At 59.1% G+C, this 57671-nt stretch carries 48 protein-coding genes (2 of these 48 cut by a window edge); 23 read left to right on the top strand and 25 right to left on the bottom strand.

Features of this window, described 5'->3' with window-relative positions:
- The 3 genes from betA to betI form a co-directional block, all read right to left on the bottom strand.
- On the bottom strand, positions 1–159 hold the start of the coding sequence (gene betA / locus M5G26_RS18965; RefSeq protein WP_150693772.1) for a choline dehydrogenase. It extends 1545 nt beyond the left edge of the window; only the first 159 of its 1704 coding nucleotides appear in the window; its start codon is at positions 157–159; its stop codon lies beyond the left edge, outside the window.
- Positions 160–339: 180 nt separating this feature from the next.
- Positions 340–1812, bottom strand: coding sequence for a betaine-aldehyde dehydrogenase (gene betB / locus M5G26_RS18960; protein ID WP_077574839.1), 1473 nt, complete (start codon positions 1810–1812; stop codon positions 340–342).
- A gap of 88 nt (positions 1813–1900) precedes the next feature.
- Positions 1901–2494 carry a transcriptional regulator BetI gene (gene betI / locus M5G26_RS18955; RefSeq protein ID WP_116028363.1) on the bottom strand — a complete coding sequence of 198 codons (594 nt, stop codon included), beginning with the start codon at positions 2492–2494 and terminating at the stop codon, positions 1901–1903.
- A gap of 429 nt (positions 2495–2923) precedes the next feature.
- On the opposite strand from betI, the gene betT reads away from it, so the two are divergent.
- Positions 2924–4921, top strand: coding sequence for a choline BCCT transporter BetT (gene betT, locus M5G26_RS18950; protein ID WP_008085768.1), 1998 nt, complete (start codon positions 2924–2926; stop codon positions 4919–4921).
- A gap of 227 nt (positions 4922–5148) precedes the next feature.
- Here betT and choV read toward each other — a convergent pair whose 3' ends face one another.
- The 3 genes from choV to M5G26_RS18935 form a co-directional block, all read right to left on the bottom strand.
- A complete protein-coding gene (gene choV, locus M5G26_RS18945) occupies positions 5149–6327 on the bottom strand; it encodes a choline ABC transporter ATP-binding protein (protein ID WP_034153601.1) in 1179 nt (392 codons plus the stop codon).
- Complete coding sequence (choW, locus tag M5G26_RS18940; protein WP_016983941.1) at positions 6324–7169, bottom strand: choline ABC transporter permease subunit; 846 nt, start codon at positions 7167–7169, stop codon at positions 6324–6326. The genes choV and choW overlap by 4 nt, the downstream gene beginning before the upstream one ends.
- 66 nt (positions 7170–7235) lie before the next feature.
- Positions 7236–8180 carry a choline ABC transporter substrate-binding protein gene (locus M5G26_RS18935; RefSeq protein WP_038363126.1) on the bottom strand — a complete coding sequence of 315 codons (945 nt, stop codon included), beginning with the start codon at positions 8178–8180 and terminating at the stop codon, positions 7236–7238.
- A 436-nt stretch (positions 8181–8616) separates the two neighbouring features.
- Here M5G26_RS18935 and M5G26_RS18930 point away from each other — a divergent pair, with 436 nt between their 5' ends.
- Both M5G26_RS18930 and M5G26_RS18925 read left to right on the top strand, forming a co-directional pair.
- Positions 8617–9993 carry an L-serine ammonia-lyase gene (locus M5G26_RS18930; protein WP_273916213.1) on the top strand — a complete coding sequence of 459 codons (1377 nt, stop codon included), beginning with the start codon at positions 8617–8619 and terminating at the stop codon, positions 9991–9993.
- A 554-nt stretch (positions 9994–10547) separates the two neighbouring features.
- Positions 10548–11651, top strand: a complete 1104-nt coding sequence (locus tag M5G26_RS18925; RefSeq protein ID WP_007949927.1) for a GlxA family transcriptional regulator — start codon at positions 10548–10550, stop codon at positions 11649–11651.
- An 88-nt stretch (positions 11652–11739) separates the two neighbouring features.
- On the opposite strand, the gene M5G26_RS18920 is transcribed toward M5G26_RS18925, so the two are convergent.
- From M5G26_RS18920 to M5G26_RS18895, 6 genes are all read right to left on the bottom strand, one after another.
- Positions 11740–12003 carry a hypothetical protein gene (locus M5G26_RS18920; protein ID WP_016983943.1) on the bottom strand — a complete coding sequence of 88 codons (264 nt, stop codon included), beginning with the start codon at positions 12001–12003 and terminating at the stop codon, positions 11740–11742.
- A gap of 345 nt (positions 12004–12348) precedes the next feature.
- Positions 12349–13512 carry a gamma-butyrobetaine dioxygenase gene (locus tag M5G26_RS18915; RefSeq protein ID WP_273916212.1) on the bottom strand — a complete coding sequence of 388 codons (1164 nt, stop codon included), beginning with the start codon at positions 13510–13512 and terminating at the stop codon, positions 12349–12351.
- Positions 13513–13536: 24 nt separating this feature from the next.
- Positions 13537–14013: a thioesterase family protein gene (locus tag M5G26_RS18910; RefSeq protein ID WP_273916211.1), complete on the bottom strand. Its 477-nt coding sequence runs from the start codon at positions 14011–14013 to the stop codon at positions 13537–13539.
- A 336-nt stretch (positions 14014–14349) separates the two neighbouring features.
- On the bottom strand, positions 14350–15315 hold the full coding sequence (locus tag M5G26_RS18905) for an L-carnitine dehydrogenase (protein WP_134176114.1): 966 nt from the start codon (positions 15313–15315) through the stop codon (positions 14350–14352).
- 155 nt (positions 15316–15470) lie between these two features.
- A complete protein-coding gene (locus tag M5G26_RS18900) occupies positions 15471–16358 on the bottom strand; it encodes a 3-keto-5-aminohexanoate cleavage protein (protein WP_016983621.1) in 888 nt (295 codons plus the stop codon).
- 119 nt (positions 16359–16477) lie between these two features.
- The gene (locus tag M5G26_RS18895; RefSeq protein ID WP_273916210.1) at positions 16478–17422 is read right to left on the bottom strand and encodes a choline ABC transporter substrate-binding protein; all 945 of its coding nucleotides are present in this window, start codon (positions 17420–17422) and stop codon (positions 16478–16480) included.
- A 191-nt stretch (positions 17423–17613) separates the two neighbouring features.
- Between M5G26_RS18895 and M5G26_RS18890 the strand changes: the two genes are divergently transcribed.
- Positions 17614–18558 (top strand): GlxA family transcriptional regulator, encoded by a 945-nt coding sequence (locus M5G26_RS18890; RefSeq protein WP_273916329.1) that lies wholly within the window; start codon positions 17614–17616, stop codon positions 18556–18558.
- A gap of 94 nt (positions 18559–18652) precedes the next feature.
- Here M5G26_RS18890 and M5G26_RS18885 read toward each other — a convergent pair whose 3' ends face one another.
- The 6 genes from M5G26_RS18885 to M5G26_RS18860 form a co-directional block, all read right to left on the bottom strand.
- Positions 18653–19069, bottom strand: a complete 417-nt coding sequence (locus M5G26_RS18885) for a DUF3010 family protein (protein WP_273916209.1) — start codon at positions 19067–19069, stop codon at positions 18653–18655.
- Positions 19070–19098: 29 nt separating this feature from the next.
- Positions 19099–19422: a helix-turn-helix domain-containing protein gene (locus M5G26_RS18880; protein WP_102900077.1), complete on the bottom strand. Its 324-nt coding sequence runs from the start codon at positions 19420–19422 to the stop codon at positions 19099–19101.
- Positions 19406–19660, bottom strand: a complete 255-nt coding sequence (locus tag M5G26_RS18875; protein WP_102900078.1) for a type II toxin-antitoxin system RelE family toxin — start codon at positions 19658–19660, stop codon at positions 19406–19408. The genes M5G26_RS18880 and M5G26_RS18875 overlap by 17 nt, the downstream gene beginning before the upstream one ends.
- Positions 19661–19872: 212 nt before the next feature.
- A complete protein-coding gene (locus M5G26_RS18870; protein WP_102900079.1) occupies positions 19873–20274 on the bottom strand; it encodes a lysozyme inhibitor LprI family protein in 402 nt (133 codons plus the stop codon).
- Positions 20275–20507: 233 nt separating this feature from the next.
- Positions 20508–21458 carry a hypothetical protein gene (locus M5G26_RS18865; RefSeq protein ID WP_102900080.1) on the bottom strand — a complete coding sequence of 317 codons (951 nt, stop codon included), beginning with the start codon at positions 21456–21458 and terminating at the stop codon, positions 20508–20510.
- 8 nt (positions 21459–21466) lie between these two features.
- A complete protein-coding gene (locus M5G26_RS18860) occupies positions 21467–23032 on the bottom strand; it encodes an AAA family ATPase (protein WP_273916208.1) in 1566 nt (521 codons plus the stop codon).
- 241 nt (positions 23033–23273) lie between these two features.
- Between M5G26_RS18860 and M5G26_RS18855 the strand changes: the two genes are divergently transcribed.
- The 9 genes from M5G26_RS18855 (at position 23274) to M5G26_RS18815 (ending at position 38921) form a co-directional block, all read left to right on the top strand.
- Entirely contained in the window at positions 23274–24251 is a 978-nt protein-coding gene (locus M5G26_RS18855) for a dipeptidase (protein WP_007911246.1), read from the top strand.
- 106 nt (positions 24252–24357) lie between these two features.
- Positions 24358–24888 (top strand): DUF5943 domain-containing protein, encoded by a 531-nt coding sequence (locus tag M5G26_RS18850; RefSeq protein ID WP_005792152.1) that lies wholly within the window; start codon positions 24358–24360, stop codon positions 24886–24888.
- 15 nt (positions 24889–24903) lie between these two features.
- The gene (gene dgcA / locus M5G26_RS18845) at positions 24904–26964 is read left to right on the top strand and encodes a dimethylglycine demethylation protein DgcA (RefSeq protein ID WP_016983627.1); all 2061 of its coding nucleotides are present in this window, start codon (positions 24904–24906) and stop codon (positions 26962–26964) included.
- Positions 26965–27127: 163 nt separating this feature from the next.
- Positions 27128–29077, top strand: a complete 1950-nt coding sequence (dgcB, locus tag M5G26_RS18840; protein WP_223027362.1) for a dimethylglycine demethylation protein DgcB — start codon at positions 27128–27130, stop codon at positions 29075–29077.
- Positions 29077–30297, top strand: a complete 1221-nt coding sequence (gene etfA, locus M5G26_RS18835; RefSeq protein ID WP_273916207.1) for an electron transfer flavoprotein subunit alpha — start codon at positions 29077–29079, stop codon at positions 30295–30297. Before dgcB ends, etfA begins: the two co-directional genes overlap by 1 nt.
- Positions 30298–30306: 9 nt before the next feature.
- Positions 30307–31077: an electron transfer flavoprotein subunit beta gene (gene etfB / locus M5G26_RS18830; protein WP_273916206.1), complete on the top strand. Its 771-nt coding sequence runs from the start codon at positions 30307–30309 to the stop codon at positions 31075–31077.
- 1129 nt (positions 31078–32206) lie between these two features.
- A complete protein-coding gene (locus M5G26_RS18825; protein WP_273916205.1) occupies positions 32207–35659 on the top strand; it encodes a GMC oxidoreductase in 3453 nt (1150 codons plus the stop codon).
- Positions 35660–35783: 124 nt separating this feature from the next.
- On the top strand, positions 35784–37652 hold the full coding sequence (locus M5G26_RS18820; RefSeq protein WP_273916204.1) for a hypothetical protein: 1869 nt from the start codon (positions 35784–35786) through the stop codon (positions 37650–37652).
- A gap of 24 nt (positions 37653–37676) precedes the next feature.
- A complete protein-coding gene (locus tag M5G26_RS18815) occupies positions 37677–38921 on the top strand; it encodes a metallophosphoesterase family protein (protein ID WP_273916203.1) in 1245 nt (414 codons plus the stop codon).
- 138 nt (positions 38922–39059) lie between these two features.
- Here M5G26_RS18815 and gbcA read toward each other — a convergent pair whose 3' ends face one another.
- Positions 39060–40355 carry a glycine-betaine demethylase subunit GbcA gene (gbcA, locus tag M5G26_RS18810; protein ID WP_095112747.1) on the bottom strand — a complete coding sequence of 432 codons (1296 nt, stop codon included), beginning with the start codon at positions 40353–40355 and terminating at the stop codon, positions 39060–39062.
- Positions 40356–40652: 297 nt separating this feature from the next.
- Between gbcA and gbcB the strand changes: the two genes are divergently transcribed.
- The gene (gene gbcB, locus M5G26_RS18805) at positions 40653–41753 is read left to right on the top strand and encodes a glycine-betaine demethylase subunit GbcB (protein WP_007911227.1); all 1101 of its coding nucleotides are present in this window, start codon (positions 40653–40655) and stop codon (positions 41751–41753) included.
- 209 nt (positions 41754–41962) lie between these two features.
- On the opposite strand, the gene M5G26_RS18800 is transcribed toward gbcB, so the two are convergent.
- The 3 genes from M5G26_RS18800 to M5G26_RS18790 all read right to left on the bottom strand — a co-directional run bounded on the left by M5G26_RS18800 (position 41963) and on the right by M5G26_RS18790 (position 44965).
- Positions 41963–42787: an SDR family oxidoreductase gene (locus M5G26_RS18800; protein WP_273916202.1), complete on the bottom strand. Its 825-nt coding sequence runs from the start codon at positions 42785–42787 to the stop codon at positions 41963–41965.
- A gap of 294 nt (positions 42788–43081) precedes the next feature.
- Positions 43082–43615 carry an REP-associated tyrosine transposase gene (locus M5G26_RS18795; protein ID WP_273916201.1) on the bottom strand — a complete coding sequence of 178 codons (534 nt, stop codon included), beginning with the start codon at positions 43613–43615 and terminating at the stop codon, positions 43082–43084.
- Positions 43616–43924: 309 nt separating this feature from the next.
- On the bottom strand, positions 43925–44965 hold the full coding sequence (locus tag M5G26_RS18790) for a threonine aldolase family protein (RefSeq protein WP_038363178.1): 1041 nt from the start codon (positions 44963–44965) through the stop codon (positions 43925–43927).
- Positions 44966–45091: 126 nt separating this feature from the next.
- Between M5G26_RS18790 and M5G26_RS18785 the strand changes: the two genes are divergently transcribed.
- From M5G26_RS18785 to fdhA, 8 genes are all read left to right on the top strand, one after another.
- Positions 45092–45802 (top strand): TraX family protein, encoded by a 711-nt coding sequence (locus M5G26_RS18785; protein ID WP_273916200.1) that lies wholly within the window; start codon positions 45092–45094, stop codon positions 45800–45802.
- A 285-nt stretch (positions 45803–46087) separates the two neighbouring features.
- Positions 46088–47341 carry a serine hydroxymethyltransferase gene (locus M5G26_RS18780; protein WP_007913117.1) on the top strand — a complete coding sequence of 418 codons (1254 nt, stop codon included), beginning with the start codon at positions 46088–46090 and terminating at the stop codon, positions 47339–47341.
- 20 nt (positions 47342–47361) lie between these two features.
- Positions 47362–48612, top strand: a complete 1251-nt coding sequence (locus M5G26_RS18775; protein WP_003206307.1) for a sarcosine oxidase subunit beta — start codon at positions 47362–47364, stop codon at positions 48610–48612.
- Between the two features lie 14 nt (positions 48613–48626).
- Positions 48627–48956, top strand: coding sequence for a sarcosine oxidase subunit delta (locus M5G26_RS18770; protein ID WP_007913119.1), 330 nt, complete (start codon positions 48627–48629; stop codon positions 48954–48956).
- Entirely contained in the window at positions 48953–51970 is a 3018-nt protein-coding gene (locus M5G26_RS18765) for a sarcosine oxidase subunit alpha (RefSeq protein ID WP_273916199.1), read from the top strand. Before M5G26_RS18770 ends, M5G26_RS18765 begins: the two co-directional genes overlap by 4 nt.
- Before the next feature lie 132 nt (positions 51971–52102).
- Complete coding sequence (locus M5G26_RS18760; protein WP_122594760.1) at positions 52103–52735, top strand: sarcosine oxidase subunit gamma; 633 nt, start codon at positions 52103–52105, stop codon at positions 52733–52735.
- 217 nt (positions 52736–52952) lie between these two features.
- Positions 52953–53810 (top strand): formyltetrahydrofolate deformylase, encoded by an 858-nt coding sequence (gene purU / locus M5G26_RS18755; protein ID WP_008086918.1) that lies wholly within the window; start codon positions 52953–52955, stop codon positions 53808–53810.
- Between the two features lie 153 nt (positions 53811–53963).
- Entirely contained in the window at positions 53964–55163 is a 1200-nt protein-coding gene (gene fdhA / locus M5G26_RS18750; RefSeq protein WP_134178049.1) for a formaldehyde dehydrogenase, glutathione-independent, read from the top strand.
- A 234-nt stretch (positions 55164–55397) separates the two neighbouring features.
- Here the strand turns inward: fdhA and M5G26_RS18745 are convergent, their stop codons facing one another.
- Positions 55398–56072, bottom strand: a complete 675-nt coding sequence (locus tag M5G26_RS18745) for an anti-sigma factor (protein WP_273916198.1) — start codon at positions 56070–56072, stop codon at positions 55398–55400.
- Positions 56069–56704 carry an RNA polymerase sigma factor gene (locus tag M5G26_RS18740; protein WP_273916197.1) on the bottom strand — a complete coding sequence of 212 codons (636 nt, stop codon included), beginning with the start codon at positions 56702–56704 and terminating at the stop codon, positions 56069–56071. Before M5G26_RS18740 ends, M5G26_RS18745 begins: the two co-directional genes overlap by 4 nt.
- Before the next feature lie 150 nt (positions 56705–56854).
- Here M5G26_RS18740 and M5G26_RS18735 point away from each other — a divergent pair, with 150 nt between their 5' ends.
- On the top strand, positions 56855–57412 hold the full coding sequence (locus M5G26_RS18735; protein WP_064119218.1) for a DUF2780 domain-containing protein: 558 nt from the start codon (positions 56855–56857) through the stop codon (positions 57410–57412).
- A gap of 1 nt (position 57413) precedes the next feature.
- Here the strand turns inward: M5G26_RS18735 and M5G26_RS18730 are convergent, their stop codons facing one another.
- On the bottom strand, positions 57414–57671 hold the end of the coding sequence (locus M5G26_RS18730; protein ID WP_273916196.1) for an acyltransferase. Its footprint extends 630 nt past the window's final position; 258 of the gene's 888 nt are visible here — the last part of the coding sequence; its start codon lies beyond the right edge, outside the window; its stop codon occupies positions 57414–57416.

The raw sequence follows: 57671 nt of genomic DNA, 5'->3' as shown, positions 1-57671 counted from the left end.
CAGTGCAGCCGGCATTTGCGTGCGGAAGTCGAGACGGTAGTCAGGGCCGCCGGCTTCGAGCAGCAGAACGGTGACGCCGGCGTCTTCAGTCAGACGGGTCGCCAAAGTGTTACCGGCCGAGCCGGCACCGATGATGATGTAATCGAATTCTTGGGACATTGAATGCACCCTCTTTGATAGTGGTCAGGTCGGACCTTGGCGAGTGCTGTGCACTCGAATCGCTGGCAAGCCAGCTCCCACAGGGATTGGGGGCTGCCACAAATTGGATGGACGACTCCAAACCTGTGGGAGCGGGCTTGCCCGCGAAGAGGCCTTCGCGGGCAACGCAAATCTCGGGTCTTAGAACACCGAAACGTAATCGCCCAGCTCGACCTGTACCGATTTGATGCGGGTGAAGTTGTTCAGCGAGCTGATGCCATTCTCACGGCCGACACCCGACTGCTTGTAACCGCCGACCGGCATTTTTGCGTCGGACTCGCCCCAGGCGTTGATCCAGCAGATACCGGCTTCCAGTTGATGAATCACGCGGTGCGCGCGGTTCAGGTCTTTGGTGACGATACCGGCGGCCAGACCGAAGTCGGTGTCGTTGGCGCGGCGGATCACTTCTTCTTCGGTTTCGTAGGAGAGGATCGCCATCACCGGGCCAAAGATTTCTTCACGAACGATGGTCATGTCGTCGGTGCAATCGGTGAACACGGTCGGCGCCACGAATGCGCCTTTGGCGAATTCGCCGTCGGTCAGACGGTCGCCGCCGCACAGTACGCGTGCGCCTTGTTCTTTACCTTTGGCGATGTAACCCAGCACGCTTTCCATGTGCGCGAAGCTGACCAGCGGGCCGAAGTTGGTGTTTTCGTCTTCCGGGTTGCCAACGCGGATGCGTGCAACGCGCTCGACGATCTTGGCTTCGAAAGCGGCTTTCAGGTGCGCCGGAACGAACACGCGAGTGCCGTTGGTGCAGACCTGACCGGAGCTGTAGAAGTTGGCCATCATCGCGGTGTCGGCAGCGCGATCGAGGTCGGCGTCGTCGCAGATGATCAGCGGGGACTTGCCGCCCAGTTCCATGGTCACGTCTTTCAGCGACGAAGCCGAAGCGCTGGCCATTACCTTCTTGCCAGTGTCGGTGCCGCCGGTGAAGGAGATTTTTTCGATGCGCGGGTGCTCGGTCAGCCATGTGCCGACTTCACGGCCGCTGCCGGTCAGTACGTTGAACACGCCATTCGGTACGCCGGCTTCGGTGTAGATCTCGGCCAGTTTCAGGGTGGTCAGCGAGGTCACTTCGCTTGGCTTGAAGATCATCGCGTTACCAGCGGCCAGCGCTGGAGCGGATTTCCACAGGGCGATCTGGATCGGGTAGTTCCAGGCGCCGATACCGGCGACAACGCCCAGCGGCTCGCGACGGGTGTAGACGAACGAAGTGTCGCGCAGTGGAATCTGCTCGCCTTCGATGGCCGGTACCAGGCCTGCGTAGTATTCCAGCACGTCAGCGCCGGTAACGATGTCGACGTATTTGGTTTCGGAGAAGGATTTGCCGGTGTCCAGGGTTTCCAGAGCAGCCAGTTCATCGTTGCGCTCGCGCAGGATGTCGACGGCACGACGCAGGATGCGCGAACGCTCCATGGCGGTCATCGCGGCCCAGATTTTCTGGCCCTTTTCGGCGCTGACCACGGCGCGCTCGACGTCTTCCTTGGTCGCACGTTGCACCAGTGCGAGGACTTCACCGTTAGCCGGGTTGATGGCTTCGAAGGTGGCATCGCTGCCGGCGTCGGAGTACGCGCCATCGATGTAAAGTTTTTGCAGTTCGAAACGGGCCATAGTGTCCTCGCAAGTGCATTGGTGGTTGGCGTTGACCACCGCGGTGAGGCTGCGGTGGCGTTCAGGGGCCGAGCGTTTTCTGTGTGCTCTAGCTCACCTTCTTGGCCAATTGGAAATCCATGTATTCGTAAGCGATCTGTTGGGCCTGCGCTGTGTCGAAAGCGTCTCCCGACAAAGCGCCGCGCAACCACAAGCCGTCAATCAACGCTGCCAGGCCACGCGCTGCGCTGCGCGCATCTTCGAGCGGCAACACACGGCGGAACTCGCAGCACAGGTTGGAATACAGACGGTGATCGTTGATCCGCTGCAACCTGTGCAAAGACGGCTGGTGCATGCTGGTGGCCCAGAAGGCCAGCCAGGTTTTCATTGCCGGGCCATTGACCTGGCTGGCGTCGAAGTTGCCCTCGATGATCACCTGCAAATGCGCCCGTGGGCTGTCATCTGCCAGCGCCTGCCGGCGCGCGGTGACGTTCTCGCTGAGGACGTTCATCAGATACCGCATCGTGGCGGCAATCAGGCCGTTCTTGTCCTGAAAGTAATGACTGATGATGCCATTCGAGACACCGGCCAAACGGGCGATCAGCGCAATGCTGGCGTCCCCCATTCCGACCTGATCGACCGCCTGCAAAGTGGCTTCGATCAGTTGTTGGCGGCGGATGGGTTGCATACCGACCTTGGGCATCTTGCACATCTCCTTAGGCCTTCCGAGCGGCGAATCACGCCTATCGGATTGACGGCCAGTCTATTTTGTTTTGATTGAACGTTCAATCAACAAAGAATAAGATCTGCGACAAATCGTCGCTGCCTACAGATTTTTCCTACGTGTAAGTGGCGATAAAACCGACATCCGAAACAGCTCGAAACCTGCGTGGGGCATGGCGCGGTTCGCGATTCGATGGACGTGTTGAAAGGGCAAGACGCTCAGGGCCAGGTTTCGGATGAACGTCCGTCCACCTTCGGCCACGAAAGCGATTCGCAGCGCCATTTCGGCAGGTTCGGGCATTTTTCGGGGTGTCTTTATATCACCCGCCGGTCGGCTGCCAACTAACCGATTGGTCGGGTTCCGTGTTGCCTTGTGTTCTTCTCTCGCACTGCCTGGAGCATTTGTGCCATGAGTTCTGCCTCGCTTATAAAGACCCCGCCCGAGAAGGTGACGGTCAACGGTTGGGTGTTTTACACCTCTACCGCGCTGATTCTGTTGTTGACCGCCATTCTGATTATCGCCCCGCAAGAGGCCGGCAGACTGTTGGGTATCGCTCAGGCCTGGTTGTCGCGCAGCTTCGGCTGGTACTACATGGTGGTGATCGCCGCCTACCTGGTATTCGTCGTCGGTCTGGCGTTTTCCTCGTACGGCAAACTCAAACTGGGCAGCAAGGACGACACCCCGGATTTCAGTTACGGCGCCTGGGCGGGGATGCTGTTCTCGTCGGGTATCGGTATTTCGCTGCTGTACTTCGGCGCATCCGAGCCACTGGATCACTACTTCAATCCGCCGGAAGGCGCATCGGCCAGCAACATGGCCGCGCGTCAGGCTGTACAGCTGACTTTCTTGCATTGGGGCCTGCACGGCTGGGCGATCTATGCGCTGGTCGGTCTGGCCGTGGCGTACTTCGCTTACCGTCATAACCAGCCGCTGGCGTTGCGTTCGGCGCTGTATCCGCTGGTCGGCGAGCGTTGGGTCAAAGGCGCGGCCGGTCACGCGGTGGACGGCTTCGGCATGTTCGTGACCCTGCTGGGTCTGGTGACGAACCTGGGGATTGGTTCGCTGCAAGTGTCGTCGGGGCTGGAAAACCTGTTCGGCATGGAACACAGCAACACTAACCTTTTGATCGTGATCATCGTGATGAGCACCGTGGCGACCATCGCTGCCGTGTCCGGCGTAGAGAACGGCATCCGTCGTCTGTCCAACCTGAACATCGTGCTGTTCAGCGGTCTGCTGATTTTCGTATTGCTGTTTGGCCCGACTCTGCACTTGCTTAACGGCTTCGTACAGAACATCGGTGACTACCTCAATGGCATCGTGCTGAAAACCTTCGACCTTTATGTGTACGAGGGCGACAACGCCAAGTCCGAGCGCTGGATGGGCCTGTGGACCCTGTTCTACTGGGCCTGGTGGATTTCCTGGGCGCCATTCGTCGGCATGTTCATCGCACGTATTTCCCGTGGTCGTACCGTGCGTGAACTGGTGGCTGGCGTGCTGCTGATTCCACTGGGCTTTACCTTGGCCTGGCTGTCGATCTTCGGTAACTCGGCGCTGGATCTGGTGATGAACCATGGGGCGGTGGAGTTGGGCAAGACGGCGCTGGAACAGCCGTCGATGGCGATCTATCAGTTGCTTGAACACTACCCGGCGTCGAAAGTCGTCATCGGTGTGTCGATCTTTGTCGGTTTCGTGCTGTTCCTGACCCCGGCCGACTCCGGCGCGGTGATGATGGCGAATCTGTCCTGCAAGGGCGGCAACGTCGACGAAGATGCGCCGCACTGGCTGCGGATCTTCTGGTCGGTGGTAATCACCCTGGTGACCATCGGGCTGTTGTTTGCCGGTAACTTCGAAGCCATGCAAACCATGGTCGTGCTGGCCGGTCTGCCGTTCTCGGTGGTGCTGGTGTTCTTCATGTTCGGCCTGCACAAGGCCATGCGTCAGGACGTGCAGATCGAACAGGAGCAGGCGCAACTGGCGGAGCGCGGTCGTCGTGGTTTCAGCGAGCGTCTGACGCAACTGGATCTGCAGCCGAGCCAATCGGTGGTGCAGCGCTTTATGGACAAGCAGGTCAGCCCGGCGCTGGAAGATGCCACCGCGCAGATGCGTGCCCAGGGTCTGGAAGTGCAGACGTTGTTGGGTAAATCCAAGCGCTGCATGGGTGTGCGCGTCGAGATGGAAGAGGGCAACCCTTTCGTTTACGAAGTGAGCCTGGATGGCTATCTGGCGACCCCGACCGAATCGGCGCAGTCCGATGAAGCGCGCCAGCGTTACTACCGCGCTGAGGTGTATTTGCACAACGGCAGCCAGGATTACGACCTGATGGGCTTCACGCAGGATCAGATCACGCGGGATGTGCTCGATCAGTTTGAAAGCCATCGGCAGCTCCTTGGCCGGGTGTACAGCTAAAGTCAAAAGCCCCCTCACCCCAGCCCTCTCCCTAAGGGAGAGGGGGAAAGGGAGCAGATCGGGGGCTTTTCAATACCTGAGTTCGACTCGATTTCTCAGGTCGATGTAGCTTGAAAGTACAACTCGGTAGGTTCCTTCTCCCTCTGGGAGAGGGCTAGGGTGAGGGGCTTTTTTCCTGACCCAATAAAAAAGGGATCGCTCACCGCGATCCCTTTTTTTATCCCGCCTTAACCGAGGTTCTTGCCCAGCAACGCGTGATACAACTCGCTGTCGCCCAGAATCCCCACCACATGATTGTCATCGTGCAGCACCAGTTTGTTGCCGGTCTGATAACGAATCTGCAACGCATCGCGCATGCCGATGTTCGAGTCCACCAGCGTCGGCTTGCGCTCCAGGCCCTCGACCGCTTGCCCCGGTGCCCAGTTCTGCAGGTTCAGCACCGAGCCGTTCTGCCGCGCGCCTTTGATGGTGTTGCCTTCGGCCAGGTCCAGCCACGAATCACCGCCCGGATCGAGACACACCGAACCGTTGATGCGTTTGCACTTGTCCAGCGTGCGCATCAGGCTGCGACCACAGAGCACGTTGAGCGGATTGGTGTGCGCGACGAAGGTGCGCACATAGTCGTCCGCCGGGTTCAACACGATCTCTTCCGGCACGCTGTACTGGATGATCCGGCCGTCTTTCATGATCGCGATGCGGCTACCGAGTTTCAGCGCCTCGTCGAGGTCGTGGCTCACGAACACGATGGTCTTGCTCAGCTTGCGTTGCAGTTCCAGCAGTTCATCCTGCAGACCCTGACGGATCAGCGGGTCGAGGGCCGAGAACGGTTCGTCCATCAATAGAATGTCGGCGTCCATCGCCAGCGCTCGTGCCAGACCGACACGCTGCTGCATGCCGCCGGAGAGTTCATCAGGCTTCTTGTTGCGCCATTGGGTCAGGCCGACCAGTTCGAGTTTTTCATCGACGAGTTTCTTGCGTTCCTTCTCCGGTCGACCCTGCATTTCCAGACCGAAACTGATGTTCTCGCGCACCGTCAGCCACGGCATCAGGGCGAACTTCTGGAACACCATGGCGATGCGTTTGGTGCGCATCATTTTCAGCTCGGCGGGGGTGCAGGAGGCGATGTCGATCTGACGGTTTTCATGCTCGACGAACAGTTTGCCGCGGCTCACGGTGTTGAGGCCGTTGATGCAGCGCAGCAGGCTCGACTTGCCTGAACCGGACAAGCCCATCAGCACGCAGATCTCGCCTTTGTTGATGTCCAGCGTGGCTTTTTCCACGCCGACAATCTGTCCGGTCTTCTTCAGGATTTCATTGCGGGTCATGCCCTGATCGAGCAGCTTGAGTGCTTCGCGTGGATCCTTGGAGAAGATTACGTCGACGTCTTCGAAGCGAATTATGCTCATGCGTCACCCCCTACTTTGGCGTCGGGTTGTTTGCAGATACGGTCGAGCATGATCGCCAGCAGTACGATCGCCAGGCCCGCTTCGAAGCCCAGGGCGATATCAGCAGTGTTCAGTGCGTTGACCACCGGTTTGCCGAGTCCGTCGGCGCCTACCAGTGCCGCGATCACCACCATCGACAACGACAGCATGATGCACTGGGTGATACCGGCCGCGATGCTCGGCATGGCGTGCGGCAGTTCGATCCGTGAGAGCAGTTGGCGACGCGAGCAGCCGAAGGCTTTGCCGGCGTCCATTAGTTCTTGCGGGACATCGCGGATGCCCAGGTAGGTCAGGCGGATCGGCGCAGCGATGGCGAACACCACCGTGGAGATCAGGCCCGGGACCACACCCAGCCCGAAGAGGGTCAGGGTCGGAATGAGGTAAACGAAGGTCGGTACGGTCTGCATCAGATCGAGTACCGGACGCATTACAGTGTAGAACATCGGTTTGTGTGCGGCGACGATGCCCAGCGGCACGCCGATGACCACGCAGACCAGGGTCGCGAACATGACCTGGGCGAGGGTTTCCATGGTCTCCTGCCAGTAGCCCAGATTGAGGATCAGCAGGAAGGAGGCGATCACGAAAGCGGTCAATCCCCATTTGCGCTGGATCAGGTGCGCGAGCAGGGCGATCAGGCCAATCAAGACCAGTGGGTTGAACCAGGTCAGCGCAAACGTCACGCCGTGGATCATCGTTTCCAGTGTCACGGCGATTGCGTCGAAGGTGTTGGCGCCGTGTTGCGTCAACCATTCAACGAAGCCCGCGATGTACTGGCCTAAAGGTATTTTCTGATCAATCAGCATGGTAGTGAACGTCCGCATGCAAGGAAATAAACAGCCCGGGCGGGCGAACCCACCCGGCATAAGCGATTACTGAAGCTTGGCTTTCACGGCCTCCAGGCCAGGTTTACCGTCAATGGTGGTCACGCCAGCGAGCCAGGTATCGAGCACTTGTGGATTCTTTTTCAGCCAGGCCTTGGCGGCCGCGTCAGGCTTCATCTTGTCGTCGAGGATGTTGCCCATCAGTTCGCTTTCCATGTCGACGGTGAACTCCAGGTTCTTCAGCAACTGACCGACGTTGCTGCATTCCGTGGCGTAACCCTTGCGGGTGTTGGTCGCCACGGTCGCTGCACCGAAATCGGGGCCGAAGAAATCATCGCCACCGGTCAGGTATTGAATCTTGAAGCGCTTGTTCATCGGGTGCGGCGCCCAGCCGAGGAAGACCACGGCGGTGTCGCGTTTCTGCGCGCGATCCACTTGCGAGAGCATGCCCGCTTCTGACGATTCGACGACTTTGAAACCGGCGGTTTTCAGGCCGAAAGCGTCCTTGTCGATCATGCTCTGGATCAGACGGTTGCCGTCATTGCCAGGCTCGATGCCGTAGATCTTGCCGTCGAGCTCTTTCTTGAATTTGGCGATGTCGGCGAAGTCATGCAGACCTTTGTCATACAGGGCTTGCGGCACGGCGAGGGTGTACTTGGCGCCCTTGAGGTTGGTGCGCACGGTTTCCACGGTGCCGGCGTCGCGGTAGGCCTTGATGTCGTTTTCCATGGTCGGCATCCAGTTGCCGAGGAACACGTCCATGTTCTTGCCGTCGGCCAGCGACTTGTAGGTCACCGGCACGGAGATCATGGTGGTCTTGGTCTTGTAGCCGAGGGCGTTGAGAACGACGGAGGTGGTGGCGGTGGTGGCGGTAATGTCGGTCCAGCCGACATCGGAGAAATTAACGGTACTGCACTGTGCCGGTTCTGCAGCTTGCGCCAGTAACGGCAGACTCAGCATGGCGGCCAACAACAACGACGGGGAACCTTTCATGGATGGACTCCTTGGTGTTTTTTTTGGCAGTGTTCCGACTGTGGACCACCGCACTTATAGGTTGCGGTTGGATGGCGTTCTGGAGACAGCTCTACCACGGCGCCTTGCAATCGAGTCATAACGATCATGTACCAGTGAAAATCTGACGCCTACAGGGGGGGTCGTATCCAGTACAGGGATGGTCGCATCCAGTGTCAGTGACGTCGTTTACAGCTTTTTTCAGCCCCGAATGGCCCTCTGAACCGTACAAAAACGTCGAAAAACCTGGGCGAAAACGGCGCGGCGCTGGTGGACATGAGTGCGTCGGTGTCAGACGCCGTGCGTCCCGACAAAAGCCTGATGATGCGGGCATTCCGGCGGATCGCAGCTTGAGCGTAGCAGCTCCGCCAGCGGGCGCTTCACGCCCCGGACCGGCATCCTCAGGAGCTCTGCAGCAATGGCTATCAGCGTTTTCGACCTGTTCAAAATCGGCATCGGCCCTTCCAGTTCCCACACCGTCGGGCCGATGCGCGCGGCGGCGTTGTTCGTCGAGTCGCTACGGGACAAGCATCAGCTGGAGCAGGTGCGTCGTATAGAAGTGCAATTGTTCGGATCGCTGTCCGCCACGGGCATTGGTCACGGCAGCGACAACGCGGTGATCATGGGGTTGATGGGCGAGTGGCCGGACGCAATCGACCCGTCGCAGATCGGCCCGCGCATTCAGGCCCTGCGTGAAACTCATACCCTGCTATTGGATGGTCGTTTGTCGGTGCCGTTTGTCTGGGCACGGGACATGCGTCTGATCGACGAGAACCTGCCGTTCCATCCCAATGCGATGACGATTGTTGCCGAGGGCGATCACGGCGAGCTGCATCGCGACACCTACTATTCGGTGGGTGGCGGTTTTGTCGTGGATCAAGCGCAGGCGTCCAGCGGCGTCGTTGATCTGGATCGCACTGAGTTGCCCTACGACTTTTCCAGTGCGGTTGAACTGCTGGAGTTGTGCAAGAAAAACAACCTGCGCGTCGCCGAATTGATGATGGCCAACGAAAAGGTCTGGCGCAGCGAGGAAGAGATTCGCGCCGGGCTGATGAAGCTGTGGCGGGCGATGCAGGAATGCGTCGAGCAGGGTTTGAAACACGAAGGCATCCTGCCCGGCGGATTGAATGTGCGTCGGCGCGCGGCGAAGTTGCATCGCAGTCTTCAGGAATTGGGTAAGCCCAATGTGATCGGCTCGACGCTGAGTGCGATGGAGTGGGTCAACCTGTTCGCCCTGGCAGTTAATGAAGAAAACGCGGCGGGCGGGCGCATGGTCACGGCGCCGACCAATGGCGCGGCGGGGATCATCCCGGCGGTGTTGCACTACTTTATGAAGTTCAGCGAAGCGGTGACGGACGCCAACGTGGTCGACTACTTCCTCGGTGCGGCGGCGGTGGGGATTCTGTGCAAGAAGAATGCTTCGATCTCGGGCGCTGAGGTTGGCTGTCAGGGTGAAGTCGGCTCTGCGTGCGCGATGGCGGCGGCGGGGCTGGCGGAGATTCTTGGCGCTACGCCGGAGCAGTTGTGCAACGCGGCGGAGATTGGCCTGGAACATAACCTTGGGCTGACCTGCGATCCGGTCGGCGGCCTGGTGCAAGTGCCGTGCATCGAGCGCAATGCGATTGCGGCGGTGAAGGCGATCAACGCGGCGCAGATGGCCTTGCGGGGGGATGGTCAGCACTTTATCTCGCTGGATCGGGTGATTCGCACCATGCGTGATACCGGCGCGGATATGCATGACAAATATAAAGAGACCTCGCGGGGTGGGTTGGCGGTTAGCGCGGTTGAGTGCTGAGACCGCGTTGCCCCCATCGCTGGCAAGCCAGCTCCCACAGGTTCCGAGGTGATACAGATATCTTGATCACACTGAAAATCCATGTGGGAGCTGCGGTGCGACGATTCGACTTGCCAGCGATGGGCCAGACCAGTCAAAACTGCTCACCAAGTGAACACGGACAATAAATCACGCCACCTTTTAGCGCGTCGCAAACAGATAAGAGTCTTTCCCACCTGTTACATACGATCCGCCCCCCTACCGTCCGTCACCCGTGCCTGCGGTGACACTCCCCACAAACTGCGCGCAGGCCAGTTCCCACAAGTGCTACCGATTTGCTCACACCCCTGAGGGCAGGGCGCTCAGCAACACTAATGGCACTTCGAAATACCTTTCGTCGGACGTCTCGTATAGACACGTCGCGACGTCGTTTTCAGGAGTTATTGAACGGCCATCCAATTTTAGGCATGGCAATTGCTCTGTCATAACAAAGCCCGTCTCCCACGCGAGAACGCTGGCAATAACAAGAGCCTCCGCCTGAGGCCATCACCCGCTTTGTGTGAGGAGATACCGCGATGACGTCGTTCAACTCCGGGGCCCAACCCCAGAACCGTGCGCCTCAATCCATCGGCTTTCTGCTGCTGGACAATTTCACGCTGATTTCTCTGGCGTCCGCAGTAGAACCCCTGCGCATGGCCAACCAATTGTCCGGTCGCGAGCTGTATCGCTGGAGCACCCTCACCGTCGATGGCGGCCAGGTGTGGGCCAGTGACGGTCTGCAAATCACTCCCGACGCTTCCATGCACAAAGCCCCGCCGCTGGACACCGTGATTGTCTGCGGTGGCATCGGTATCCAACGCACTGTCACCCGCGAACACGTTTCCTGGCTGCAAAGCCAGGCGCGTCAGTCCAAGCGTCTCGGCGCCGTGTGCACCGGCAGTTGGGCACTGGCCTGCGCTGGTCTGCTCGACGGTTTCGATTGCAGCGTGCACTGGGAATGTCTGGCGGCGATGCAGGAAGCTTTCCCGCGCGTGGCCATGAGCACTCGCTTGTTCACCCTCGACCGTAACCGTTTCACCAGCTCTGGCGGTACCGCGCCGCTGGACATGATGCTGCACCTGATCAGCCGCGATCATGGCCGTGAACTCTCCGCCGCGATCTCGGAAATGTTCGTCTACGAACGCATCCGCAACGAGCAGGATCACCAGCGCGTGCCGCTCAAGCACATGCTCGGTACCAATCAGCCGAAACTGCAGGAAATCGTCGCGCTGATGGAAGCCAACCTCGAAGAGCCGATCGACCTGGATGAGCTGGCGGTGTACGTCGCGGTGTCGCGTCGACAGCTGGAGCGCCTGTTCCAGAAATACCTGCACTGCTCGCCGTCGCGCTATTACTTGAAGCTGCGTCTGATCCGCGCCCGGCAGTTGCTCAAGCAAACGCCGATGTCGATCATCGAAGTGGCGTCGGTGTGTGGTTTCGTCTCGACGCCGCACTTCTCCAAGTGCTACCGCGAGTACTTCGGCATTCCGCCGCGTGACGAGCGCGTAGGCTCCAACACCACCCAGCAAGTGGCGATGCTGCCGCTGCCACAAGCCATCGTGATGTCGCCGCTGTCGGGGCCGATGTCGGCGTTGAGTCAGGCGCGCAATGAGTCGACGTTTGCCAGCGTAAGGCTGTAAGGCAAAAGATCGCAGCCTGCGGCAGCTCCTACAGGGATATGCGTTCCAATGTAGGAGCTGCCGAAGGCTGCGATCTTTTGATCTGCTGTCAGGCGCTATGGCTTTGCTGATAGTCCGCCAATGCCGGCAGTAATTGTTTGTCGATCGCCTGCCGCACCGCCGGCTGGATACTGGCGCCGCTGGTGTACATGTCCTTGACCATCTTGCGCAGTTCAAACGCGCGCACATTATCCAGACCGCGCACTGCGCACTCGCAGGCCTGATCGGCGGTCGTGCCACTGGGTACTTGAATACCCAACGCCTTGAGCTGGCCCAACAAATCTTCCTGATCGATCAAATCGGCATACATCATGACGCGCATCCTTCTTCAATAACGGAGGTCGTGGCTCGATTCTGGTAGCCACGCCGGGGCACGGCAAGGGCGTTTTGTCGCAGTGGCTGCGACGGCTATGAACAGGTCGTTTTCGGCTAACTTGCCGCTCAAGGGAGTGGGCACACTGAACTCAGCTTGCAACACGAAGGTTTGGTCACCCTCGCTTGGCAGCTCCTCAACAGTACCCTCTGCCCCGATCCTGTCACGGCTTGCATCGGGGCTTTTTTTGCCTGCTTATAAAAGCAAAGATCGCAGCCTTCGGCAGCTCCTACAGGGAACGCATTCCAATGTAGGAGCTGCCGAAGGCTGCGATCTTTTTAAGGTCTAGCGTTGCAACACCAAAATCCGCGACAACAACTCATCCCGATCGACATAGCAGCCCTGAAAATGCCGCCCTCCCGTAGCTGGGTCAAAGGCATTGCGCGCATGCAACGTGCGGCGATTATCGAAGCACCACAACTCACCGGGGTTGAGCCGTTGCATCAGCCGAAACCGTGGCTCGCGAGTCATCGCAATGAAGCGTCGATACGCCCGATATAACCGTGGCATCTGCTCCACCGAGGTATCAAACGCCCCGCGCAGAAAGTTCGCCATGCGGATTTCCGCCACGCGCCCCAACGCATCCAAAGCAATGATCGGCGCCAGGCAGCGATAGTCGCTATGCCGATCCTTGTTGCGAAATTCCACGGGGATTTCACACAGCGCCTGAAACGACGCCGGGTCTTCACTGCGCAACGCATCGGCAATCGCAAAACCGTCGACAAAAATACTCTCGCCACCCTCGGCGTCATTCACCAGGCAATGCAGAAATTGCAGCCCCGGTTGCAGCTCGCGGGTGGGCAGGTCGGTGTGCAACGGCAGGTTGAAAGCAGTGTAGGCGTTACTGTCGGCGTCGGCCTTGGATTGCACGTTGAACAGCACACCGAAGTTGCTCTCGCGGATAAAGGAAATACGTTGCGCGATGAGCTTCAGCGAACCGGGTTCAGTGGGCACACCGCGCACTTGCGTCAGGCCGATGTCGCGTACCGCAATCAGCCATTGCAGCAGCGCGGCGTTGTCATTCATCAGTGCCGAATAGTCGAACACCGGCAACTGCAAATCGCTGCGCCACAGGTAAGGTTTGGGTTTGCCCGCCAGACGCTCGGCGCGGGAATCATCGTCGTAGGCGTGTGCGCGTAACCAACCGGGATCGAAGCGGCTGAGGTGGCCGTCCTGCCAGTCGATGCGCAGGCAGCCGTCGGTGTCGATATGCACGGCGGCAGGCTTGAGATCTTCAGCGGCATCGACACTCTCGAAAACCTGCTCGCGGGTAACGTTGTAGACGCACTGCGGACATGGGCAGTTGTCCCGCAACCAGACATGGTGGAACGGGCTGATGCGCCCGTCAGCCCATTCAATGGCAACACGATCCGCCAGGCTCTGCACGCCACCGAGCGCGCTGATCAACGGATAAGTACGGAAATCGGCAACAGCGGCAGCGGTGTTCATGGCGGCTCCTTGCGATCGATGGATTTACCTTGCAGGCGGCAGCGCGATGATGCGGCCGATGTAAGCGGGAGCGGGCAGGTCTTTCTGTTCGGCGACGATGCTTTGCAGGCGGCTCAGGGTGTCCGCGCTGAACGGCGCCGAACGCGGGCCGGCGAGATCGACGTGCAAGAGCATTTGTTCATTGCCGGCCAGTTCCTGATCCTCACCGACCTTGTGCAGGCTGTGATAGAGGTGCAGGCGTTTGCTGTCGTGGGCGATGATTTGCGTGCGTACTTCGACCTTGGTGTCGAGCTTCACTTCGTGCAGATAATTGAGGTGCAGTTCGAGGGTGAACAGGGAGTTGCCACTGGCTTCGCGATTGTTGCTGTCCATGCCGAGGCGGTCCATCAGGGCGTCGGTGGCGTAGCTGAAAATCAGCAGGTAGAAGGCATCGCGCAGGTGGCCGTTGTAGTCGACCCAGTCGGGGATGATTGTGGTTTGGTAGGTGGTGAGAGTGGGCATGATTGGGTTCCGGCAGTGGGCGGGTCTTTAAGATCAAGAGCTACCCCCTCACCCCAGCCCTCTCCCCCAGGGGGGCGAGGGGGAAAGGGAGCAGATCGCGGGCCTTTCAAAACTTGAGTTCGGCTAGGTGGTGCAAGTCGGCGTCACTCGAACAATCAACGCGATCAGTCCCCTCTCCCTCAGGGGGCGAGGGGGAAAGGGAGCAGATCGGGGGCCTTTCAAAACTTGAGTTCGGCTCGGTGGTGCAGGTCGGCGTAGCTCGAACATTCAACTCGGTCAGTCCCCTCTACCCCTGGGAGAGGGCTAGGGTGAGGGCAGCGGTTTGACGCGAACGCATCACTCGCTGAACGCCATCCCATGTTTTTCCTTGGTGCTCTTCACCGCCTCAAGCACAGCCAGCAAGCAATCATCACGATAGCGCTCCAGCGCCGAAATGCTGTGACGGCCAAGCTGATCACTGGTGCCATCCACCACATCATCAATCAACTTGTCAGTCAGCTCCGGCGCCGGCAGATAGGTCCACGGCAACTGCAACGCCGGGCCGAATTGCGACATGAAGTGGCGCATGCCCGCATCGCCACCAGCCAAGGTGTAAGTCAGGAACGTGCCCATGAACGACCAGCGCAAACCAGCGCCAAAGCGAATTGCATCATCGATCTCGCCAGTGGTCGCGACACCGTCGTTGACCAGGTGCAGCGCCTCACGCCACAGCGCTTCAAGCAAGCGGTCGGCGATAAACCCCGGCACTTCTTTGCGCACATGCAACGGCCGCATGCCGAGAGATTCGTAGACTTTCATCGCTGCTTGCACAGCTTCCGGCGCGGTGTTCTTGCCACCGACCACTTCCACCAGCGGCAGTAGATAGACAGGGTTGAACGGGTGGCCGACCACGCAGCGTTCCGGGTGCGTCGAACTCTCGTAAAACTCGCTCGGCAGCAAGCCCGATGTACTCGAACCGATCAACGCATCGGGCTTGGCCGCGGCGCTGATTTTGCTGTGCAGATCGAGTTTCAGTTCGAGACGTTCCGGGGCGCTTTCCTGAATGAAATCGGCATCGCGCACACACTCTTCGATGGTCGCGACAAAGCGCAGACGATCCTGCGAAGCACCCGGCGCCAGACCGTTTTTCTCCAGCGCACCCCAGGCGTTGGCCACGCGTTTGCGCAGCGCCGCTTCAGCGCCAGGAGCCGGGTCCCAAGCGACCACGTCGAGGCCGTGGGCGAGGGCGCGGGCAACCCAGCCACTGCCGATGACACCACTGCCCAGCGCGGCGAAGGTTTTGATTTCGGTGATAAAGCTCATTGGATTTTTCCCGAGTAAGGTGATCCCTGTAGGAGCTGCCGAAGGCTGCGATCTTTTGATCTTGCTTCTAAAAATCAAAGTCAAAAGATCGCAGCCTTCGGCAGCTCCTACAGGTGAGATTGGGGGCAGTCAGAGCCCATTCTTTGAGCTGAGGGTCAGCCGCGCTGGGTCAGGCCCATTTTCTTGCGGCCCTCTGCCGGGGTCAGCACGCGGGCGCCGAGGCGGCTGAGGATCTCGGTGGCGCGTTCGACCAATTGGCCGTTGGTCGCCAGCACACCCTTGTCCAGCCACAGGTTGTCTTCCAGCCCGACCCGCACGTTGCCGCCCAATAGCACCGCTTGCGCCGCCATCGGCATCTGCATCCGGCCAATCCCGAAACCGGCCCACACCGCATCCGCCGGCAAGTTATCGACCATGGCTTTCATCGTGGTGGTGTCTGCCGGCGCACCCCATGGAATCCCCAGACACAGCTGGAACAACGGGTTATCGAGCAAACCTTCCTTGATCATCTGCTTGGCAAACCACAGGTGCCCAGTGTCGAAAATCTCCAGTTCGGCCTTCACGCCCAATTCGGTGATGCGCTTGGCACCGGCACGCAGTTGCGCCGGGGTGGAGACGTAAATGGTGTCGCCATCGCCGAAGTTCAGCGTGCCGCAATCGAGGGTGCAGATTTCCGGCAACAACTCTTCAACGTGGGCGAGACGGGTCAGCGGGCCGACCAGATCGGTGTTCGGACCGAACTCCATCGGGTTCTCGCCGGCGCCGATTTCCAGGTCGCCGCCCATACCAGCGGTGAGGTTGACGATGATGTCGACGTCCGCCTCGCGAATGCGCTCCATCACTTCGCGGTACAGCGCCACGTCACGGCTGAACTTGCCGGTCTGCGGATCGCGCACATGGCAGTGCACAACCGTGGCGCCGGCCTTGGCCGCTTCCACCGCAGCAGCAGCAATTTGTTTCGGGGTGACCGGCACGTGCGGGCTCTTGGCGGTCGTGTCGCCAGCACCGGTGAGTGCGCAGGTGATGATGACGTCGTGGTTCATGGTGCGGTTTCCTTCAGGCGTGATGGGTCTGTCCGCAGCCCGTTTCGGGGCTGCGAGCTTCGTCCGGTTCCCTCTCCCTTTGGGAGAGGGCTAGGGTGAGGGGCTTTTAAATGAGAGGGTTATTTGCTGGTCAGCTGCAGGTTCTCAGCGGCCGGTTTGCCATCGAAGGTGGTCACACCTTCCAGCCAGCGCTGCTTGTCTTCCGGGTGATCCTTGAGCCATTGCTTGGCCGATTCGAAAGCGTCCTTGTGATCGAGCAGCGGCTGCATCATCCGGCTCTCGTCCTCGGCGGTGAAGGTCAGGTTGGTCAGCAAGCGACCAATGTTCGGGCACTGTTCGGCGTATTTCGGCGCGGTGACGGTCCACACGGTGGCCATGCCTTCGTTCGGGCCGAGGGCGTCGTCGCTGCCGGTCAGGTAAGTCATCTTCACATTGACGTTCATCGGGTGCGGCGCCCAGCCGAAGAACACCACGGCCTCTTTGCGGCGTACGGCGCGGTCGACGGCGGCGAGCATGCCAGCCTCACTGGATTCGACCAGTTGGAACTTGCCGAGGCCGAACTGGTTCTTGGCGATCATCGCCTTGATCTGCGTGTTGGCGCCCGAGCCTGGCTCGATGCCGTAAATCTTGCCGCCCAGTTCTTTTTCAAACTTGGCAATATCGGCGAAGGTTTTCAGGCCTTTGTCGGCCAGATAAGTCGGCACCGCGAGGGTGGCGCGGGCATCTTTCAGGCTCGGTGCATCAAGGACTTTGACCTGATTGGCGACGACGAACGGGGTAATGGTCTGGGTCATCAACGGGTTCCAGTAACCGAGGAACAGGTCCAGGCGCTGATCGCGGATCCCGGCGAAGATGATTTGCTGGGACGCGCTGGTCTGTTTGGTGTTGTAGCCGAGGCCGTCGAGCAGGACCTGGGTCATGGCACTGGTGGCGATCACGTCGGTCCAGTTGACCACGCCCATGCGCACGTTCTGGCACGAGGCGGGTTCGGCCGCCATGACGCTGGCGCTCAAGAAAGCGGTACCGCTGAGTGCAAGAACACAGCTGCTGATCAGTCGTTTCATGTCGGGTTCCTCGGCAGGTCGTTTATTGTGGTTCCCGGCGTCTGATGCGCCGGTGATGCCAAGTTACGCAGCTATGCCCCCGTAAAAGCGCACTGCGGCGACTGGCATTTGCACTGTAGCGACCTGTGCGCTTGAACGCCGACGACAATCGGCGTATCAACGAGCCACGCTACCCGTCGACCGAGGGCGCCATGTCTCAGGATTTCTACTTTTTGCTGATGCCGGGGTTCTCCGCCATTGGCTTTATTTCCGCAATCGAACCGCTACGCGTGGCCAACCGCTTTCGTGGCGAGCTGTATCGTTGGCATGTGCTCAGCGCCGACGGCGGGGCGGTGCTGGCGAGCAATGGCATGTCGGTCAACGCCGACGCGGCACTGGAGCCGCTGAAGAAAGGCGCGACGTTGTTGGTGGTGGCCGGGTTTGAACCGCTGAAGTTCGCCACGCCAACCCTTGAACACTGGTTGCGGCGGCTGGATAACGAAGGCGTCACACTTGGCGCCATCGACACTGGCAGTTTTGTCCTCGCTGAAGCCGGTTTGCTCGAGGGCCATCGCCTGACCCTGCACTGGGAAGCCATTGACGCCTTCAAGGAATCTTATCCACAGCTCAGCGTGACGCAGGAGCTGTTCGAGATCGACCGCCGGCGCATCACTTCAGCGGGCGGCACGGCCTCCATCGATTTAATGCTCGATCTGATCGCCCAGGCCCATGGCCCGCAACTGGCGATTCAGGTCAGTGAACAATTCGTGCTGGGCCGCATTCGTCCGCGCAAAGACCACCAGCGTATGGAAGTCGCCACGCGTTACGGGATCAACAACAAGAAACTGGTGCAGGTCATCGGCGAGATGGAGCAACACAGCGAACCGCCGCTGACCACGCTGCAATTGGCGGAATCGATCAAAGTGACACGGCGGCAACTGGAACGCTTGTTTCGGTTGCACCTGAACGATACGCCGAGCAATTTCTATCTACGGTTGAGGCTGGAAAAGGCCCGGCAACTGTTGCGCCAGACCGACATGAGCGTGCTCGAAGTCAGCATCGCCTGCGGCTTCGAATCACCGTCGTACTTCACCCGCAGCTACCGCGCAAAATTCGCCCGCTGCCCGCGCGAAGACCGGCGTACCGCCCAGGCATAAAATCAAAAGATCGCAGCCTTCGGCAGCTCCTACAGGGAAATGCATTCCAATGTAGGAGCTGCCGAAGGCTGCGATCTTTTGATCTTGCTGTTGGTTACTTCTTCACCAACGCCGAACACGCGGCTTTATAAGCCTCATGCTGATACTTGTTCAACGTCCCCGGCAGCTCGAAATTATGCTTTTTCGCCTGCGCATTGATCGTCTGCGGCGACAACAACGTCACCTCACAGCCATCGAGCAACTGCAAAACCCCCTCAATCTTGAAAGTGGTCGGCCCACCGGCAAACTCACCCTTCTTGCTGCGCTTCTTGATCGCAATCCGGTCAACCGAATTCTCCCGCACAAACGACGCCACCTGCGCCGCGAACAGCTTCACGTTGGCCGCGTCGTCATCGTCTTCGAGGGCGATCTTCTTGGTGGCGAGGGGAATGTGGCTCAAGGCCGAACCGTCGAGAGCGGCCACGGCGATGATCGCTTCGCTGCCTTTGATTTCGATGCCGCAGATGTTCATGGGGAATTCCTTGAAGTGAAGAGGGCAGCTTACAGCTCTAGCTGATTGGCGGTGATGCCGAACGCGGACGCAATTTTCTCGCGAGTGGCCTTGCGTGGCTTGGCGACTGTTTCCTGCTGGGCAAACGCCGGTTGCGAAATGCCCATGCGTTTAGCGACTTCTTCCTGAGTCAGGTTTAGATATTCGCGCCAGGCACGGATCGGTGTCGCTCCGTCGACCATCCGACTGACCACTTCATGGGGAATCAGATCGGGCTGCATTTTCTGCGCGACGTACTGCGCGTAGGGAATGACGACGAAGGCGGGGTTGCCCTCGGCGTCGTTGATGATTTGGATGTCAGTAGGTGCGTTCATCGCGTTTCTTGACCTCTTTAATACTGACCACTTTGATTGCGCCATCCCAGTCGAACATGACTCGATAATTACCGACACGCAGGCGGTAGGCGTAGTCATGGCCAATCAGTGCTTTGACATTGCCCACATCAGGCATGTCGGCAAGCGCCGTAACGGCATCTCGAACCTGTACCTGATGCACAGAGTGCAATTTCAAGAGTTGCTTAACGGCCTTTCGTGTCCAGTGGATGCTGTTCATGGAAGAATATAAGTCTTTTATAAGATTCGCGAATCTTTACTTATATTTTTAAGGTGGCCAATCAAGAACAGTTGTCAGGATATTGCGTGAAGCGCCCGTAGATCGGGGCTTTCACGCAATAGGTGTAGGCGAAGTCGGCATGTGCCGTAAGAAGAAGAGATTCACGAGGCAATTGCAGAAAGCAGTGCCAATTTTCCTTCAAATTTTGAGGACTATTCCTGCCCAATCGACTCCAAAAACTCCGACCGTTCATCACTCATCCGCGCCACGCAGTCATTCTGCGCAATCGTGAAGGCCTTGCTGCCCGCCGTCGCCGGGAACGCTTCCACCGCGCAATCCGCGTCCCGCGTCTTCAGCCATTGTTGCTGGGCGGTCTTGAGCTTGGCGGTGATATCCGCCAGTTGCGTGGCGTTTTTGCCGTACGCAGTCTGCATGCGTTCGTTGAGGCTGGCGTAGTTGTCCTTGAGCAGGTCTTCGGCGGTGCTGCGGCTGTACGTTGAGCATTCCAGGGTCTGGATGTCGTTTTCCACCGCGTCGCACGGGTTGTTGTCGGACTCTTCGGCGGCGTGTACGCCGGTCACAATCAGGGCCAGGGCCAGGAAGATCGATTTCATTGCACCGCCACCTTTTCCAATGTGTCTAAAAATGAAGCGAATTCTGTCTCATGAGAGAGGTTATGAACAGAGAGCTTTAAGGGACATGTGCCTGTCGCTTGGTTTCGATGGGAGAGTTGGCGCCATCTTAGAGTTCTTTGAATGGTTTTCTCAGTATTCTTGCGGAGAAAAAGGATGGCGTCCACTTGTGCTGAGAGTCCAACGCATAGTTCATGTTGATACGGGGTTTTGGATTAAATAATTTTCTCCAGGTCTCTATCAAATTGATTGTGCAGGTCTGCATACATTTTTCCTAATAAATAAGATTTGTATTTCATTTTGTCAAAGCGAAGTAATCGCGTTCTTAGTGTCAGATTTTTGAAGTCAAGTTTGTCGCCAGAACCTTTTCGTCCACTAAGTGTTTGGTTACCAAGCAGCGATTCAATCTGTAGGTGAGTGGCTATGAAGTCTGTCCCCTCCTGACGTAAACGACTATAGCGCTGTTCCAGGCGGAACAGCGAAAGGCTATTTTGAGTTGTGCAGCAGTGTTTCGGTGCATTAAGTTTAATTTTTAGATAGGGCTTTATTCTTTCAAAATTTCCGATGATTTCTACAATATCCAGTTTTTCGTGACAGCATTCGAATGTGATAACTTCCTTATCGAAGTAAGGATGTAAGTGTGAAATTTTGAAAAAGTCGACGTCACCCTTCAGGGAGGAATTACAGGCGTTGCAGCTAGGGATCAGATTGGCCAGTGAAAGTGCAAGGTGTGGGTAAATCGATTTAGGGTAAAAGTGATCAAGAGTCGGTCTTAATACGCCGTCTTTTCCTTTGAATAGAGTCATGGCATAACTGTAATTGCAGTATGGGCAGGTGCGTAGTTTGGAGTGCTCGCATAATTTGTAAGCGTCCCATTTTATTTTTTTCTTTTCTGAGAAGGCCTTGTAATTGAAGACCGAATTTAGATCATTTATAAGGCGTCGATAATCTTTTGTGGTGATTTTGCTTTTTATATCGTTGAGTTCACTTATGGACCATAAATATTGATTCTGACTGCTAGATAATATTGATTTTTTGGTGAGTTCGATGAAAGGTTTGCTATGCTTGCTTTTGGCAGGTGGTGTGTTGTTGTCAAGAAAGTCTTCAATTTTATCTTTTAGAAACTGCTCGTGTATGGACTCTGCGGTTTTCCAGTTGTCCGGCATAGATATAATCATGAATGATCCCCGTTGGGAATCATTGATTGAAGCTCACGCTTGATAATAGGGTCGTCAACAATGGAAATTAAATATCTGTCCCGAGCAGTAAATTGTCCGGATTTCAAGTTTTTTATAGTTTTGTTGATCGTTCTCGTAGCGAACTCACCAATCGTACTGGATTCAAAAGCGAGGTTTAGTATGGCATGTATGGGCGCTGCAAATGAGGGTGATTGTGAAGGAGGGCCTCCCCCAAATACGTCCTCATTAGCGGCCTCAGGTTGTTTTTTCTCAATATCGGAAAAAAAAATGTTGTCTTCAGGCTCTTCTAATTCACAGACGAACTCTCGAGGTATGTCCGACATTAGCAGCGGTGAGTGAGTGGCTATAATAAGTTGCAAGTTTTCTATTTCGAGCTCTTTTTTGCACTGGCTGAGGAAACTATTCATCTGCCAGATATACCTCCGCTGCCAAGCCAAGTGTAGGAAAGCATCGCCTTCATCAATCATGAGTAAGATGTTGCGTTTTTCTTTCGTTTTTTTAAGTGCGCTATAGATCGAATTTATTTGAGTGATAATTGCCTCTTGACCTGAACTCATGCCCGGGAGTCGAATAGTGAAAATTGGCGTCATTGCTGACTGTTCAAAAAGTTTTCTGTGCTTCACAGGATTTATCGCGCTGGCGCAGTGAAGGGGCTCGTGCTTATCTTCTATGAAGGGAAGAGTGCGCAATATCTGGAGTACGTTTAAAAGTAAGAGGTTGCTATCGTTGATGTCTTCATTCGGGTAAGAGTGTGAGTCTATAAGCTTGGAGTGAATGTGTGCGGTTGCAAATGCGACTATTTTTTGAATGGAATGTGTTTTTTGTTCAATCATATGTTGAACGACTGAAAGGACAGCAGTCAGAAACTGTGTTCCATTTTTTGCGCGCCTATTTGCAGATTTTTCAAAATCGAGGCGTAATTGGTTTGCTAATTCATTTAGTAAAGTAAAATGTCTGTTTTCAATTTCTTCAACTTGCTTCTGGTTTGCATCGAAGTCAGAAATATTCTTTCTCTTAATTATTGTGTCACTCAGCATCTTTACGATTGGATGGTGAGCTATTTCTTTATGCAGGAATTTTCTGTTGTCGGCTACAGCGATGGAGAATAGCTCCATGATTTTTTGCACGTTTGGGCGAAGTTCGGCAAAAAGTTTAACCTCTAGGCCGAATCCTTCAAGTATTTTATTGTGTTTTATTAGATCAAACAGGTTTGTGTTTTTTTCAAATGATGCGTTTGTGAAGTTGAGTTGATCCCTGAATTCTGTTCGAAGTGGGAGTGGGTTGAAATAAACCAGGCTCCATTTTTCAGAAAACTGTCTGGGATTTGTTCGGGGTTTGAAGTCGATACTTAGCCGGCAATTTTTGGAAGGAGTTGGTGCGTCGTCTACGAGAAAACTTTCAATAGTGCGCTGCAGAAAGCGAGTTTTTCCCGAACCATTAGGTCCGATCAATAGTGACATCGAATCGATATCGAAGAGGTTTGTGCATGTTTTCGTTTTAAGATGAAGCGTTTTTCCATCCTGATGGATTGAGGTCAGCATCCAGCGCGTCCTTTGAGAAAGAATGTGTTCGGGCACTTCAATGTAATGAATTCTCGCGCATGGGGAAGGTAAATGACAGGTGCTCATGGCACCTCGCTATCTTGACCCTTTGTCGCGGATTGACGCTTTCGGCAATTCCCCTGTCGTTTTTGCACCCGGTCGCCCCGGCACCGAGGCATATGCTGGCCCCAAAGCGCCGGCAGACGATTCGGCGCATGAATCGCCAATAAGGGGACGCCTGATGAGCCCAGCCGAATTACACGCCGACAGCATCGTTATCGACGGTCTGATCATTGCCAAATGGAACCGCGAGCTGTTTGAAGACATGCGCAAGGGCGGTCTGACGGCGGCCAACTGCACGGTGTCGGTGTGGGAAGGCTTTCAGGCGACCGTGAACAACATCGCTGCCAGCCAGAAGCTGATCCGCGAAAACAGCGACCTGGTGATGCCAGTGCGCACCACTGCCGACATCCGTCGCGCCAAGGAACAAGGCAAGACCGGCATCCTCTTCGGCTTCCAGAATGCTCACGCGTTTGAAGACCAGATCGGCTATGTCGAGGTGTTCAAGCAGCTCGGCGTCGGCATCGTGCAGATGTGCTACAACACCCAGAACCTGGTCGGCACCGGTTGCTACGAGCGTGACGGCGGCCTGTCGGGTTTCGGTCGCGAAATCGTCGCCGAGATGAACCGCGTTGGCGTCATGTGCGACCTGTCCCACGTCGGCTCGAAGACGTCCGAAGAAGTCATCCTCGAATCGAAAAAACCGGTCTGCTATTCCCACTGCCTGCCGTCGGGTCTTAAAGAGCACCCGCGCAACAAGTCCGATGAAGAACTGAAGTTCATTGCCGATCACGGCGGTTTTGTCGGCGTGACCATGTTCGCGCCGTTCCTCGCCAAGGGCATCGATTCGACCATCGACGACTACGCCGAAGCGATCGAATACGTGATGAACATCGTCGGCGAAGACGCCATCGGTATCGGCACCGACTTCACCCAAGGCCATGGCCAGGACTTCTTCGAATACCTGACCCACGACAAGGGCTACGCCCGCCGTCTGACCAGCTTCGGCAAGATCATCAACCCGCTGGGTATCCGCACCGTCGGCGAGTTCCCGAACCTGACCGAAACCCTGCTCAAGCGCGGCCATTCCGAGCGCGTGGTGCGCAAGATCATGGGCGAAAACTGGGTGAACGTCCTCAAAGACGTCTGGGGCGAGTAACGCTGACTCAAGACCGCCGCCGATCTGCCCCCTCTCCTGTGGGAGAGGGCTGGGGTGAGGGCAGCGGTCACCACTGAATCCACTATTTTTCTGGAGTTAAGTTTCCATGGCCAAGATCGCCCCGCAATTGCCAATCGAAGTCGACAGCGAGACCGGTGTCTGGACCTCTGACGCCCTGCCGATGCTGTACGTACCGCGTCACTTCTTCGTCAACAACCACATGGGCATCGAGGAAGTTTTGGGCGCTGATGCCTACGCCGAGATCCTCTACAAGGCCGGCTACAAATCCGCCTGGCACTGGTGCGAGAAAGAAGCTGAATGCCACGGCCTGGAAGGCGTCGCGGTGTTCGAGCACTACATGAAGCGTCTGTCGCAACGCGGCTGGGGCCTGTTCAAGATCCAGGACATCGACCTCGACAAAGGCACCGCCAGCGTCAAGCTCGAACACTCGGCATTCGTCTATGTGTACGGCAAGGTCGGGCGCAAGGTCGATTACATGTTCACCGGTTGGTTTGCCGGGGCCATGGATCAGATTCTTGAGGCGCGCGGCAGCAAGATTCGCACCGTCGCCGAGCAAGTCTACGGTGGCTCCGAAGAAGGCCACGACGACGGCCTGTTCACCGTCAAGCCGTTGTAAGTCGAGGAACCCGCCATGGCTTTCGAAGCAATGTTCCAGCCGATCCAGATCGGCAAACTGACCATCCGCAACCGCGTGCTCAGCACCGCGCACGCTGAGGTCTACGCGACGGACGGTGGCATGACCACCGACCGCTACGTCAAGTATTACGAAGAGAAAGCCAAGGGCGGCATCGGCCTGGCGATCTGTGGTGGCTCCTCTGTGGTCGCCATCGACAGCCCGCAGGAATGGTGGAGCTCGGTGAATTTGTCCACCGACCGCATCATTCCACATTTCCAGAATCTGGCCGACGCCATGCACAAGCATGGCGCCAAGATCATGATTCAGATTACCCACATGGGCCGGCGCTCGCGCTGGGACGGCTTCAACTGGCCGACGCTGATGTCGCCGTCTGGCATCCGTGAACCGGTGCACCGCGCCACCTGCAAAACCATCGAGCCGGAAGAAATCTGGCGGGTGATCGGCAACTACGCCCAGGCCGCGCGGCGGGCCAAGGCCGGTGGCCTCGACGGCGTTGAGCTGTCGGCAGTGCACCAGCACATGATCGACCAGTTCTGGAGTCCGCGCGTCAACAAGCGTACTGACGAATGGGGCGGCACCTTCGAAGGCCGGATGAAGTTCGGTCTGGAAGTACTGAAAGCCGTGCGCGCCGAGGTCGGTGACGACTTCTGCGTGGGCATGCGTCTGTGCGGTGACGAGTTCCACCCGGACGGCTTGTCCCACGAGGACATGAAGCAGATCGCCAAGTATTACGACGACACTGGCATGCTCGATTTCATCGGCGTCGTCGGCTCGGGTTGTGACACCCACAACACCCTGGCCAACGTGATTCCGAACATGAGTTATCCACCGGAGCCGTTCCTGCATCTGGCCGCCGGGATCAAGGAAGTGGTCAAGGTGCCGGTGCTGCACGCACAGAACATCAAGGACCCGAACCAGGCCACGCGGATTCTTGAAGGCGGTTACGTCGACATGGTCGGCATGACCCGCGCGCACATCGCTGACCCGCACCTGATCGCCAAGATCAAGATGGGCCAGATCGACCAGATCAAACAGTGCGTCGGCGCCAACTATTGCATCGACCGCCAGTATCAGGGGCTCGACGTGTTGTGCATCCAGAACGCCGCAACGTCCCGTGAATACATGGGCGTGCCGCACATCATCGAGAAATCCACCGGGCCGAAACGCAAGGTGGTCATCGTCGGTGCCGGCCCTGCCGGGATGGAAGCGGCACGGGTTGCTGCCGAGCGTGGCCACGACGTGACCCTGTTCGAGAAGAAGGAATTCATCGGCGGGCAGATCACCACCGCATCGAAAGCGCCGCAGCGTGACCAGATCGCCGGTATTACCCGTTGGTTCCAACTGGAACTGGCGCGGCTGAAAGTCGATTTGCGCCTGGGCACGGCAGCTGATGCCGACACCATCATGGATCTGCGTCCAGACGTGGTGGTGCTGGCGGTCGGCGGGCATCCGTACCTGGAGCAGAACGAACACTGGGGTGCCGCTGAAGGGCTGGTGGTCAGCAGCTGGGACGTGCTCGACGGCAAGGTCGCGCCGGGCAAGAACGTGCTGGTCTACGACACCATTTGCGAGTTCACCGGGATGTCGGTTGCTGACTTCCTCGCCGACAAAGGCAGCCAGGTCGAGATTGTCACCGACGACATCAAACCGGGCGTGGCCATCGGCGGTACGTCGTTCCCGACCTACTACCGCAGCATGTACCCGAAAGAAGTGATCATGACCGGCGACATGATGCTGGAAAAGGTCTACCGCGAAGGCGACAAACTGGTCGCGGTACTGGAGAACGAATACACCGGCGCGAAAGAGGAGCGGGTGGTCGATCAGGTGGTGGTGGAAAACGGCGTGCGTCCGGATGAGGAAATCTACTACGCGCTCAAAGAGGGTTCGCGCAACAAGGGCCAGATCGACGTCGAAGCGTTGTTCGCGATCCAGCCGCAACCTTCGCTGAGCGAGGCGGGCGACGGCTACTTGCTGTTCCGCATCGGCGACTGCGTGGCGCAGCGCAACACGCACGCCGCGATTTACGACGCCCTGCGGCTCTGCAAGGATTTCTAAGGGCTAGTGAACCGATCGTTCCCGCGCTCTGCGTGGGAATGCCGCAATGGACGCTCTGCGTCCGCTTGGGACGCGGAGCGTCCCGGGATGCATTCCCACGCAGAGCGTGGGAACGATCATTGAACGCCGTGTTTCTCCAGGTTGTACTGGTGGGAGCTTCACCATGTTGAACACCCTTCTTCCAATCCTGTTGTTCGCAGCTATCGGCCTTGGTGTCCTCGGCGCGTTGCGGCGGGTAGCGATGTGGCGTCGGGGCCGGGCCTCGAAGGTCGATCTGATCGGCGGCCTGTTGGCCATGCCCAAGCGCTACATGGTCGATTTGCACCATGTCGTGGCGCGGGACAAATACATCGCCAACACCCACGTGGCCACGGCCGGCGGTGCGGTGGCGTCGATTGTGCTGGCGCTGCTGGTGCACGGTTTCGGCCTGCACAACCGTATCCTCGGTTACGCCTTGCTGCTGATGACGGCAGTGATGTTCGTCGGCGCGATCTTCGTTTATCTGCGTCGGCGCAACCCGCCCGCGCGGCTGTCGAAAGGCCCGTGGATGCGCCTGCCGAAAAGCCTGCTGGCGTTCTCGGCGTCGTTCTTTCTGCTGACCTTGCCGGTGGCCGGGATTCTGCCGGAGAACTTCGGCGGCTGGGTACTCGCGGTCATTCTCGGGATTGGCGTGCTGTGGGGCGTGTCGGAGCTGTTTTTCGGCATGACCTGGGGCGGGCCGATGAAACACGCCTTCGCCGGTGCGTTGCATTTGGCTTGGCACCGCCGCGCCGAGCGTTTTGGCGGTGGTCGTTCCACGGGTTTGAAACCTTTGGATCTGAACGATCCGAGTGCTCCGCTGGGTGTTGAGAAACCCAAGGATTTCACCTGGAACCAGTTGCTCGGTTTCGACGCCTGCGTGCAGTGCGGCAAGTGCGAAGCGGCGTGCCCGGCCTTCGCTGCCGGCCAGCCACTGAACCCGAAAAAGCTGATTCAGGACATGGTCGTCGGCCTCGCTGGCGGTACCGATGCCAAGTTCGCCGGCAGCCCGTATCCGGGCAAACCTGTAGGCGAACATAGCGGTAATCCACATCAACCGATCGTCAACGGCTTGGTCGACGCCGAAACCCTGTGGTCGTGCACTACCTGCCGTGCCTGCGTTGAGGAATGTCCGATGATGATCGAGCACGTCGACGCCATCGTCGACATGCGCCGTCACCTGACCCTGGAAAAAGGCGCGACGCCGAACAAGGGCGCCGAAGTCCTCGAAAATCTGATTGCCACCGACAACCCTGGCGGATTTGCACCGGGCGGGCGGATGAACTGGGCGGCGGACCTGAACCTCAACCTGCTCAGTGAAAAGAAATCCACCGACGTGCTGTTCTGGGTCGGCGACGGCGCATTCGACATGCGCAACCAGCGCACCTTGCGCGCGTTCGTCAAAGTGCTGAAAGCGGCGAAAATCGACTTCGCCGTGCTCGGTCTCGAAGAGCGTGACAGCGGCGACGTGGCCCGTCGTCTGGGCGATGAAGCGACCTTCCAGTTGCTCGCCAAGCGCAACATCCAGACCCTGGCCAAATACAGCTTCAACCGCATCGTTACCTGCGATCCGCATAGCTTCCATGTGTTGAAAAACGAGTACGGCGCGTTCGACGGCAACTACCTGGTGCAGCACCACAGCACCTACATGGCAGAAATCATCCAGGCCGGCGCGCTCAACCTCGGGCAGCACAAAGGCAACAGCGTGACCTATCACGATCCGTGCTACCTCGGCCGCTACAACGGCGAGTATGAGGCGCCGCGTGAAGTACTGCGTGCGCTCGGTATTGAAGTCAAAGAGATGCAACGTTCCGGCTTCCGTTCGCGCTGCTGCGGCGGCGGTGGCGGGGCGCCGATCACCGACATTCCGGGCAAGCAGCGGATTCCTGATATGCGCATGGAAGACATTCGCGAGACCGGCGCCGAACTGGTGGCGGTGGGTTGTCCACAGTGCACGGCAATGCTCGAAGGCGTGGTCGAACCGCGTCCGCTGATCAAGGACATCGCCGAACTGGTGGCCGACGCGCTGCTCGAAGACGCCGCGCCGAACAAGCCTGCCACCCCGGCCAAACGTGAACCTGCGGAGGCCCACTGATGAGCGACATTATCCGCCGCGACCCACGCGCCGAATGGATTGCGCGTAACCGCCTGCACCCGCTGCACGCGGCCATGCAACCGGCGCAACACAGCTGGATGGGGCCCAACGGCATCATCCGCAAGAACCTGCATGGCATCGGTTTTATCGGCCCCAACGGCATCAAGCGTATTGACCGCAGCGGCGCGCAACAGGGCGGGGCGGTCAAACGTTCGGCTGCTGTGGAAGTGCAACTGCCGCTGCATCAAGTGCCGGCCCCGGCGTTCTATATCACCGTGGTGCCGGACATGGTCGGCGGCCGCTTGAGCAGTCACGACCGTGATTTGCTCGGCCTCGCCCATCAACTCGCCGGCCAGGACGGTGCGGTGTTGGCGGTGGTCTTTGGCGAGCACAAGGAAAACGCTTTCGCGACCGCTGGCGTCGATCGCTTGCTGGTACTCGAAGGCGAGGAATTCAGCGGTTATGCACCGGAGCAACGGGTGCAAGGTTTGCGCGCTGTGGATAACCAGTTCAATCCGCGCCATTGGCTGCTGCCCGACAGCCGCAGCGGTGGCGGTGAACTCGGCCGGCGCTTTGCCGCGGCACTGGGTGAACGCCCGGCGACAAGGGTCTGGCAGGTCAAGGATCAGGAATGTATTGGCCGCGCAGGCGCGGGCTTGCAAGACCTCGCACGTCCGGTCGCGCGGTTGATTCTGGCGGCCGCCGAATGCGCCGAGCCGGTCAGCGAAACCCGACATGAAGCGTTGCCGGTGGAGTTATCCACAAGCGTTGCGCGCAGCTTGTCGCGGATCGAAGATCTTGGCGCTGTGGCGGTCGACCCGGCAGCGATTCCGATGGCCGAAGCCGAATTCATTTTCTCCGGCGGCAACGGCGTCAAGGACTGGGCATTGTTCCACGAAACGGCCGCTGTACTTGGCGCGACCGAAGGCGCTTCGCGGGTCGCCGTCGACGATGGCTTCATGGCGCGTGATCGCCAGGTCGGCGCGTCCGGCACCTGGGTCACCGCACGGGTTTATGTGGCTGTGGGTATCTCTGGTGCGATCCAGCACCTGCAAGGTATTGGTGCTTGCGACAAGGTGGTGGCGATCAATCTCGACCCGGGCTGCGACATGATCAAGCGCGCCGACCTCTCGGTAATTGGAGAAAGCGCAGAGATTCTGCAAGCGTTGATCGAGGCGGTGGCGGCTTACCGCAACGAAGCCAAGCGCGATGCGGCTTAAGGAAACGCTATGAACACGAAAGTTATCAGTCTGGTTTCCATCGGCGCTCACCCGACTTCCGGGCGGCCACGCCGTGCTGATCAGGACGCGCGCGCCGTGGAACTCGGTTTGCAATTGGCGGGGGATAACCTGCAAGTGCTGCATGCCGGGGACATTGCGGAACCGGCGTTGCGCGCCTATCTGGGTATGGGTCTTGAGCAGATGCATGTGCTGGAGCAACCGGCTGGCGCCGATGCGCTGCCAGCGCTGACCGCGTATCTGCGCGATGCCGGTGCGCAGGTGGTGCTGACCGGCAGCCAGGCGGAAACCGGCGAAGGTTCGGGGATGCTGCCGTTTTTGCTCGCCGAAGGTCTGGGCTGGCCGTTGGTAGTGGGGCTGGCGCAGGTCGAGTCGATCAATGACGGTTCGGCGTTGGTGCTGCAAGCGTTGCCGCGTGGGCAGCGGCGGCGGTTGAAGGTGAAACTGCCGTTTCTGGCGACTGTGGATAACGCTGCGCCGAAACCTCGGCAGAGTGCTTATGGACCGGCGCGACGGGGTGTTTTGCAGGCTGAAGATGTCGAAGTGGTGGACGATGAGTTGCTCGCGGTTGCCACCTTGCAAGCGGCCAAGCCGCGGCCGAAACGCTTGAAGGTGATCAAGGCCAAAAGCGGGGCAGACCGGATGAAGGCCGCGACGGCCAAGGCCAGTGGCGGCGGAGGGCAGGTGCTCAAAGGTGTTACTGCACAGGCCGGGGCTGAAGCGATTCTCAAGTTGCTGATTGAAGAAGGTGTGGTTCGCTGAAAAGCCCCTCACCCTAGCCCTCTCCCAGAGGGAGAGGGGATCTACGGTGGCGTACTCAAGCGTTACATCGACCTGAAAGATCTGCGCGAACTCAGGTTTGGCCAAGCTAAGGACACCGCATAAGTCGCATGTCGCTGCATATTTCCAATACACCTGGGTCGGCTCCCTCTCCCGGAGGGAGAGGGCTGGGGTGAGGGGGGCTGTTTACCCACAATCCCTGTTGGCGGATCTGTGGATAACATGTTCGCCCCTCTCTAGACCCCACGCCCATCAAGCCCTACAGCCATCCGATCAAAAAACAACCAGACTAAGTCACGGATTTTCAGAGCTTTTTCGGCAGGATAACTGAACAAGTTGCCCCCAATCTCTGTTGGCGCTTCTGTGGATAAGATGTTCGCTATCGTCTGAAAGCCATACAAAACGTGGCTTGCGAAGATGTGATCAAAAAACAGTCAATTCGTCAGTTTCCGCACTTAATTCCCGCGCAAACCTCGATTTCACACAGCCTCCAACGCTTTTCCACAGATACGGCAAAGTTACCCCCGATCTCTGTTGGCGCTTCTGTGGATAACGTGTTTGCCATCCTCTGCAAGCCACGAAAAACGTGGCTTACAAAGATGTGATCAAAAAACAACCAATGCGCCTTGCAAACCGTCCTTCTGGATAAGTCACGATTTTTCTTCACAAATCAGCGAGTTATTTTCCCAGTCATCCACAGTTACCCCCATTTGCTGTGGGTGGCTATGTGGATAACTTGTTTGCCAAACCCTGCAAGCCCCGCCCGCCATAGTCCAAACGGCACTTGATCAGATTTCATACAGTTCTAAGGCATTGCCTTGACTTCGATTCCTGCGCTGTCTTCACTGCAATGGCACAAGGACAGCCGTCACTTATCCACATCTGGTTCTGGGAGAACGCATGATGGATAGCCAGCCGCACCGCCCCCCGCCCTCGCCACCCAAGCGCACGTTCCGGCGCGCCGCCAATCAGCACGCTCGCCTGTAGCGCGCCACACCCGCCAGACCGCTGTGCTGTCGCCGGACTTGATCCGGTGGCCAGGTGCCCGTCCGCCCATTGATTGCAGGCAACCGCAGAGTTGCCCCATCTGCCTGATTAGAGGAATCACCTCATGACACGGATCGCAACGCCCATCAGCGAGATCAAGGAACACTACGATGTGATCGTTATCGGCTCAGGCTACGGCGGCGGCATTGCTGCCTCGCGCCTGTCCCGTGCCGGCAAACGTGTGTGCCTGCTCGAACGCGGTCGGGAAATCCAGCCCGGCGAATACCCCAACACCATGATCGCCGCGACTGAAGAACTGCAGGTGCATGACCCGGATGGCCATATCGGCTCGCGCACCGGGCTGTTCGATTTACATGTGAATGCCCAGCAGAACGTCGTGGTCGGTTGCGGCCTCGGTGGTACTTCGCTGATCAATGCCAACGTTGCCCTCGAACCTGAGCCCGGTGTGTTCGACGATCCGCGCTGGCCGCAAGCCGTGCGTGAACACCGCGACACGCTGCTCAAGGACGGTTATGCCCGCGCCCGGGAAATGCTCAAACCCAATCCTTACCCGAACGCTGCTCCGAACCTGCCCAAACTCGATGCCAACAAGAAATCGGCGGATTACCTCAAGCAAGGCGCGCATTTCTACAAGCCGCCGATCAACGTGACCTTCGACAAACTGCCGAACAACCTCAACCACGTCGGTGTCGAGCAACTGCCGTGCAACCAGTGCGGCGACTGCGTGTCGGGCTGTAACAACAAGGCCAAGAACACCACGCTGATGAACTACCTGCCGGATGCCTGGAACCACGGCGCGGAGATTTTCTGTCAGGCCGAAGTGCGGCACCTGGAGCGCGATGGTGATGGCTGGATCGTGCACTTTCAGTATCTGGACAGCGGCCGCGAGAAGTTCTCTGCGCCAACGTTGTTCGTGAAGGCTGACATTGTCGTGGTCTCCGCCGGCACGCTCGGCTCGACCGAAATCCTTCTGCGCTCACGCGATAAAGGCGTGGTGATGTCCGGCCAGCTCGGCGAGAACATGAGCGGCAACGGCGACATCCTCGGCTTCGGCCACAACTGCGAGCAGACCATCAACGGCATCGGTTTCGGCGCGCACCCGGCCAAGGAACTGCACCCGGTCGGCCCGTGCATCACCTCGGTCATCGACATGCGCACCGAAGGCGACTGGCGCAGCCGCATGGTCATCGAGGAAGGCTCGATCCCCGGTGCCCTCGGTCGGCCGATGGTGCCGGCGATGGCCGGGTTTGCCGAGATGATCGGCGTGGCCACCGATGACAGCTTCAGCGGCAAGGTGAAATACAAGGAGCGTGAAGCGGAAAGCTTTCTGCGCGGCCCGTATTACGGCGCACTGCACAACATGCAGACTTACCTGATCATGAGCCATGACAGCGGCCAGGGGCGGATGATCCTCGACAGCAAGGATCAACTGCGCATCGATTGGCCAGGCGTTGGCGAGCAGGAGAACTTCAAGCTCGGCAACGAACGTTTGCAGCAGAGCACCAAGGCCTTGGGCGGCGTCTGGGTGGAGAATCCGATCTGGACCAAACTGCTCAAGCACAGCATCGTCTCAGTGCACCCGTTGGGCGGTTGCGTGATGGGCGAAGACGCGGCGCAAGGCGTGGTCAATCACAAGGGCCAGGTGTTCAGCGGTGCCAGCGGCACGGATGTTTACGCTAATTTGTACGTGACTGACGGCGCGGTAATTCCGACGTCGCTGGCGGTCAACCCGCTGTTGACCATCTCCGCGGTGAGTGAGCGCAACATGGGCCTGCTCGCCGCCGACCGAGGCTGGCAGATCGACTACACGCTGCCTTCTGCGCCGCGCAAACAGGTGGCGCCGCCAACCCTCGGCGTGCAGTTCACCGAAACCATGAAGGGCTATTTCTCCAGGGCCTTCACTGCGGCGCAAAGCACTGATCTGAAAGTCTACGAAGCGGCGGCTAAACGCGGCGAGGCGGACAATTCGCCGATTGATTTCACCCTGACCATCACCGCCAACGACCTCAACCGGATGATCAAGGAACCTGAGCATGCGGCCACGATTGTCGGCACGGTGATCGCTCCGGCGCTTTCAGCGCAGCCGCTGACCGCCAGCAACGGCGTGTTCAATCTGTTCGAGCAATTCGAGCAACAGGTTGATACCCGTCACATGAAATACGACATGAAACTGACCGCCGAGGACGGCAACGACTATTTCTTCAGCGCCTTCAAAACTGTGCCGGAAGACAACGGCGTGCTGAACATCTGGCACGACACCAGCACGCTCTACGTGACGCTGTATCGCGGGCCGGACAAGACCGGTGAGGTGATCGGCTCCGGGGTGATGCACATTCATCCGACCGATTTCGCCAAGCAGATGACCACCATGAAAGTGCTCAATGCGCGCAACGAACGCGAGCGCATCGAAGGGCTGGCACGGTTCGGCAAGTTCTTCGCCGGGATTCTCTGGGAAAGCTACGGCGGGGTGTTTGCCGGCGATATCTACTTCAACCCCGACGCGCCGCCACGCTTGAAACGGCCGCTGGATGCGCCGACGCCGGCGGTGCATTTCTTCCCTACCGAGGACGGCGTGGAACTGCGCCTGACCCGCTACCAGGCCGGGAGCAAAGGCCCGGTGATGCTGGTGCATGGTTTGGGCGTGGGCTCGAATATCTTTTCCACCGACACCATCCAGACCAACCTGCTCGAATTCCTGTGCAAACACGACTACGACGTGTGGTTGCTGGATTTTCGCGTGAGCATTCTGTTGCCGGCGAGCAAGAAGGAATGGAACGGCGACCAGATTGCCCAGTACGACTTCAAGGCTGCCATCGCGCAGATTCAGCAGGAAACCCAGGCCAAGGATGTGCAATGCGTGGTGCATTGCTACGGTGCGACGACCTTCTTCATGTCGTTGCTCGCCGGTTTGCAGGGCGTGCGTTCGGTGGTCTGCTCGCAGATTGCTGCGGACACCGTGGTCGCCACGGCGACGGGGTTGAAAGCCGGATTGCACTTGCCGGGCATGCTCGACGCCATTGGCGTCAAGTCGATGACCGCTTACGCCGACAGCAAGGAAAACTGGTTCAACAAACTCTACGACAAGGCCCTCAACGGCTACGCGCGGATCGAGGCGCAGGGCTATTGCACCAATCCGGTGTGCCACCGCATCACCTTCATGTACGCGTCGCTGTATCGCCACGACACCCTCAACGAAACCCTGCACGACAACCTGCATGAGTTGTTCGGTGAGTCGAACATCGAGACCTTCGAGCACCTGGCGCTGATCGTGCGCAAAGGGCACCTGGTGGATTTCAAAGGCAACGATGTGTACATGCCGCACTTTGATCGACTGACCATGCCGATCTGTTTTATCAGCGGTGCCGACAACCAGTGCTACCTGCCGGAAAGCACCCTCAAGACCTATCAGCGTTTGTGCGACATGCACGGGCCCGAACGCTACAGCCGGCAAGTGGTGCCGGGCTACGGTCACATCGACTGCATGTTCGGCAAGAACGCGGTGGTCGATGTCTATCCGATCATCCTTGAACACCTTGAGAAAACCGCCCTCGGGTAGTCACTGATCGTTCCCACGCTCCGCGTGGGAATGCCGCCATGGACGCTCTGCGTCCGCTTGTGTGACGCAGAGCGTCACGGGATGCATTCCCACGCAGAGCGTGGGAACGATCAGGGGAACTGACATGGACAGCTACATCCGCTGGTTTCAACGCTTCATCTGGATAGGCATTGCGATGAACATGGTGTTCGCCATCCCCGCGCTGTTCGCGCCGGGCTTGCTGACATCGGTGGTCGGGCTGCCGCCGCAACTCTCTGACCCGTGGCTGGAAAACGCCGGCATGCTGCTGGTCGGCATCAGCGTGTTTTACATGCCGTCGGGTTTCAACGCACCGCGCTACGTGGTGCATTCCTGGCTGTGTGTGCTGACGCGGTTGATCGCGGTGATCTTCTGGATCTACCTGATCAACACCAGCAGCCAGGGCTCGGTGTTCGTACCGATGCTGATGGGCGATCTGAGCTTCTTTCTGATCCTCGGCATTTTGCTCTACCTCGGCACCTCGCCGGAGAACCGGCCATGGGCGCTGCTCTGCGATGGCTGGCGCGAATGGCGCGCGGCATGGCAGCGGCAATGGCAGAGTCACGCCTTCAAGGTCGGCACGCTGGTGGTGGTCGCGGTGCTCGGCTTCATCGGTTACGAAACCTGGTATCAGATGCTGCGGGTGGTGCCGGAGCAGGAATACGCCTCTGACGAAGACCACTACAAGTACGCCGCCATTGGCCTCGGCATTGAGGCGCGCATCCCGTATTACCTGTTCGCCGTGCTGCCGCAGATGTGCCCGGAGAAAATGCCCAAACGCGGTGGCTGGGAAGTCTTTGGCTTCCTCTTCGAAAACGGCAAGGACCTGCCGATCGGCATGGCCAAACGGCAGATCGGCTACCCGACCGTTGAGCCGAACTGCGCGCTGTGCCACACCGGCTCCTACCGCGCGAATGCCAGCGACGTCGCCGTCAATGTGCCGAGCGCGCCGGCCAACACCCTGCAACTGCAAGCCTTCCAGTGGTTCGCCTACGATTGCGCCAGCGATCCGAAATTCACCACCGACGCGGTGATGGCGGCGATCAACAGCAAGTTCCAGTTGGGCTTCTTCGAGAAGCTCTACAACCGCTACCTGATCATGCCGATGGCCAAAAGCGCACTGCTCAAGCAGAAGCAAGCCTACGCCTGGCAGAAGCTGCGTCCGCAACAAGGCCCGGGCCGCACCGACACCTTCAACCCGACGAAAATGGTCGTGTTCGGCTTCCCGGATGACTCGACCATCGGCACCGTCGATCTGCCGCAAGTGTGGAACCAGAAACCGCGCGAATCGATGTACCTGCACTGGGACGGCAATAACAACAAGATCCACGAACGCAACTACGCCGCCGCGATGGCCGTGGGTGCGACGCCGGAATCGGTACTGCCGCCGAGCTTCAACCGCGTGACCAACTGGCTGCTCGGGCACAAGGCGCCGGCGTGGCCGTGGACGCTGGATCAGGCCAAGGTCGCCCAAGGCAAACCGATCTGGGACGCCAACTGCGCGGCTTGTCATGACTTCGGACGCGCCGATACCGGGCAGGTCACGACCAACATCGATCAGCTCGGCACTGATCCGCACCGGCTCGACTCGTTCACCACGGGGCTGGTCACCGCGTTCCACACCTTCAAAAAACCGCCGTTCGACTTCGGCGCGTATCGCAAGACCCAGAGCTACAGCAACACGCCCACCGACGGCGTCTGGCTACGCGCGCCGTACCTGCACAACGGCTCGGTGCCGACGCTGTGGGACTTGCTGCAACCGCCGGAAAAACGTCCGCAGGTGTTCATCACCGGCTCGGATATTTACGACCCGGTCAACGTCGGTTTCGTCACCAGCGGCGCACAGGCCAAAGCCTCGGCGGACTTCAAATACGACACGCGGCTGGAGGGCAACCACAACAGCGGTCACCTGTACGGCACGACGCTGTCGGACGACGACAAGCGTGCATTGATCGAATTCATGAAAACCCTGTGAACCTTACGGAAAGAGGATTACGCCATGTCACTGGTCAGTCATTGGGAACACGAGTACGACAAGGTCAAAGTGCGCATTCACGGCTTGTTCACGCGCATGGAAATGGCCTGGATGAAACTCATCAGCGAACTGGAGCCGCAGGAGTTTCAGGCGATCATCAAGCTGTTGCAGCGCGGGCATGATCAAGCGCAATACGTGCTGAAAAATGGCGACTTGCCGGACGATGAGCCGGGCGTGCCGTGGGAGTTGTCGCACGGCTTGTCGATCCTGCGCATCGGCAATGCCACGCCGCTGCCGCAATCGCCCGATCAACTGGCGACCCGCGTGCTGAAGGACGGCACCCTGCTCGGCTGTCGCAAGTGGGAACTGCTTGATCTGTTGTGGAGTGAGGCATTGCTCAAGTGGATCGAGAACCTGCGGCATCATGCGACGTTCGGTACCGATCCTGCGGTGGTGCAAATGGATCGCGAGGTGACCCTGGCGATCGCCGGCGACTGGGGCACCGGGCCGTTCGACAGCCATGCGCCGGCGGTGTCGGTGGCCAATCAGATGCAACTGGCTCAGGCGGATTTCACCATTCACCTCGGCGATGTGTATTACGCCGGCAGTCATTCTCAGGAAGACGTCGACATGGCCGGTTGGCCGATGGGTACGCACGGCTCGTTCACCCTCAATTCCAACCACGAGATGTACAGCGGCGCTCACGGTTATTTCAAGGAACTGGCCAAGCGTTTTCCGGGGCAGCAGGGCACCAGTTACTTCGCCTTGATCAACGATGACTGGCTGGTGGTCGGGCTGGATTCTGCCTACGCGTCGGACGCGATGAACCTGTACATGGACGGCACCTTGAACGAGCCGCAGATCCAGTGGATGAAAGGCCTGCCGAAACGCAAGAAACTCATGGTGCTCAGCCATCATCAGGGCTTCGATATTTCCGGGCACAACAAGACCGCGTTATATCAACCGGTGTGCGATGCGCTGGGACGCGAGCCCGATTACTGGTATTGGGGGCATCTGCATAACGGCATCGTTTATGCGCAGCAGGGCGGTCTGCATGCGCGCTGTGCCGGGCACGGGGCGATTCCCTATGGCAATGCCAGCGAGCTGAACGGGCATTCGCGGGTGTTGTGGTCAGAGACGCAGGATGCCAACGACCCGGCGTATCCGCTGCGGGTGTTGAACGGGTACGCGAAGATCCGCTTGGTGGGGGAGGAGATATTTGAGGAGTTTATTGGTGAGGATGGATCGGTGAGGTGGTCATCGAAGTGATGCGGTGACTGTTGACTGATCGTTCCCACGCTCTGCGTGGGAACGCCTCAACGGACGCTCCGCGTTCGGCCTTTTGGGACGCAGAGCGTCCCGGGCTGCATTCCCACGCAGAGCGTGGGAACGATCAAGCAGAAGACATCAGCCCTGGACCGGGACACCTTTTAGGTACGGCGCAGGCTCGGCGCCGAGGTTGCTCAACAGGCGCTCGCTGTACCAGTCGACGAAGTTAACCACGCCAAACTCATAGGTCTTGGAGTAAGGCCCGGGCTGGTAGGCGGTGGAGTTGATCCCGCGCTGGTTCTCTTCCGCCAGTCGGCGATCCTGATCGTTGGTCGCATCCCAGACCTGACGCATGCGCTCGACGTCGTAATCCACGCCTTCAACCGCGTCCTTGTGCACGATCCACTTGGTGGTGACCATGGTTTCCTGCGCGCTGATCGGCCACACGGTGAAGACGATGATGTGATCGCCCATGCAGTGGTTCCACGAGTGCGGCAGGTGCAGGATGCGCATCGAACCCAGATCCGGGTTCTTGATCCGGCCCATCAGTTTCGCGCAGCCCTGTTTGCCGTCGAGGGTCATCGACACGGTACCTTTGAGCAGCGGCATGCGCACGATGCGGTTACGCAGGCCGAAACTGGCGTGGGCGTAAGGGATCTTCTCGGCTTCCCAGGCAGCGGCGGAGGCGGCGACGTGATCCTTGAACGCCTGATCGGCGCGCGGGTCGGTGACGTCGTCCCATTCCAGCAAGGTTTTCAGCAGTTCCGGGTGCGACGCGTTGCAGTGGTAGCACTCGCGATTGTTTTCCAGCACCAGTTTCCAGTTGGCCTTTTCCATCAAGGTGGTGGTAATCGCCACCTTGGTGTTCTCCATGTCGTACGGTTCCATGTAGTGGTTCAGCGTCGACAGGAAGTCATCGATGGCCGGCGGGTTCTCGGCCAGGCTGATGAAGATGTAGCCGCCGGCAGTCTTCACGTTCACCGGTTTCAGGCCGTACTGCTTCATGTCGAAGTCGGCGCCCATTTCGGTACCGGCGAACAGCAGGCGCCCGTCCAGCTCATAGGTCCACTGATGGTAGTGGCAGACCAGTTTGGCGACCTTGCCTTTTTCACTGGTGCACAGACGCGAGCCACGGTGGCGGCAGACGTTGTGGAACGCATGCACGACGCCTTCGGCGCCACGAATGACGATGATCGGGTTCTTGCCGACCTGCAGGGTCAGGTAGTTGCCCTTGGCCGGGATCTCGCAGGTCATGCCGGCGATCAACCACTCTTTCTGGAAGATCTCCTGCATGTCGATATCGAACAGCCGCTCATCGCTGTAGAACGGTTGTGGCAGCGAAAACGTCCGCTCGCGCTCCTGGAGCATTTGTGCGGTGGCCTTGCGTGCGGGTTCCAGCGGATCGCCCAGGCTGATTTTTGCGGTGACGTCCATCGATGTGATCCTCATGGCCATCTGCGTGGCCGGCGAAAAGTGGCTGATCAGGTGTGCTGCTAACGGTTGCTACGCAAGGTGTAAAGAAGCTGTCTTGGTGTTGGGGCGAGTGTGGGGCCGGCGCGGGGCGGAACCTTATCCATGGGCGACATGGTGCAATCTGTTCCCGACGCGCAACCCCCGGTGGTTGGGGGCTGGTCGCGATAAGTATGCCGATGTCGCGGATAGGTAAACGGGCGGTTCGCGCTATACGCAGAATCGCCGACATGAGGCCGACAGTCGGCCGTGGAGAACAGCATGTCCAACAGCTTCCTGAATCCGGTCACCACCCAGACCTGGGCCAATGGCCGACACATCGTCCGTTGCGTCAAAGTCATCCAGGAAACCTGGGACGTGCGCACCTTCTGCTTCATGGCTGATCAGCCGATCCTGTTCTTCTTCAAACCCGGGCAATTCGTGACCCTGGAGCTGGAAATCGAAGGCCAGCCGATCATGCGCTCGTACACGATCTCCAGTTCGCCGTCGGTGCCGTACAGCTTTTCGGTGACGATCAAGCGGGTGCCGGGCGGTAAGGTCTCGAACTGGCTGCACGACACCCTGCATGAAGGCCAGGAGCTGGCGGTGCACGGGCCGGTCGGGTTGTTCAACGCGATCGACTTTCCGAGCCCGAAAGTGCTGTATCTGAGCGGCGGCGTCGGCATCACGCCGTGCATGTCGATGGCGCGCTGGTTCTACGACACCAACGCCAACGTCGACATGACCTTTATCCACAGCGCGCGCTCGCCGAAAGACATCATTTACCACCGCGAGCTGGAGCACATGGCGTCGCGGATCGACAACTTCAGCCTGCACCTGATTTGCGAGAAGCATGGCTTGGGTGAACCGTGGGCCGGGTATCGCGGCTACCTCAATCACAAAATGCTCGAGTTGATGGTGCCGGACTTCCTCGAGCGCGAAGTGTTCTGCTGCGGCCCGACGCCATACATGAACGCGGTCAAACGCCTGCTGGAAGTGGCCGGTTATGATATGTCGCGTTATCACGAGGAATCGTTTGGTGCGACGCCACCGGAAGCACGTGCCGATGCGGTGGAGCAGGCCGAGCAAGCAGCCGATGCACCGGAAATCGATGCAGCGGATCTGCATCAGGTCGAGTTCACTTCGTCGGGCAAGAGCATTCGTGTGGCACCGGGTGAAACCGTGCATGCGGCGGCGGCCAAGCTGGGGCTGATGATTCCGAAAGCGTGCGGGATGGGGATTTGCGGGACGTGCAAGGTGCTCAAGCTGGGTGGTGAAGTGGAGATGGAGCACAACGGCGGGATTACCGAGGATGACGAGGCTGAAGGGTTTATCTTGTCGTGCTGCAGCGTGCCGAAGGGGGATGTGCGAATCGATTTTTGAGTGGTTCGAATTTTTGCGCACGGCTTGCCCCTCACCCCAGCCCTCTCCCAGAGGGAGAGGGGGCCGACGGAGGTGTCTGGCGTTCTACATCGACCTGAAAGACCTTATCGACTATAGATTCGGTAAAGCAGTTTCAGGTCGGCGTAACTCTCGAATATCCCCCAATCAGTCCCCTCTCCCTCTGGGAGAGGGCTAGGGTGAGGGGCTTTTCAGTCGATAAACAAATCCGGCATGAGTGCCGCGTCGCTTTCTCGATCAAAGCGATATTGACCGAACTCCGTCACACCGCTCTCACGCAAAATTTCCTCATCAATCAACAACCGCCCGGTAATCTGCCGTCCACCGCTATCCAAAATCACATGCGCCGCATCCGCCATGATCGAAGGCAGGCGCGCCTGCTTGAACGACTCGCGATTACCCAGCTGAAACTCAATCGCCGCCGTGGCAATCATCGTTTGCGGCCACAGTGAGTTGACGCTGATCCCGTAACTGGCAAATTCCTCACTCATCCCCAGCGTCAGCATGCTCATGCCGTACTTGGTCACCGTGTACGGGCTGAATTGCGCAAACCACTTGCTCGCCAGATTCAGCGGCGGCGACAGGTTGAGAATGTGCCCGCCGGACTTTTTCAGATAGGGCAGGGCCGCCTGGCTGCACAGCAGCACCGCGCGGGTGTTGATCTGGTGCATCAGGTCGAAACGCTTGAGTTCGATGTGTTGCACACCGGTGAGCTTGATCGCCCCGGCGTTGTTCACCAGCGCATCGATGCCGCCGAAGTGTTCATTGGCCTGCGCGAGCGCTTTGCGCACAGCTTCTTCATCACGCACATCCACTTGCAGGGCCAGAGCCTTGCCGCCCGCCGCCTCCACTTCGGCGGCGACGCTGTGGATGGTGCCGGGCAGTTTGGCGTGGGGTTCGGCGCTTTTCGCCGCAATAACGATATTGGCCCCGTCCCTCGCTGCACGCAGCGCGATCTCACGGCCAATGCCACGGCTGGCGCCGGTGATGAACAGGGTTTTGCCTTGTAACGACATGCCGATGCTCCTGCTTATTGTTATATGAGCGGAGGGCTCGACAGACAATGTAGACCAAGTCTTTCAGGGCAGAAGGAAGGCGTTTGATCGTTCCCACGCTCCGCGTAGGAATGCAGCCGTCGACGCTCCGCGTCATAGCGGTGTTAAACATGTCGACAGTGGTGAGGCTGGAACGCGGAGCGTTCGGAGAGGCATTCCCACGCGGAGCGTGGGAATGATCAGTGGGGTGGAGTCGGATCTGATCGTTCCTACGCTCTGCGTGGGAATGCAGCCCGGGACGCTCCGCGTCCCATTTCAATACCAGCACTGAACCTCAATCAGCCCCGGCATTCCCGTGTAGTTTCTGGCACTCGAATAACGCCAATGCTCTGGCAAATCCACATACCCGCGTTTCACCGGGTTGTTGTGGATGTATTCAAGCTTCTGGCGCATGACCGATTCGCTATAAACCATCTCTGCGTGGGAGCCTTCCTGCCACAACTGGTAAACCCGGTCTTGCTTGTGCGCACGTTTGCTAAAGCGCAGACGTTGCAGGGCTTTGTCTGCACCTTTGCTTTGCAGATCATCGATGATTTGTCGCGCGGTGAAAGATTTGAACTGGCTGAGGCATTTACTCAGGTCGGGCGCCTGAGCGACGAAGTGAAGATGGTTTTCCAGAATCACGTAGCCGTACAGCTTCAAGTCACGGTGGGTCTGTTGATAACGCCAGCAGTTGAGCAGGTGGTCGACGATGTAGGGACGGATGAACAGCGGCAACCACTCCATGACCGTGCAGGTCAGAAAATGTGGCTTGTCGGTTTCGGTAAGGGTGTAGCGGCTGCGGCCCATGGGATTCTTCCTTGAATCTTGCGGTGCATTGGAGATGGAACGCGGAGCGTCCCGGGATGCGTTACCACGCGGAGCGTGGGAACGATCAGGATGAGGCGGGTGGCATGTTCTCGCTAGAAGAGAAGTCTGGTGTTGCGGTGGGAAAAATCATTCCCGATCGAAGATCGTTCCCACGCTCTGCGTGGGAATGCAGCCGTCGACGCTCTGCGTCATAGCGATGTTAAGCATGTCGACAGTGGTGAGGCGGGAACGCGGAGCGTCCCGGGAGGCATTCCCACGCGGAGCGTGGGAACGATCAGTGCAGGGGGATCAGGCGGACATGACTTCGCGGATGTCGCGCGCCAGTTCGCGGACGCGTTCTTCTTCGGTGTCCCACGAGCACATGAAGCGCGCGCCGCCCTTGCCGATGAAGGTGTAGAAGCGCCAGTTCTTTGCGGTCAGCGCGGCGATGGCCGGTTCCGAGAGTTGCAGGAACACGCCGTTGGCCTGCACCGGGAACATCAGTTCGACGCCCGGAATGTCGCTGACCAGTTCCGCGAGCAATTGCGCGCAGTGGTTGGCGTGGCGGGCGTATTTGAGCCAGGCGTCGTTTTCGAGGATGCCGACCCACGGTGCCGAGAGGAAGCGCATTTTCGACGCCAACTGACCGGCCTGCTTGCAGCGGTAGTCGAAGTCTTCCGCCAGTTTGTGGTTGAAGAACAGGATCGCTTCACCCACGGCCATGCCGTTTTTCGTGCCGCCGAAGCACAGCACATCGACACCGGCCTTCCAAGTCAGATCCGCTGGCGAGCAGCCAAGGAATGCGCAGGCGTTGGAGAAGCGTGCGCCGTCCATGTGCAGGTGCAGGCCCAGCTCTTTGCAAGTCGCGCTGATGGCGCGAACTTCTTCCGGGGTGTAGACGCTGCCGACTTCAGTGGCTTGGGTCAGCGTGACCACACGCGGTTTCGGATAGTGAATATCCTGACGCTTGAGCGCGACTTCGCGGATCGACTGCGGGGTGATCTTGCCGTTTTCAGTGCCTGCGATCAGCAGTTTCGAGCCGTTGGAGAAAAATTCCGGGGCGCCGCATTCGTCGGTTTCGACGTGGGCGGTTTCCGAGCAGATCACGCTGTGGTAACTCTGGCACAGCGACGACAGGGCCAGCGAGTTGGCGGCGGTGCCGTTGAAGGCGAAGAACACTTCGCAGTCGGTTTCGAACAGTTGGCGGAAATGGTCGGACGCGCGTGCGGTCCATTCATCGTCGCCGTACGCGCGCTGGTGGCCGTGGTTGGCCTGTTCCATCGCAGCCCAGGCTTCAGGGCAGATTCCGGAATAGTTGTCGCTGGCGAATTGTTGGCTCTTGTCGGTCATGGCCGGCTTCCGTGGTCGAGACTCTTGTGAAGGCTCGTGGTCAATGAGGGTGCGCACTTTACCGAAGATCTTCCGGGGAGCACACGGGATGTCACATTCAGGAAATTACCAGTTTGTAGGACGATTATGCACCTGAGCAAACGCGACGGCGCACTGGATCTGCTCAAGTGGCTGGCGCTGCTGTGCATGTTGCTCGATCACCTGCGATATGCCGGGTTCTCCGCCGATTGGCTGTACGTGCCGGGGCGGCTGGCGTTTCCGTGGTTTTGTCTGGCGATGGCGGCGAATCTGGCGCGTGATGGTTCGCGGAGGATGGAGTGGCGGTATCTGGGCTGGTTGTTGCTGTTCAGTGCGGTGAGTGAAATTCCTTACCGGTTGTACATTCCAGAGCCCGACACGTTGAACGTGATGCCGACGCTGGCGTTGGGTTTGCTAGTGGCGCGGGGGTGGCAGGATCCCTCGATCATGTCGCGATTGCTGGGCGTTGCTGCGCTGGTGTTGGCGATAGTTTTCCCGGAGCGACTGATGTTCGGGTTCTTCGGCGTTTTGCTGCCGCTGGCGATGCTGCTGGTATTTCGCCGTCCGTGGTATTTCAGCTCGCTGCCGGGATTGATCTGTCTCGCTGCCAATCAATGGCAAGTGCTGTACGACTCGGCAAGGTTCGGTAACAGCGTCGCCATTCTCGGTATTGCGACATGCCTGTTTGCGCCAATGCTAGGAATGTTCCTGTTGCGACATGGACGACATCTCCAGCCACCGCCTATGCGCCGCTGGGCCTACGCCCTGTATCCCGCGCATTTTCTCCTCTTGCTACTTATCCGCCAGGTCGCCGCATAACCCTGTGGGAGCTGGCTTGCCAGCGATAGCGGTGGGTCAGCCACCATCAATGCCGGATGTGCCGCCGCCATCGCTGGCAAGCCAGCTCCCACAAGGTTCTCCAGTGTTTTCGAGATCGAGTCTGGCAATGGCATTTCCAGCCATGTCGTAAACGCACCTTTGCGTGGCGCGCGCAGGCATTTGAGCTGTCTGCGCCGGTCATACCATCGGCATCAAAGGGCACTGCCTTCATTGCCAGTGCCTTACCGAGACGAATGGCGCACAGATGCCGCTGGGAGAGACGCGATGTTCAGCAAGCAAGACCAGATCCAGGGTTACGACGATGCACTGCTGGCGGCGATGAATGCCGAGGAGCAACGTCAGGAAGATCACATCGAGCTGATCGCGTCGGAGAACTACACCAGCAAACGCGTGATGCAAGCGCAAGGCAGCGGCCTGACCAACAAATACGCCGAAGGCTACCCGGGCAAGCGCTACTACGGTGGCTGCGAGCATGTGGATAAAGTCGAAGCGCTGGCCATCGAACGCGCCAAGCAACTGTTCGGCGCCGATTACGCCAACGTTCAGCCGCACTCCGGTTCTTCGGCCAACAGCGCCGTGTACCTGGCGCTGATCCAGCCGGGCGACACCATCCTCGGCATGAGCCTGGCTCACGGCGGTCACCTGACCCACGGCGCCAAGGTGTCGTCCTCGGGCAAGCTCTACAACGCCGTGCAGTACGGCATCAACACCGACACCGGTTTGATCGATTACGACGAAGTCGAGCGTCTCGCCGTCGAATCCAAGCCGAAAATGATCGTCGCCGGTTTCTCCGCTTACTCGAAGACCCTCGACTTCCCGCGCTTTCGTCAGATCGCTGACAAAGTCGGTGCGCTGCTGTTCGTCGACATGGCCCACGTCGCTGGTCTGGTCGCTGCCGGTCTGTACCCGAACCCGCTGCCGTACGCCGACGTTGTCACCACCACCACGCACAAAACCCTGCGTGGCCCACGTGGCGGGCTGATCCTGGCCAAGTCCAACGAAGAGATCGAGAAGAAGCTCAACGCTGCCGTGTTCCCCGGCGCTCAGGGCGGCCCGCTGATGCACGTCATCGCCGGTAAAGCCGTGTGCTTCAAAGAAGCGCTGGAGCCGGGCTTCAAGGCTTATCAGCAACAAGTGATCGACAACGCTCAGGCGATGGCCAGCGTATTTATCAAACGTGGCTACGATGTAGTGTCCGGCGGCACCGACAATCACTTGTTCCTGGTCAGCCTGATCCGTCAGGGCCTGACCGGCAAAGACGCCGACGCCGCCCTTGGCCGTGCACACATCACCGTGAACAAGAACGCCGTGCCGAACGACCCGCAATCGCCGTTCGTGACCTCGGGCCTGCGCATCGGCACCCCGGCTGTCACCACTCGCGGCTTCAAAGTGACCCAGTGCGAAGTGTTGGCTGGCTGGATCTGCGACATCCTCGACAACCTCGGCGATGCCGATGTCGAGGCCAATGTCGCCCAGCAAGTGTCGGCCCTGTGCGCTGACTTCCCGGTTTACCGCTGAGCGTTCTGGAGTAAATGACTATGCAACGCTATTCGGGCTTCGGCCTCTTCAAACACTCCCTCAGCCACCACGAAAACTGGCAGCGCATGTGGCGCACGCCAACGCCGAAAAAGGTCTACGACGTGGTCATCGTCGGCGGCGGCGGGCACGGTCTGGCGACGGCCTACTATCTGGCCAAAGAACACGGCATCACCAACGTCGCCGTGGTCGAGAAGGGCTGGCTGGGCGGCGGTAACACCGCGCGCAACACCACCATCGTGCGCTCCAACTACCTGTGGGACGAGTCGGCGCACCTCTACGAACATGCGATGAAATTGTGGGAAGGCCTGTCGCAGGACCTCAACTACAACGTGATGTTCTCCCAGCGTGGCGTCTACAACCTGTGCCACACCCTGCAGGACATTCGTGATTCCGAGCGTCGGGTCAGCGCCAACCGCCTCAATGGCGTCGATGGCGAACTGCTCAACGCCAAGCAAGTCGCTGACGAGATTCCGTACCTCGACTGCTCGAAAAACACCCGCTATCCAGTGATGGGCGCCACCGTGCAGCGTCGCGGCGGCGTTGCCCGTCACGATGCCGTGGCCTGGGGCTTTGCCCGTGCCGCCGACGCCTTGGGCGTGGACTTGATCCAGCAGACCGAAGTGATCGGTTTCCGTAAGGAAAACGGCGTGTGCATCGGTGTCGAAACCAACAAGGGTTTCATTGGCGCCAAGCGCGTCGGCGTGGTCACTGCGGGTAACTCCGGGCACATGGCCAAACTCGCCGGTTTCCGTCTGCCGATCGAATCGCACCCGCTGCAAGCGCTGGTGTCCGAGCCGATCAAACCGATTATCGACAGCGTGATCATGTCCAACGCCGTGCACGGTTACATCAGCCAGTCCGACAAGGGCGACCTGGTGATCGGTGCCGGTATCGACGGTTACAACGGCTACGGCCAGCGCGGTTCGTACCCGGTGATCGAGCACACCATTCAAGCGATCGTCGAGATGTTCCCGGTGCTGTCGCGGGTACGCATGAACCGTCAGTGGGGCGGCATCGTCGACACCACGCCGGACGCTTGCCCGATCATTTCGAAAACCCCGGTCCCGAACATGTTCTTCAACTGCGGTTGGGGCACCGGTGGCTTCAAGGCGACTCCTGGCTCGGGCAACGTGTTTGCCGCGAGTCTGGCCAAGGGTGAAATGCACCCGTTGGCCGCACCTTTCTCCATCGACCGTTTCCACAACGGTGCGTTGATCGATGAACACGGCGCTGCTGCGGTTGCCCACTAACAGGAGAAATCCCCATGTTGCATATCTTCTGTCCTCACTGCGGCGAGTTGCGCTCCGAAGAGGAATTCCACGCATCCGGCCAGGCGCACATTCCGCGCCCGCTCGATCCAGGCGCCTGCACCGACGAGGAGTGGGGCGACTACATGTTCTTCCGCGATAACCCGCGCGGACTGCACCACGAACTGTGGGATCACGTCGCCGGTTGCCGCCAGTACTTCAACGTCACCCGCGACACCGTGACTTACGAGATTCTCGAAACCTACAAGATCGGCACCAAGCCGCAATTCACCGACAAGGCTGATTCGGCGAAAACAGCCACGACGGCGCTGGGAGAGAAGGTATGAGCCAGACCAATCGCCTGTCCAACGGTGGACGGATCGACCGCAACAAAGTGCTGAGCTTCACCTTCAACGGTCAGAGCTACAAAGGCTTCGAGGGTGACTCGCTGGCCGCCGCACTGATCGCCAACGGCGTCGATATCATCGGCCGCAGCTTCAAGTATTCGCGTCCGCGCGGGATTTTCGCTGCTGGTGCCGAAGAGCCGAACGCGGTGCTGCAGATCGGTGCTACCGAAGCCACGCAGATTCCCAACGTGCGCGCCACGCAACAGGCGTTGTATCAAGGCCTGGTTGCGACCAGCACCAACGGCTGGCCGAGCGTCAACAACGACATGATGGGTATTCTCGGCAAGGTCGGCGGCAAGCTGATGCCGCCGGGTTTCTACTACAAAACCTTCATGTACCCGCAGTCGTTCTGGATGACCTACGAGAAGTACATTCGCAAGGCTGCCGGTCTGGGCCGTTCGCCGACCGAGAATGATCCGGACACCTACGACTACATGAACCAGCACTGCGACGTGCTGATCGTCGGCGCTGGCCCGGCCGGTCTGGCCGCTGCCCTGGCCGCTGCGCGCAGCGGTGCCCGAGTGATTCTGGCCGATGAGCAGGAAGAGTTCGGTGGCAGCCTGCTCGATTCCCGCGAAAGCCTCGACGGCAAACCGGCGATGGACTGGGTCGCCAGCGTCATCACGGAACTGAAGAACACCCCGGACGTGCTGCTGTTGCCGCGCGCCACGGTCAACGGTTACCACGACCACAACTTCCTGACCATTCACGAACGCCTTACCGATCACCTCGGCGACCGTGCGCCCATCGGTCAGGTGCGTCAGCGTATTCACCGTGTTCGCGCCAAGCGTGTCGTGCTGGCGACCGGTGCTTGCGAGCGTCCGCTGGTTTACGGCAACAACGATGTGCCGGGCAACATGCTTGCCGGTGCGGTGTCGACTTACGTGCGTCGCTACGGCGTGGCACCGGGCAAGAAACTTGTCCTCAGCACCAACAACGATCACGCCTACCGCGTTGCTCTGGATTGGCTCGACGCCAGTCTGCAAGTGGTGGCCATCGCCGATGCGCGCAGCAATCCGCGTGGTGCACTGGTAGAAGAAGCCCGTGCCAAAGGTATCCGCATCCTCACCGGCAGCGCCGTGATCGAAGCCCGTGGCAGCAAGCGCGTGACTGCTGCCCGCGTGGCGGCGATTGATGTTAAAGCGCACGCCGTGACCAGTCCTGGCGAGTGGCTCGACTGCGATGTGGTTGCCAGTTCCGGCGGTTACAGCCCGGTCGTTCACTTGGCTTCGCACCTTGGTGGCAAGCCGACCTGGCGCGAAGACATCCTCGGCTTCGTACCGGGCGAAGCACCGCAGAAACGCGTGTGCGTCGGTGGCATCAACGGCGTTTACGGTCTCGGCGATTCGTTGGCTGACGGTTTTGAAGGTGGCGTGCGTGCTGCAGCTGAAGCCGGTTTCCAGACCGTCGAAGGCGTGCTGCCGAAAGCCCTGAGCCGTCACGAAGAACCGACGCTGGCGCTGTTCCAGGTGCCACATGAAAAGAACACCGCACGGGCACCGAAGCAATTCGTCGACCTGCAGAACGACGTGACCGCCGCCGCCATCGAACTGGCGACCCGCGAGGGTTTCGAGTCGGTCGAGCACGTCAAACGCTACACCGCGCTGGGCTTCGGCACCGATCAGGGCAAGCTCGGCAACGTCAACGGTCTGGCCATTGCCGCCCGTTCGCTGAACGTGACCATCCCGCAGATGGGCACCACGATGTTCCGCCCGAACTACACGCCGGTGACCTTCGGCGCGGTGGCCGGTCGTCACTGTGGGCACATCTTTGAGCCGGTGCGTCACACCGCGCTGCATGCCTGGCATGTGAAGAATGGCGCCGAGTTTGAAGACGTCGGTCAGTGGAAGCGCCCTTGGTACTTCCCGAAAAACGGTGAAGACCTGCATACCGCTGTGAAGCGCGAATGCAAAGCCGTGCGCGACAGCGTCGGCCTGCTCGACGCCTCGACCCTCGGCAAGATCGACATTCAAGGCCCGGATGCACGCGAGTTCCTCAACCGCGTGTACACCAACGCCTGGACCAAGCTCGACGTGGGCAAGGCTCGCTACGGTTTGATGTGCAAAGAAGACGGCATGGTCTTCGACGACGGTGTGACGGCGTGTCTGGCCGACAACCATTTCGTCATGACCACCACCACGGGCGGCGCCGCACGCGTGCTGCAGTGGCTGGAGCTGTACCACCAGACCGAATGGCCGGACATGAAGGTTTACTTCACTTCCGTCACCGACCACTGGGCAACCATGACCCTGTCCGGGCCGAACAGCCGCAAGCTGCTCAGCGCCGTGACCGACATTGATCTGAGCAACGAAGCCTTCCCGTTCATGACCTGGAAAGAAGGTCAGGTCGGTGGCGTGCCGGCGCGGGTGTTCCGCATCTCGTTTACCGGTGAGTTGTCGTACGAAGTCAACGTCCAGGCCGACTACGCGATGGGCGTGCTGGAGAAAATCGTCGAGGCCGGCAAGCAATACAACCTGACCCCGTACGGCACTGAAACCATGCACGTCCTGCGCGCCGAGAAGGGTTTCATCATCGTCGGTCAGGATACGGACGGCTCGATGACTCCGGACGATTTGAACATGGGCTGGTGCGTCGGTCGCACCAAACCGTTCTCGTGGATCGGCCAGCGTGGCATGAACCGTGAAGACTGCGTGAAGGATCAGCGTAAGCAACTGGTCGGGTTGAAGCCGATCGATCCGAACGTGTGGCTGCCGGAAGGCGCGCAGTTGGTGTTCAACGCCAAGCAGGCGATTCCGATGACCATGGTCGGCCACGTGACCTCCAGCTACGCGCACAACTCCCTCGGTTATTCGTTTGCCATGGGTGTGGTCAAGGGCGGTTTGAAGCGCCTCGGTGAGCGGGTGTTTGCACCGCTGGCCGATGGCAGCGTGATCGAGGCGGAGATTGTTTCTTCGGTGTTCTTCGATCCGAAGGGTGATCGCCAGAACATCTGACACTGATCGTTCCCACGCTCTGCGTGGGAATGCATCCCGGGACGCTCTGCGTCCCAAGAGCGGACGCAGAGCGTCCATGGCGGCATTCCCACGCAGAGCGTGGGAACGATCAAGAATTCAGGAAGGTGCTTTATGACCACAGCCAATGTTTACCAACAACGCCCGACCACCGGGGCCAAGGCCGAGTCGTCGCTGCACCATGCCGACCTCGCCAGCCTGGTCGGCAAGGGTCGCAAGAACGCCGGCGTGATCGTGCGGGAAAAGAAACTCCTCGGTCACCTGACCATTCGTGGCGATGGCCACGATGCCGCGTTCGCTGCCGGTGTGCACAAAGCCCTGGGCATTGAATTGCCCGGCGCTCTGAGCGTCATCGTCAAAGGCGAAACCAGCCTGCAATGGATGGGCCCGGACGAGTGGCTGCTGATCGTGCCAAGCGGTGAAGAGTTCGCCGCCGAACAGCAACTGCGTGAAGCGCTGGGCGATCTGCACATCGCGATCGTCAACGTCAGCGGCGGCCAGCAAGTGCTCGAACTGAGCGGGCCGAACGTGCGTCAGGTGCTGATGAAGTCGACCAGCTACGACGTGCACCCGAACAACTTCCCGGTCGGTAAAGCGGTCGGCACGGTGTTCGCCAAATCGCAGTTGATGATTCGCCATACCGCTGAAGACACTTGGGAACTGCTGATTCGTCGCAGCTTTTCGGATTACTGGTGGTTGTGGTTGCAGGATGCTTCGGCTGAGTACGGGTTGAGCGTTCAGGCCTGACAGATCAAGAGCTACCCCCTCACCCCAGCCCTCTCCCCCTGGGGGAGAGGGGGGAAGGGAGCCGATCTCGGGTGTTTTTGTGATCTATATTCACCCGCGATATTTCAGGTCGGCGTAGCTCGAAACAACACCTCGGTCAGTCCCCTCTACCTCCGGGAGAGGGCTAGGGTGAGGGAAAAACCTGACACCCCGCACAAAGAACAGGAGTCACCGCACCATGAGCCGCGCCCCAGACACATGGATTCTGACCGCCGACTGCCCCAGCGTCCTCGGCACCGTGGACGCGGTCACGCGTTTTCTGTTCGAGCAGGGCTGCTACGTCACCGAGCACCACTCGTTCGATGACCGCCTCTCCGGGCGTTTCTTCATTCGCGTGGAATTCCGCCAGCCCGACGGCTTCGACGAACAGTCCTTCCGCGCAGGCCTGGCCGAACGCGGTCAGGCCTTCGGCATGATCTTCGAGCTGACCGCACCGAACTACCGGCCGAAAGTGGTGATCATGGTTTCCAAGGCCGATCACTGCCTCAACGATTTGCTTTATCGCCAGCGCATCGGCCAGTTGTCGATGGACGTCGCAGCGGTGGTCTCCAATCACCCGGATCTCAAGCCATTGGCCGACTGGCACCAGATTCCCTACTACCATTTCCCCCTCGACCCCAACGACAAGCCGTCGCAGGAGCGTCAGGTGTGGCAGGTGATCGAAGAGTCCGGCGCCGAACTGGTGATCCTCGCGCGCTATATGCAGGTGCTGTCGCCGGAACTGTGCCGCAAGCTCGATGGCAAGGCGATCAACATTCATCACTCGCTGCTGCCGGGCTTCAAAGGCGCCAAGCCGTATCACCAGGCGTACAACAAGGGCGTGAAACTGGTGGGCGCGACGGCGCATTACATCAATAACGACCTCGACGAAGGGCCGATCATTGCCCAAGGCGTCGAGGCGGTGGATCACAGTCATTACCCTGAGGACCTGATTGCCAAGGGGCGCGATATCGAAGGCCTGACGTTGGCGCGGGCGGTTGGGTATCACATTGAAAGAAGGGTGTTTCTCAACGCCAATCGCACGGTCGTTCTCTAGTCCGCTAAAAGATCGCAGCCTTCGGCAGCTCCTACAGGGGGATGCGATTCATGTAGGAGCTGCCGAAGGCTGCGATCTTTTGATTTACCGAGCACTCAACGCGCTGCCTGCCTGGGCAACGCGGTTCCATAAAAACAACAGCGAGGTGAAAGCATGTCTGGCAATCGTGGTGTGGTGTATCTCGGCGCTGGCAAGGTCGAAGTACAGAAAATCGACTATCCGAAAATGCAGGACCCGCGCGGTCGCAAGATCGAGCACGGGGTCATTCTCAAAGTGGTTTCCACCAATATCTGCGGCTCCGACCAACACATGGTGCGCGGCCGTACCACGGCGCAGACCGGTCTGGTGCTGGGCCACGAGATTACCGGCGAGGTGATCGAAAAAGGCTCCGACGTCGAAAACCTGAAAATCGGTGATCTGGTCTCCGTACCGTTCAACGTGGCGTGCGGGCGCTGCCGTTCCTGCAAAGAGCAACACACAGGCGTGTGCCTGACCGTTAACCCCGCCCGTGCTGGTGGCGCTTACGGTTATGTCGACATGGGCGACTGGACCGGTGGCCAAGCCGAATACGTGCTGGTGCCATACGCCGACTTCAACCTGCTGAAATTGCCGGACCGCGACAAGGCCATGGAGAAAATCCGCGACCTGACCTGCCTCTCCGACATCCTCCCGACCGGTTATCACGGCGCCGTCACTGCCGGCGTTGGCCCGGGCAGCACCGTTTACATTGCCGGCGCCGGCCCGGTCGGTCTGGCCGCTGCCGCTTCCGCACGTTTGCTCGGTGCGGCGGTGGTGATCGTCGGTGACGTCAACACCATCCGCCTGGCACACGCCAAGGCGCAGGGTTTTGAAGTGGTCGACCTGTCGCAAGACACCCCGCTGCACGAACAGATCGCCGCACTGCTGGGCGAACCGGAAGTGGATTGCGCGGTGGACTGTGTTGGTTTCGAAGCTCGCGGCCATGGTCACGACGGCGTAAAAGCCGAAGCGCCGGCCACCGTGCTCAACTCGCTGATGGGCGTGGTGCGTGTGGCCGGCAAGATCGGTATTCCCGGCCTGTACGTCACTGAAGATCCGGGTGCTGTGGATGCCGCCGCGAAAATGGGCAGCCTGAGCATTCGCTTCGGTCTGGGCTGGGCCAAGTCGCACAGCTTCCACACCGGCCAGACCCCAGTGATGAAGTACAACCGCCAACTGATGCAGGCGATCATGTGGGATCGCATCAATATCGCCGAAGTGGTGGGCGTGCAGGTGATCAGCCTCGATCAGGCGCCGGAAGGGTATGGCGAGTTCGATGCAGGCGTGCCGAAGAAGTTTGTGATTGATCCGCATAAGTTGTTTAGTGCGGCGTAAGGCTTAAGCGCAATACAAAACGGCGACCTCAGGGTCGCCGTTTTTTGTTGAAATCCAAGGTAAAAAGCTACCCTCACCCCAGCCCTCTCCCTAAGGGAGAGGGGGGAAAGGGAGCAGATTTGCGTTGTTATCGGGCCCGAGTTCGGCTCGGTACTTCAGGTCGATGAAAATCGAGAGAACACCACGGTCAGTCCCCTCTCCCTCTGGGAGAGGGCTAGGGTGAGGGGCTTTGCTTTACAGCGCCGCCAACGTCCCTTGATACAGCACCGGCCCAGTCGGCTGCCCAGTTGGCGAACCACCTTTAGGTTCAAGACTTACCGCCAGCGCAATCGGTTTGCCGATCAAGGCTTTCTGCGCCTCACTCAACTCAACCTTGCCTTTGCCCCCCGCCGGAATCACACCCAGCGAAATCGGCTTGCCATCCGCCGGAATCACCCACAACTCCAGGCTATGATCCGCATCAACGGCCGCCAACGTCAGCGGCTCAACTTGCAGATAATCCGCATGCGCCTCGACCTTCAGCGCCGGTTGCGCATTGGCGGTCAGCAGGGTGGCGTGGTAGCGGGTGTCGTCGCGGTTGTACAGCGAGCCGAGGAAGACCAGCACCACGATTGAACACAGCGCAGCGGTGACGCGCAGCCAGTTCCAGAACGGTCGCTTCTCGGGCACATGCAGCACTTGCGGTTCGATTCGCGCGGTGATGCCATGCCAGACGCGATCGGGCACCGGAAGCTCCGGCAGAGATTCGGTGAGACTCACCAGCGATTCCTGCCATTGCGCCAGTTCAGCCCTCAACGCCGCGTCATCCAGCAACAACTGTTCAAACCTTCGCCGCGCTGCCTCAGGCATCAACCCGATCGCGTAATCGGCAGCAAGGGCGCGGCGCAGGGCAGGGGTCTGGTAGTTCATGATTCAAGGCACCGGCGCAGACGTTCCAGGCCACGGCGGATCCACGATTTCACCGTTCCCAGTGGCGTGGCGAGATGTTCGGCGAGTTCCGTGCACGACAACCCCTGAAAGTAGGCCACGGTGATCGACTGGCGCTGCATACTTTCAAGGGTGTCCAGACAGCGGTTCAACGTCTGAGCCTCGCGAGCGCTGTTCAACTGATCATGCGCTGAAGGACTTTCGTCCGGCAGGGCGTCCTGTTCGAGGTCAGTCAGCGGTCGGTCACGGTGTTTGCGCAACTGATCGATAGCCTGATTGCGGGTGATGTTGATCATCCAGGTCAGCGGCGCTGACAGGTGCGCTTCGTAGCGCGACGCGTTGTTCCAGATGCGCACGAAGGCTTCCTGCAGCACTTCCTCGGCCAGATCCGCACGCCCCATGAAACGCAGGGCGACGCCATGCAGACGCGGGCCGACGCTGCGATAGAGCGTTTCGAAGGCGCGACGATCACCCAGTGAACACTGGGCCAACAACTGTCGCAGCTGATCGGCGTCGGCGATGGAAATGACAACTCTCCAGGCAAGAGTGAGCGCGCGAGGGCGAGACTCGGACTGTTCACAGGCTAGTTCAGCGACAGCGGTTGTGCCATTCATCGCGAGGGTGTCCGGGATTTCACGTTTTATATACGCGGGCCGGATGAAAATGGATGCGCCGCGCCGGAACATGCCGGCAGATACCCGGTCAAACCGGCAGTTTCACTGCCCGTTCAATGGGCGGTTTTCACAGCGCAAGAGGATGTCTGAATGAAGATTTCACGCGGTATTGCCATGGCTTCGCTGATGACCCTTGCGGCCAGCCCGGTGTTCGCCGGCTTCAGTCTCGATGATGTGACCAAGGCGGCTTCGAGCATGCAGGGCGGCAATGCTGCCACCGCCGCCGCGCCGACCTCGGAAACAGCGGGTCTGCTGCAAGCCGTCACCGGTCTGGGTGTGACGCCGCAGCAAGCGGTCGGCGGCACCAGCGCCATGCTTGGCCTGGCCAAGAACCAATTGAGCAGCACCGATTATTCGCAGTTGGCCAAAGAAGTGCCGGGCATCGACAAGCTGTCGGGCGGTAGCGGCAACCTGGCTGCGTTGAGCGGTTTGCTCGGTCAGTCCGGTAAGTCCGCCGGTCTGGAAAACGCTCTGGGTAATGTCAAGGACACCAATGATCTGAACAACGCCTTCGGCGCGTTGGGTATGGACAGCGGCATGGTCGGCCAGTTTGCCCCGGTGCTGCTCAAGTATCTGGGTGACCAAGGCGTCGGCGGCCCGCTGCTGCAAAGCCTGGGCAGCATCTGGGGCGCCGGCACCGGTAGCTGATTCAGCCGCGCTCGCTGCGCAGTTCGGTGATGCGCTGATCCTTCTCGTTCCAGAGCTGGTTGACCCAGCTCTGGACCGTCTGGCGAAACGCCGGATCATTCTCGTAATCGCCCTGCCATAGCGCTGGGTCGAGTTCACGGGTCTTGATGTCGATGATCACCCGCGGCACGTTGCCGCTGATCAAATCCCAGAAACCCGGAATTCGCTCCTGTGGATAAACCACGGTGACGTCGAGAATCGCATCCAACTGTTCACCCAT

The organism is Pseudomonas sp. TNT2022 ID642, assembly GCF_028656995.1.
In the GTDB taxonomy this organism is placed as follows: domain Bacteria; phylum Pseudomonadota; class Gammaproteobacteria; order Pseudomonadales; family Pseudomonadaceae; genus Aquipseudomonas.
Note: the sequence above shows the minus strand (reverse complement) of the source record. Positions and strands in the feature narration are given on the sequence as shown.

Excerpts from the sequence above, each read along its gene's own strand:
- M5G26_RS18850 (WP_005792152.1), top strand. The coding sequence starts at position 24,358 with ATGGCCAAGATCGCCCCGCAATTGCCAATCGAAGTCGACAGCGAGACC.
- M5G26_RS18735 (WP_064119218.1), top strand. The coding sequence starts at position 56,855 with ATGAAGATTTCACGCGGTATTGCCATGGCTTCGCTGATGACCCTTGCG.
- M5G26_RS18880 (WP_102900077.1), bottom strand. The coding sequence starts at position 19,422 with ATGAACGCACCTACTGACATCCAAATCATCAACGACGCCGAGGGCAAC.
- M5G26_RS18815 (WP_273916203.1), top strand. The coding sequence starts at position 37,677 with ATGTCACTGGTCAGTCATTGGGAACACGAGTACGACAAGGTCAAAGTG.
- M5G26_RS18895 (WP_273916210.1), bottom strand. The coding sequence starts at position 17,422 with ATGAAACGACTGATCAGCAGCTGTGTTCTTGCACTCAGCGGTACCGCT.
- gbcA (WP_095112747.1), bottom strand. The coding sequence starts at position 40,355 with ATGGACGTCACCGCAAAAATCAGCCTGGGCGATCCGCTGGAACCCGCA.
- M5G26_RS18865 (WP_102900080.1), bottom strand. The coding sequence starts at position 21,458 with ATGCCGGACAACTGGAAAACCGCAGAGTCCATACACGAGCAGTTTCTA.
- M5G26_RS18925 (WP_007949927.1), top strand. The coding sequence starts at position 10,548 with ATGACGTCGTTCAACTCCGGGGCCCAACCCCAGAACCGTGCGCCTCAA.
- dgcB (WP_223027362.1), top strand. The coding sequence starts at position 27,128 with ATGTTGAACACCCTTCTTCCAATCCTGTTGTTCGCAGCTATCGGCCTT.
- M5G26_RS18785 (WP_273916200.1), top strand. The coding sequence starts at position 45,092 with ATGCACCTGAGCAAACGCGACGGCGCACTGGATCTGCTCAAGTGGCTG.
- M5G26_RS18910 (WP_273916211.1), bottom strand. The coding sequence starts at position 14,013 with ATGCCCACTCTCACCACCTACCAAACCACAATCATCCCCGACTGGGTC.
- M5G26_RS18765 (WP_273916199.1), top strand. The coding sequence starts at position 48,953 with ATGAGCCAGACCAATCGCCTGTCCAACGGTGGACGGATCGACCGCAAC.
- M5G26_RS18795 (WP_273916201.1), bottom strand. The coding sequence starts at position 43,615 with ATGGGCCGCAGCCGCTACACCCTTACCGAAACCGACAAGCCACATTTT.
- etfB (WP_273916206.1), top strand. The coding sequence starts at position 30,307 with ATGAACACGAAAGTTATCAGTCTGGTTTCCATCGGCGCTCACCCGACT.
- betB (WP_077574839.1), bottom strand. The coding sequence starts at position 1,812 with ATGGCCCGTTTCGAACTGCAAAAACTTTACATCGATGGCGCGTACTCC.
- M5G26_RS18770 (WP_007913119.1), top strand. The coding sequence starts at position 48,627 with ATGTTGCATATCTTCTGTCCTCACTGCGGCGAGTTGCGCTCCGAAGAG.
- M5G26_RS18930 (WP_273916213.1), top strand. The coding sequence starts at position 8,617 with ATGGCTATCAGCGTTTTCGACCTGTTCAAAATCGGCATCGGCCCTTCC.
- betT (WP_008085768.1), top strand. The coding sequence starts at position 2,924 with ATGAGTTCTGCCTCGCTTATAAAGACCCCGCCCGAGAAGGTGACGGTC.
- dgcA (WP_016983627.1), top strand. The coding sequence starts at position 24,904 with ATGGCTTTCGAAGCAATGTTCCAGCCGATCCAGATCGGCAAACTGACC.
- M5G26_RS18885 (WP_273916209.1), bottom strand. The coding sequence starts at position 19,069 with ATGAACATCTGCGGCATCGAAATCAAAGGCAGCGAAGCGATCATCGCC.
- M5G26_RS18915 (WP_273916212.1), bottom strand. The coding sequence starts at position 13,512 with ATGAACACCGCTGCCGCTGTTGCCGATTTCCGTACTTATCCGTTGATC.
- M5G26_RS18890 (WP_273916329.1), top strand. The coding sequence starts at position 17,614 with ATGTCTCAGGATTTCTACTTTTTGCTGATGCCGGGGTTCTCCGCCATT.
- M5G26_RS18740 (WP_273916197.1), bottom strand. The coding sequence starts at position 56,704 with ATGAATGGCACAACCGCTGTCGCTGAACTAGCCTGTGAACAGTCCGAG.
- M5G26_RS18790 (WP_038363178.1), bottom strand. The coding sequence starts at position 44,965 with ATGACCGACAAGAGCCAACAATTCGCCAGCGACAACTATTCCGGAATC.
- M5G26_RS18870 (WP_102900079.1), bottom strand. The coding sequence starts at position 20,274 with ATGAAATCGATCTTCCTGGCCCTGGCCCTGATTGTGACCGGCGTACAC.
- M5G26_RS18825 (WP_273916205.1), top strand. The coding sequence starts at position 32,207 with ATGACACGGATCGCAACGCCCATCAGCGAGATCAAGGAACACTACGAT.
- gbcB (WP_007911227.1), top strand. The coding sequence starts at position 40,653 with ATGTCCAACAGCTTCCTGAATCCGGTCACCACCCAGACCTGGGCCAAT.
- M5G26_RS18900 (WP_016983621.1), bottom strand. The coding sequence starts at position 16,358 with ATGAACCACGACGTCATCATCACCTGCGCACTCACCGGTGCTGGCGAC.
- M5G26_RS18920 (WP_016983943.1), bottom strand. The coding sequence starts at position 12,003 with ATGATGTATGCCGATTTGATCGATCAGGAAGATTTGTTGGGCCAGCTC.
- M5G26_RS18905 (WP_134176114.1), bottom strand. The coding sequence starts at position 15,315 with ATGAGCTTTATCACCGAAATCAAAACCTTCGCCGCGCTGGGCAGTGGT.
- M5G26_RS18800 (WP_273916202.1), bottom strand. The coding sequence starts at position 42,787 with ATGTCGTTACAAGGCAAAACCCTGTTCATCACCGGCGCCAGCCGTGGC.
- M5G26_RS18935 (WP_038363126.1), bottom strand. The coding sequence starts at position 8,180 with ATGAAAGGTTCCCCGTCGTTGTTGTTGGCCGCCATGCTGAGTCTGCCG.
- etfA (WP_273916207.1), top strand. The coding sequence starts at position 29,077 with ATGAGCGACATTATCCGCCGCGACCCACGCGCCGAATGGATTGCGCGT.
- M5G26_RS18875 (WP_102900078.1), bottom strand. The coding sequence starts at position 19,660 with ATGAACAGCATCCACTGGACACGAAAGGCCGTTAAGCAACTCTTGAAA.
- choW (WP_016983941.1), bottom strand. The coding sequence starts at position 7,169 with ATGCTGATTGATCAGAAAATACCTTTAGGCCAGTACATCGCGGGCTTC.
- choV (WP_034153601.1), bottom strand. The coding sequence starts at position 6,327 with ATGAGCATAATTCGCTTCGAAGACGTCGACGTAATCTTCTCCAAGGAT.
- M5G26_RS18780 (WP_007913117.1), top strand. The coding sequence starts at position 46,088 with ATGTTCAGCAAGCAAGACCAGATCCAGGGTTACGACGATGCACTGCTG.
- betI (WP_116028363.1), bottom strand. The coding sequence starts at position 2,494 with ATGCCCAAGGTCGGTATGCAACCCATCCGCCGCCAACAACTGATCGAA.
- M5G26_RS18760 (WP_122594760.1), top strand. The coding sequence starts at position 52,103 with ATGACCACAGCCAATGTTTACCAACAACGCCCGACCACCGGGGCCAAG.
- M5G26_RS18775 (WP_003206307.1), top strand. The coding sequence starts at position 47,362 with ATGCAACGCTATTCGGGCTTCGGCCTCTTCAAACACTCCCTCAGCCAC.
- fdhA (WP_134178049.1), top strand. The coding sequence starts at position 53,964 with ATGTCTGGCAATCGTGGTGTGGTGTATCTCGGCGCTGGCAAGGTCGAA.
- M5G26_RS18820 (WP_273916204.1), top strand. The coding sequence starts at position 35,784 with ATGGACAGCTACATCCGCTGGTTTCAACGCTTCATCTGGATAGGCATT.
- M5G26_RS18745 (WP_273916198.1), bottom strand. The coding sequence starts at position 56,072 with ATGAACTACCAGACCCCTGCCCTGCGCCGCGCCCTTGCTGCCGATTAC.
- purU (WP_008086918.1), top strand. The coding sequence starts at position 52,953 with ATGAGCCGCGCCCCAGACACATGGATTCTGACCGCCGACTGCCCCAGC.
- M5G26_RS18860 (WP_273916208.1), bottom strand. The coding sequence starts at position 23,032 with ATGCTGACCTCAATCCATCAGGATGGAAAAACGCTTCATCTTAAAACG.
- M5G26_RS18855 (WP_007911246.1), top strand. The coding sequence starts at position 23,274 with ATGAGCCCAGCCGAATTACACGCCGACAGCATCGTTATCGACGGTCTG.